General features: G+C 47.7%; 57 protein-coding genes and 1 pseudogene (1 of these 58 running past the window's edge). 42 read left to right on the forward strand and 16 right to left on the reverse strand.

Going from position 1 to position 57,671, the window contains the following annotated elements:
* From KVT36_RS18645 to KVT36_RS18720, 16 genes are all read left to right on the forward strand, one after another.
* The coding region (locus KVT36_RS18645) for a GDP-mannose 4,6-dehydratase (protein ID WP_217604972.1) at positions 1-404 on the forward strand (404 nt) is incomplete at its 5' end.
* Positions 405-454: 50 nt separating this feature from the next.
* A complete protein-coding gene (locus KVT36_RS18650; RefSeq protein ID WP_217604973.1) occupies positions 455-2,008 on the forward strand; it encodes a lipopolysaccharide biosynthesis protein in 1,554 nt (517 codons plus the stop codon).
* 11 nt (positions 2,009-2,019) lie between these two features.
* Positions 2,020-3,201 carry a glycosyltransferase family 4 protein gene (locus KVT36_RS18655; protein WP_217604974.1) on the forward strand — a complete coding sequence of 394 codons (1,182 nt, stop codon included), beginning with the start codon at positions 2,020-2,022 and terminating at the stop codon, positions 3,199-3,201.
* A gap of 9 nt (positions 3,202-3,210) precedes the next feature.
* Positions 3,211-4,488, forward strand: coding sequence for a hypothetical protein (locus KVT36_RS18660; RefSeq protein WP_217604975.1), 1,278 nt, complete (start codon positions 3,211-3,213; stop codon positions 4,486-4,488).
* Between the two features lie 60 nt (positions 4,489-4,548).
* The gene (locus KVT36_RS18665) at positions 4,549-5,703 is read left to right on the forward strand and encodes a glycosyltransferase (protein ID WP_217604976.1); all 1,155 of its coding nucleotides are present in this window, start codon (positions 4,549-4,551) and stop codon (positions 5,701-5,703) included.
* 102 nt (positions 5,704-5,805) lie between these two features.
* Positions 5,806-6,717: a polysaccharide pyruvyl transferase family protein gene (locus KVT36_RS18670; RefSeq protein WP_217604977.1), complete on the forward strand. Its 912-nt coding sequence runs from the start codon at positions 5,806-5,808 to the stop codon at positions 6,715-6,717.
* Positions 6,718-6,754: 37 nt separating this feature from the next.
* Entirely contained in the window at positions 6,755-8,122 is a 1,368-nt protein-coding gene (locus tag KVT36_RS18675; protein WP_217604978.1) for a hypothetical protein, read from the forward strand.
* The gene (locus KVT36_RS18680; RefSeq protein ID WP_217604979.1) at positions 8,097-9,101 is read left to right on the forward strand and encodes an acyltransferase; all 1,005 of its coding nucleotides are present in this window, start codon (positions 8,097-8,099) and stop codon (positions 9,099-9,101) included. Before KVT36_RS18675 ends, KVT36_RS18680 begins: the two co-directional genes overlap by 26 nt.
* A gap of 11 nt (positions 9,102-9,112) precedes the next feature.
* Positions 9,113-10,189 (forward strand): glycosyltransferase, encoded by a 1,077-nt coding sequence (locus KVT36_RS18685; protein ID WP_217604980.1) that lies wholly within the window; start codon positions 9,113-9,115, stop codon positions 10,187-10,189.
* 15 nt (positions 10,190-10,204) lie between these two features.
* Positions 10,205-11,341 (forward strand): XrtY-associated glycosyltransferase XYAG1, encoded by a 1,137-nt coding sequence (locus KVT36_RS18690; protein ID WP_217604981.1) that lies wholly within the window; start codon positions 10,205-10,207, stop codon positions 11,339-11,341.
* 1 nt (position 11,342) lies between these two features.
* Entirely contained in the window at positions 11,343-12,251 is a 909-nt protein-coding gene (locus tag KVT36_RS18695; RefSeq protein ID WP_217604982.1) for a glycosyltransferase family 2 protein, read from the forward strand.
* The gene (locus KVT36_RS18700; protein ID WP_217604983.1) at positions 12,248-12,691 is read left to right on the forward strand and encodes a VanZ family protein; all 444 of its coding nucleotides are present in this window, start codon (positions 12,248-12,250) and stop codon (positions 12,689-12,691) included. The genes KVT36_RS18695 and KVT36_RS18700 overlap by 4 nt, the downstream gene beginning before the upstream one ends.
* A 1-nt stretch (position 12,692) precedes the next feature.
* On the forward strand, positions 12,693-13,244 hold the full coding sequence (locus KVT36_RS18705) for a WcaF family extracellular polysaccharide biosynthesis acetyltransferase (RefSeq protein WP_217604984.1): 552 nt from the start codon (positions 12,693-12,695) through the stop codon (positions 13,242-13,244).
* Positions 13,245-13,266: 22 nt separating this feature from the next.
* Positions 13,267-14,532 carry a WcaI family glycosyltransferase gene (locus tag KVT36_RS18710; protein WP_217604985.1) on the forward strand — a complete coding sequence of 422 codons (1,266 nt, stop codon included), beginning with the start codon at positions 13,267-13,269 and terminating at the stop codon, positions 14,530-14,532.
* A 20-nt stretch (positions 14,533-14,552) separates the two neighbouring features.
* Positions 14,553-15,938, forward strand: coding sequence for an undecaprenyl-phosphate glucose phosphotransferase (locus KVT36_RS18715; protein ID WP_217604986.1), 1,386 nt, complete (start codon positions 14,553-14,555; stop codon positions 15,936-15,938).
* Between the two features lie 227 nt (positions 15,939-16,165).
* Complete coding sequence (locus KVT36_RS18720) at positions 16,166-16,915, forward strand: hypothetical protein (RefSeq protein WP_217604987.1); 750 nt, start codon at positions 16,166-16,168, stop codon at positions 16,913-16,915.
* Positions 16,916-17,161: 246 nt separating this feature from the next.
* On the opposite strand, the gene KVT36_RS18725 is transcribed toward KVT36_RS18720, so the two are convergent.
* Positions 17,162-18,568: a capsule assembly Wzi family protein gene (locus KVT36_RS18725; RefSeq protein WP_217604988.1), complete on the reverse strand. Its 1,407-nt coding sequence runs from the start codon at positions 18,566-18,568 to the stop codon at positions 17,162-17,164.
* A 315-nt stretch (positions 18,569-18,883) separates the two neighbouring features.
* Between KVT36_RS18725 and KVT36_RS18730 the strand changes: the two genes are divergently transcribed.
* The 5 genes from KVT36_RS18730 to KVT36_RS18750 all read left to right on the forward strand — a co-directional run bounded on the left by KVT36_RS18730 (position 18,884) and on the right by KVT36_RS18750 (position 22,123).
* Positions 18,884-19,282, forward strand: a complete 399-nt coding sequence (locus KVT36_RS18730; RefSeq protein ID WP_217604989.1) for an Hsp20/alpha crystallin family protein — start codon at positions 18,884-18,886, stop codon at positions 19,280-19,282.
* A gap of 86 nt (positions 19,283-19,368) precedes the next feature.
* Positions 19,369-19,926, forward strand: coding sequence for an NADPH-dependent FMN reductase (locus KVT36_RS18735; RefSeq protein WP_217604990.1), 558 nt, complete (start codon positions 19,369-19,371; stop codon positions 19,924-19,926).
* Between the two features lie 81 nt (positions 19,927-20,007).
* On the forward strand, positions 20,008-20,886 hold the full coding sequence (locus KVT36_RS18740; RefSeq protein WP_217604991.1) for a helix-turn-helix transcriptional regulator: 879 nt from the start codon (positions 20,008-20,010) through the stop codon (positions 20,884-20,886).
* A 14-nt stretch (positions 20,887-20,900) separates the two neighbouring features.
* On the forward strand, positions 20,901-21,332 hold the full coding sequence (locus tag KVT36_RS18745) for a DUF983 domain-containing protein (protein WP_217604992.1): 432 nt from the start codon (positions 20,901-20,903) through the stop codon (positions 21,330-21,332).
* A gap of 59 nt (positions 21,333-21,391) precedes the next feature.
* The gene (locus KVT36_RS18750; protein WP_217604993.1) at positions 21,392-22,123 is read left to right on the forward strand and encodes an endonuclease; all 732 of its coding nucleotides are present in this window, start codon (positions 21,392-21,394) and stop codon (positions 22,121-22,123) included.
* Between the two features lies 1 nt (position 22,124).
* Here the strand turns inward: KVT36_RS18750 and KVT36_RS18755 are convergent, their stop codons facing one another.
* The 3 genes from KVT36_RS18755 to KVT36_RS18765 form a co-directional block, all read right to left on the reverse strand.
* Positions 22,125-22,610, reverse strand: coding sequence for a DinB family protein (locus KVT36_RS18755; protein ID WP_217604994.1), 486 nt, complete (start codon positions 22,608-22,610; stop codon positions 22,125-22,127).
* A 92-nt stretch (positions 22,611-22,702) separates the two neighbouring features.
* Entirely contained in the window at positions 22,703-23,569 is an 867-nt protein-coding gene (locus KVT36_RS18760) for an SDR family oxidoreductase (protein WP_217604995.1), read from the reverse strand.
* Positions 23,570-23,664: 95 nt separating this feature from the next.
* Positions 23,665-24,249, reverse strand: a complete 585-nt coding sequence (locus KVT36_RS18765; protein WP_217604996.1) for a Crp/Fnr family transcriptional regulator — start codon at positions 24,247-24,249, stop codon at positions 23,665-23,667.
* A 64-nt stretch (positions 24,250-24,313) separates the two neighbouring features.
* Here KVT36_RS18765 and KVT36_RS18770 point away from each other — a divergent pair, with 64 nt between their 5' ends.
* The 7 genes from KVT36_RS18770 (at position 24,314) to KVT36_RS18800 (ending at position 29,424) form a co-directional block, all read left to right on the forward strand.
* Positions 24,314-24,844: an isoprenylcysteine carboxyl methyltransferase family protein gene (locus KVT36_RS18770; RefSeq protein WP_217604997.1), complete on the forward strand. Its 531-nt coding sequence runs from the start codon at positions 24,314-24,316 to the stop codon at positions 24,842-24,844.
* Between the two features lies 1 nt (position 24,845).
* Positions 24,846-25,151 carry a GNAT family N-acetyltransferase gene (locus KVT36_RS18775; protein WP_217604998.1) on the forward strand — a complete coding sequence of 102 codons (306 nt, stop codon included), beginning with the start codon at positions 24,846-24,848 and terminating at the stop codon, positions 25,149-25,151.
* A gap of 26 nt (positions 25,152-25,177) precedes the next feature.
* Entirely contained in the window at positions 25,178-25,594 is a 417-nt protein-coding gene (locus KVT36_RS18780) for an OsmC family protein (RefSeq protein ID WP_217604999.1), read from the forward strand.
* A 20-nt stretch (positions 25,595-25,614) separates the two neighbouring features.
* On the forward strand, positions 25,615-26,469 hold the full coding sequence (locus KVT36_RS18785) for a pirin family protein (protein ID WP_217605000.1): 855 nt from the start codon (positions 25,615-25,617) through the stop codon (positions 26,467-26,469).
* Between the two features lie 43 nt (positions 26,470-26,512).
* On the forward strand, positions 26,513-26,941 hold the full coding sequence (locus KVT36_RS32785; RefSeq protein WP_217605001.1) for a MarR family transcriptional regulator: 429 nt from the start codon (positions 26,513-26,515) through the stop codon (positions 26,939-26,941).
* Between the two features lie 58 nt (positions 26,942-26,999).
* Positions 27,000-27,530 (forward strand): NADPH-dependent FMN reductase, encoded by a 531-nt coding sequence (locus tag KVT36_RS18795; protein WP_217605002.1) that lies wholly within the window; start codon positions 27,000-27,002, stop codon positions 27,528-27,530.
* 193 nt (positions 27,531-27,723) lie between these two features.
* Positions 27,724-29,424, forward strand: coding sequence for a hypothetical protein (locus KVT36_RS18800; protein WP_217605003.1), 1,701 nt, complete (start codon positions 27,724-27,726; stop codon positions 29,422-29,424).
* Positions 29,425-29,426: 2 nt separating this feature from the next.
* Here KVT36_RS18800 and KVT36_RS18805 read toward each other — a convergent pair whose 3' ends face one another.
* Positions 29,427-30,062: a LysE family translocator gene (locus KVT36_RS18805; protein ID WP_217605004.1), complete on the reverse strand. Its 636-nt coding sequence runs from the start codon at positions 30,060-30,062 to the stop codon at positions 29,427-29,429.
* A complete protein-coding gene (locus KVT36_RS18810) occupies positions 30,059-30,973 on the reverse strand; it encodes a RimK family alpha-L-glutamate ligase (protein WP_217605005.1) in 915 nt (304 codons plus the stop codon). Before KVT36_RS18810 ends, KVT36_RS18805 begins: the two co-directional genes overlap by 4 nt.
* An 85-nt stretch (positions 30,974-31,058) precedes the next feature.
* Between KVT36_RS18810 and KVT36_RS18815 the strand changes: the two genes are divergently transcribed.
* The 3 genes from KVT36_RS18815 to KVT36_RS18825 are packed head-to-tail and all read left to right on the forward strand — an operon-like array spanning position 31,059 to position 33,973.
* Positions 31,059-32,543 (forward strand): PLP-dependent aminotransferase family protein, encoded by a 1,485-nt coding sequence (locus KVT36_RS18815; protein WP_217605006.1) that lies wholly within the window; start codon positions 31,059-31,061, stop codon positions 32,541-32,543.
* A 39-nt stretch (positions 32,544-32,582) separates the two neighbouring features.
* Entirely contained in the window at positions 32,583-33,203 is a 621-nt protein-coding gene (locus KVT36_RS18820; protein WP_217605007.1) for an HAD-IA family hydrolase, read from the forward strand.
* Between the two features lie 8 nt (positions 33,204-33,211).
* Entirely contained in the window at positions 33,212-33,973 is a 762-nt protein-coding gene (locus KVT36_RS18825; protein ID WP_217605008.1) for a ThuA domain-containing protein, read from the forward strand.
* 243 nt (positions 33,974-34,216) lie between these two features.
* Here the strand turns inward: KVT36_RS18825 and KVT36_RS18830 are convergent, their stop codons facing one another.
* On the reverse strand, positions 34,217-35,014 hold the full coding sequence (locus tag KVT36_RS18830; protein ID WP_217605009.1) for a glycoside hydrolase family 16 protein: 798 nt from the start codon (positions 35,012-35,014) through the stop codon (positions 34,217-34,219).
* 246 nt (positions 35,015-35,260) lie between these two features.
* On the opposite strand from KVT36_RS18830, the gene malQ reads away from it, so the two are divergent.
* Genes malQ through treY form a run of 3 tightly spaced genes read left to right on the forward strand, consistent with a single transcriptional unit; the run spans position 35,261 to position 41,265 of the window.
* A complete protein-coding gene (gene malQ, locus KVT36_RS18835) occupies positions 35,261-36,760 on the forward strand; it encodes a 4-alpha-glucanotransferase (protein ID WP_368670032.1) in 1,500 nt (499 codons plus the stop codon).
* Positions 36,757-38,592: a malto-oligosyltrehalose trehalohydrolase gene (gene treZ / locus KVT36_RS18840; RefSeq protein ID WP_217605010.1), complete on the forward strand. Its 1,836-nt coding sequence runs from the start codon at positions 36,757-36,759 to the stop codon at positions 38,590-38,592. Before malQ ends, treZ begins: the two co-directional genes overlap by 4 nt.
* 6 nt (positions 38,593-38,598) lie before the next feature.
* Entirely contained in the window at positions 38,599-41,265 is a 2,667-nt protein-coding gene (treY, locus tag KVT36_RS18845; protein ID WP_217605011.1) for a malto-oligosyltrehalose synthase, read from the forward strand.
* A gap of 80 nt (positions 41,266-41,345) precedes the next feature.
* Here the strand turns inward: treY and glgX are convergent, their stop codons facing one another.
* Complete coding sequence (gene glgX / locus KVT36_RS18850) at positions 41,346-43,499, reverse strand: glycogen debranching protein GlgX (protein ID WP_217605012.1); 2,154 nt, start codon at positions 43,497-43,499, stop codon at positions 41,346-41,348.
* Between the two features lie 115 nt (positions 43,500-43,614).
* Here glgX and KVT36_RS18855 point away from each other — a divergent pair, with 115 nt between their 5' ends.
* Complete coding sequence (locus tag KVT36_RS18855; RefSeq protein WP_217605013.1) at positions 43,615-44,310, forward strand: sulfite oxidase-like oxidoreductase; 696 nt, start codon at positions 43,615-43,617, stop codon at positions 44,308-44,310.
* Between the two features lie 13 nt (positions 44,311-44,323).
* Here the strand turns inward: KVT36_RS18855 and KVT36_RS18860 are convergent, their stop codons facing one another.
* From KVT36_RS18860 to KVT36_RS18870, 3 genes are all read right to left on the reverse strand, one after another.
* Positions 44,324-44,599 (reverse strand): hypothetical protein, encoded by a 276-nt coding sequence (locus KVT36_RS18860; RefSeq protein WP_217605014.1) that lies wholly within the window; start codon positions 44,597-44,599, stop codon positions 44,324-44,326.
* A gap of 140 nt (positions 44,600-44,739) precedes the next feature.
* Entirely contained in the window at positions 44,740-45,792 is a 1,053-nt protein-coding gene (locus KVT36_RS18865; RefSeq protein WP_217605015.1) for a sterol desaturase family protein, read from the reverse strand.
* 3 nt (positions 45,793-45,795) lie between these two features.
* Entirely contained in the window at positions 45,796-46,596 is an 801-nt protein-coding gene (locus tag KVT36_RS18870; protein WP_254640087.1) for a ThuA domain-containing protein, read from the reverse strand.
* Between the two features lie 224 nt (positions 46,597-46,820).
* Between KVT36_RS18870 and KVT36_RS18875 the strand changes: the two genes are divergently transcribed.
* Entirely contained in the window at positions 46,821-47,435 is a 615-nt protein-coding gene (locus KVT36_RS18875) for a trimeric intracellular cation channel family protein (RefSeq protein WP_217605017.1), read from the forward strand.
* 47 nt (positions 47,436-47,482) lie between these two features.
* Here KVT36_RS18875 and KVT36_RS18880 read toward each other — a convergent pair whose 3' ends face one another.
* Positions 47,483-47,710, reverse strand: a complete 228-nt coding sequence (locus tag KVT36_RS18880; protein WP_217605018.1) for a CDGSH iron-sulfur domain-containing protein — start codon at positions 47,708-47,710, stop codon at positions 47,483-47,485.
* 82 nt (positions 47,711-47,792) lie between these two features.
* Here KVT36_RS18880 and KVT36_RS32790 point away from each other — a divergent pair.
* The 3 genes and pseudogenes from KVT36_RS32790 to KVT36_RS18890 all read left to right on the forward strand — a co-directional run.
* Positions 47,793-47,891: pseudogene (locus tag KVT36_RS32790) on the forward strand (AraC family transcriptional regulator); the annotation flags it as partial.
* A 104-nt stretch (positions 47,892-47,995) separates the two neighbouring features.
* Entirely contained in the window at positions 47,996-49,180 is a 1,185-nt protein-coding gene (gene lepB / locus KVT36_RS18885; protein WP_217605019.1) for a signal peptidase I, read from the forward strand.
* Between the two features lie 21 nt (positions 49,181-49,201).
* Positions 49,202-49,744, forward strand: a complete 543-nt coding sequence (locus KVT36_RS18890; protein WP_217605020.1) for a DUF1415 domain-containing protein — start codon at positions 49,202-49,204, stop codon at positions 49,742-49,744.
* Positions 49,745-49,868: 124 nt separating this feature from the next.
* Here KVT36_RS18890 and KVT36_RS18895 read toward each other — a convergent pair whose 3' ends face one another.
* Positions 49,869-50,303 carry a DUF4440 domain-containing protein gene (locus KVT36_RS18895; protein WP_217605021.1) on the reverse strand — a complete coding sequence of 145 codons (435 nt, stop codon included), beginning with the start codon at positions 50,301-50,303 and terminating at the stop codon, positions 49,869-49,871.
* A gap of 99 nt (positions 50,304-50,402) precedes the next feature.
* On the reverse strand, positions 50,403-52,310 hold the full coding sequence (locus KVT36_RS18900) for an AAA domain-containing protein (RefSeq protein WP_254640088.1): 1,908 nt from the start codon (positions 52,308-52,310) through the stop codon (positions 50,403-50,405).
* Positions 52,311-52,447: 137 nt separating this feature from the next.
* Here KVT36_RS18900 and KVT36_RS18905 point away from each other — a divergent pair, with 137 nt between their 5' ends.
* From KVT36_RS18905 to KVT36_RS18915, 3 genes are all read left to right on the forward strand, one after another.
* Positions 52,448-52,885: an SRPBCC domain-containing protein gene (locus KVT36_RS18905; protein WP_217605022.1), complete on the forward strand. Its 438-nt coding sequence runs from the start codon at positions 52,448-52,450 to the stop codon at positions 52,883-52,885.
* An 11-nt stretch (positions 52,886-52,896) separates the two neighbouring features.
* Positions 52,897-53,274 carry a VOC family protein gene (locus KVT36_RS18910; protein ID WP_217605023.1) on the forward strand — a complete coding sequence of 126 codons (378 nt, stop codon included), beginning with the start codon at positions 52,897-52,899 and terminating at the stop codon, positions 53,272-53,274.
* A gap of 216 nt (positions 53,275-53,490) precedes the next feature.
* Positions 53,491-54,378, forward strand: a complete 888-nt coding sequence (locus KVT36_RS18915; RefSeq protein ID WP_217605024.1) for a sugar phosphate isomerase/epimerase — start codon at positions 53,491-53,493, stop codon at positions 54,376-54,378.
* A 5-nt stretch (positions 54,379-54,383) separates the two neighbouring features.
* Here the strand turns inward: KVT36_RS18915 and KVT36_RS18920 are convergent, their stop codons facing one another.
* Positions 54,384-57,266 (reverse strand): triple tyrosine motif-containing protein, encoded by a 2,883-nt coding sequence (locus KVT36_RS18920; RefSeq protein ID WP_217605025.1) that lies wholly within the window; start codon positions 57,264-57,266, stop codon positions 54,384-54,386.
* Between the two features lie 139 nt (positions 57,267-57,405).
* A protein-coding gene (locus KVT36_RS18925; RefSeq protein ID WP_217605026.1) for a TonB-dependent siderophore receptor crosses the window boundary here: on the reverse strand, positions 57,406-57,671 show its end. Its footprint extends 1,672 nt past the window's final position; only the last 266 of its 1,938 coding nucleotides appear in the window; its start codon lies off the right edge, out of view; its stop codon occupies positions 57,406-57,408.

Here is a 57,671-nt window from a genome sequence, read left to right on the forward strand (position 1 = left end):
ATGTAGAGGCTATGTGGCGCATACTGCAGCAGGCTGTTGCGGAAGATTATGTAATTGCTACCGGCATTACTACACCTGTACGCGATTTCGTTCGCATGTCATTTGCAGAACTGGGTATTGAAGTAAAATTCACCGGCGAAGGCGCGGAAGAAAAAGGCGTGATAGCTGCCTGCAATAATGAAGAATATCAGCTGGAAATAGGTAAGGAAGTGGTAGCGGTAGATCCGCGGTATTTCCGTCCTACGGAAGTGGAGCTGCTGATAGGCGATCCTACCAAATCAAAAACCAAATTAGGCTGGGAACCTAAATACGACCTGCCTGCCCTGGTAAAAGAAATGGTAGCCGGCGACGTGGAATTGTTCCGTAAGAAAGATGTAACCCAGTGGGAACACCTGGTAGGATAACTCAGTTTGGTATAAGGTTAAAAGTGGAACTGGAAAACAATAGCTAGTAAATGCAAGCAGCAAACCGGGTAGTATTAAACACAGGCGCACTGTATGGGCGGATGTTAATTACAATGTTCATTGCATTGTATGCAACCCGCCTTGTATTAAATGCGCTGGGCGCAGAAGATTATGGTATTTTTAACCTGGTAAGCGGCGTGATCGTAATGCTTTCCTTTTTAAATGTGGCCATGACCATTTCCACCCAACGGTACCTTTCTTTTTATATAGGTGTCGGCGACCAGGAAAAATTAAAACAGGTATTCAACTCCAGCGTGCTGCTCCATTTTCTGATGGGCATCACGCTGGTTATAATATTTGAGGTGGCAGGTATGTACTTTTTTGAGCGGGTATTGAATATACCGGCAGCGAGGTTGGGGACCGCCAAAATAATATTTCATTTTACGGTGATCAGCACCTTTTTTACCATTGTTTCCGTACCGTACGATGCTACGCTGAATGCACGGGAAAATATGTTCCTGATAGCAGCCATCGGTATCTGGGAAGCACTGGCCAAGCTGGGCATCGCTATTTACCTGCAGTACACAGGCTATGATAAGCTGATCATATACGGCGCGCTGACAGCGGGTGTAACGGTGATCTCCCTTATCATTAAACGTACGTACTGCTCTGCTAAATACCAGGAGGCACGGGTGAAGGTGCGCAAATATTTCAATAAAGTACTGTTAAGGGAAATGTTCTCCTACGCAGGCTGGAATATGTTTGGCGCCGGTAGTGTGGTGGCCCGTAACCAGGGGCTGGCTATGATCTTAAACGTATTTTTTGGCGCAATTATTAACGCTGCTTACGGCATAGCCAACCAGGTAAATTCGCAGCTGAGCTACTTTTCAGTGACCATGCTGCAATCCCTGAACCCGCAGATCATTAAAAGCGAGGGCATGGGCGACCGGCCCAGGATGTTACGCCTGGCCATGATAGCCAGTAAGTTCTCCTTTTTCCTGTTATCGTTCTTTTCCATACCGGTGATCATTGAAATGCCCATCATCCTGAAGTTATGGCTGAAGAATGTGCCGGATCATACCATTGCTTTCTGCCGCCTGATCATTATAGTATCGCTGATCACACAGCTTACCGTAGGGTTGCAGGTAGCCATACAATCCGTAGGCAGGATCAAGGTATACCAGGTGGTTGTTAGCTTGTTACTGATGCTGAACTTACCGGTATCGTACTTTTTATTAAAAGCAGGCATGGCGCCGCACGTTGTGCTGGTAAGCGCCATTTGTATAGAAGCCATTACCTGCAGCTACCGGGTGCTGGCCGCACATAAGCTCACCGGCTTAGCTATTGGTGATTATTTGCGCAAAGGCGTACTTACTTCACTCATGCCCGTGGTGCTGGCCTTTGGCATATCGCTGCTGCCGCAGCTGGTAATGCATCCTGGTTTTGTACGGTTGCTGGTAACCGGCGCTGTAAGCAGCTTATCAATTTTTATATGTGTGAAGTTCCTGGGCTTAACTGCTTATGAACAGGAGAAGATAGAAGGGATCATAATGAAGTTACTTTCCAAGTTACCCATCAGATTGCCGGTAGCAAAGGCTAATTGATCAAGAAGGATATGAATATATTATTCTACACAGACATATCACCCTTTCCGGCCAATGGTGGAGAAAAGATCAGGAGTTATTACCTGATCAAAGCCCTGGCCAGGCTGGGCCACCAGGTTATAGCGCTGATCCAGAATGAGGAGAACGCGGATCTGGCCAATTACCAGATACCTAACGTAGTGTATTACACGCATCCGAAAAAGCATTTTGACCTGCTGGACCGTATTGCCGGTAAAAACTATTTCCAGCGCTCTAACAAAGTGCTGCAGCTGTTTAACGAGGTATGTGAAAAATATACCATTGATGTAGCAGTGCTGGACTATGGTTACATAGGCCATTATATACAATATTTTAATTCCCGAGGCATAGAGGTGGTGCTGGGCACGCATAATGCGCAACCCATGATCACCGCGCAGGTGCCGGCCAGCAACCTGTTTGCCAAACTGCGCCGCTTTCAGCTGCTAACACTGGAAAAGCTGCATGAGCGTATGTACTTTAAAAAAGCCGCGGCCCTGCTGGTAGTAAGTGAGGATGACCGTAAGTACCATGAAAAATTTATTCCGAAGGAGCGCGTTTTCTTTGTTCCCAATTTCCTGGATGAAAAAGAATACGCACTCACCGGGCAAAAACAACCCAAAGTACTGGTAATGACGGCCAACTTTGGCCAGTATATGAACTTTCAGGGGCTGAAATGGTTTATTGAAAAAGTTTGGGACGACGAGCTGGCCAACAGGTATGATATTTGGTTAGTAGGCAGGCGCTCCAAAGAAGCGCTGAAACAGATCACCGGAGCAGAGAGCTTTAAAAATATAACAGCATTGGGTAAGGTGGATGATGTGAAGTGGTATATATCAGTAGCAAACGGTGTAATTATTCCGCTGCTGCATGGCAGCGGCACCCGGTTAAAATGCCTGGAGGCCATGGCGCTGAGAACGCCTATTATGGCTACTTCCAAGGGGGTAGAGGGCGTGGCCAGCAAGAATTTTATTATTGCCGATACGCCGGAAGAATTCAAAAAAGTGATCCTCAGTTTCAATGGGGATGCAGCAATAGGAGAAGCATTAAGAGCGGATTTTATGCGTGAATACAGTGCGGATGTTAACACCCAGCGCCTGCAGCAGGTGCTGAACTACACACTGTACGGCCAGGGGGGAACAAAGGTGAAAGTGAAAAGTGAAATGGTGAACAGTTAAAAAAGCGCGATGTTTAAAAAGATCAAAATTGCGGCATATGCGCTGGGCAGCGCACTGAATATTCCCCTGGTAGGCCAGCTGAAAGGGAGTGAGATCGTTGTGCTGCTATCGGCCCCCTTTGCCTTTAAGGTCCGTGATTTTAAAGACTATCCTTATTTACGGAAGATCATTTATGCGCTGCTGGCTCTGCTGCTGTTCCAGTTTATTACAGATGTATTTGTGGTGCATAACTCCATGCAGAACTTTTTGCGTGGCTGGGCCGGCACTGTTATGTCTATCGTGTCTTTTATAGTGCTGTTTAAAATGATGGATACCGAGTCCGCTGTCATGACCTATATTCTCTTTGCCATGATCAAGAATATCATCTTCACAGATGATATTGTGGATTCGGACATGTCGTTCTTTAAGTTTAAGATAGTTCCTATTATAGCATCTGCATTACAATTAATAGCCGTGTACCTGTACAAGCGGGGAAAAATTATGCTGATGATGGGCATTATGGCCTGTGCCTGTTTGGTGTGCTTTGCCAATGATGCACGTTCCAGCGGTATGCTGTTCTTTGTAGGCGCCGGTATTATTTATGTAATGTCGCGCGGTATACAGATCACCCGGCAAAAATTGTTTGTCATAATATTCATAGGCGCTACGGTATTTGAAACGGCCTATGTGTTTTACGTGAATGCAGTGCTTAGTAACGAGATAGGGGGCGGGCACTCCAGCAGCCAGATAAGACGCCTGGATAACCCGTATAATCCCTTTGAATTGCTGGTAACCGGCCGTGGTGAAACCTTTGCGGCCGTTACTGCTATTGGCGACAAACCTTTGTTTGGCCATGGTTCCTGGGCGCTGGATAAAGACCTGAAGTATTACAAGATCGTTTTATCATTCCAGGATGAAGGCACCGGTGAGTTTGATCTGAAAAAGGCCGATTCCGTGGACCGTTATATTCCCAGCCACTCCATACTAATGGGCGGCTGGATCAGCTGCGGCATTGGCGGTTTTATTGCCGTATTCCTTATTTTCTGGTGGCTCATGAAAATGTCTTTTACGCTGATATTACGGGCGCAGGATTCAAACCTGTACCCCTTATATGTAATGATGTCCATAACCATGTTATGGGCCTTCCTGTTCTCTCCTTTCCAGCATTTGAGGTTTACCATACCTGTTCTCGGCTCTATTATCATGAACGGGTATTATGACTGGCTGTATGGCTCTAGTGCGGAGGATGATGAGGATGAAGAGCAGCCGGTGGATGAAGAAGAAAAGGAGCCTTTGCTGCTGAACTAAGATGAATGAATGGTGAAAACGACAAGTGAATAATTGATTAAACCGTATAAATTTTTTCAGATGAAAATATGTTTCATTACACTGGGCGATATTAAATCAATAGCTACCATGAAAAGGGCGCTGGGAATGGCTAATCCATTACAGTCCCTGGGATGGGAAGTATCTATTATTGCCCTGGACAGTGAGGAGAACCGGAACCGTATTGCCATTGAATGTAATGAAAACGTGGAGGTACATTTTTACAAAGAGTGTTCCGCCAAAGAGGAAGTGCAGCTGAAGACCGACCTGGTAAACAGGATCAGCCCTGATTTTGTTTACTTCTGCTCTTTCAGCTTCCGCAACCGTATTATTAAAAGCAAGCTGCAATCAAAAACCAGGATCCTGATAGAACATTCCGAGCTGGCCTCTGCCATACCGGATAACAAAGGGCTGCGCAAAATAGCCCTGCGTGCGCTGGAATATTATTCCGTATCCTATGCAGACGGGTTGCTGTGCGCCAGCCGTTACCTGGAACGGGAATATCATAAAATGGCTAAGCAGCTCATGAAAAAGAAGCTGCCTATCCTGTATTCTCCCTACGCATTTAATACAGACGTTATAGATTCTCCAAAAATATTGCTGGATCATCTGAACGAACGTTATAAAAATAACACCGTGCTGTTATACATGGGCACCATGACCCGTAACTACGGGCTGTTCACCATGCTGCAGGCAGTGGAGCAAATAGTAAAGGAGCGCCCGAATGTAAAACTGCTGTTACTGGGCAGGGGCCGTCACCTGGAAGAAGCAAAGACCTATGTACAGCAGCATCAGCTGGAAAAATATATTGAGTTCAAAGGTTATACTGAAGAAAATGAGCTAAGCTCTTATTTTGAAAGAGCAGATGCTTTTATCTCCCCTCTAAATGATACTGTACAGGACTGGGCGCGTTGCCCCAGCAAGATCTATATGTACATCCCTTTCAAGAAACCCATCTTCACCAGTAAGATAGGGGAGCCTAAGGAAATATTCGGTGATGAAGGCAATTACTTTGATACTACCCAACCTGAAACCCTGTCAAAACTAATTGCTGCGCTGGCCGGTGGCAAGCTGCAGAAAACGGATGTAAGCATAGATGAACATAGCTGGGACCGCCGTTCCGTGGATTTTACCAACTGGATAGCCTCGCAATACGCCGTTCAATTTGCTGCCAGCAGCAGCGAGGTGTTTTCGTGAGAAGGGAAGCATGTTTATAAAAGATATTAATTACCGAATACCGAATACACCACAGCCGGTGGCCCATGCCGCGCGGTTATTAGAAAATTTAAAGTTTTTCAAGTGAACTATATCTATTACAAAGATCCGAAGGGAAATTTTGGAGATGACCTGAATGGCTGGTTGTGGCCCAAGCTGTTTGGGGAAGAAAAACCTGACAATGATGCATTCATTGGCATTGGCTCCATTTTATATAATGGCTCCCCGTTATTCAAAGACCTGGGTAATAAAAGAAAGATTGTGTTTGGTACCGGCATACGCCCGGGCTATAGGAATTTTACCTGGGACGATAGCTGGGACATCCGTTTCCTGCGCGGCCCTTTATCCGCCTGCAATTTTAATAATGCATATGAATACATTGCAGATGCTGCGTACGCGCTGCGCCTTACCAATGAGTTCAATAACATACAGCAAAGCAAAAAGAAATACGAGGTAAGCGTGATCCCTTACTTCAAATCCCAGGAGTTCTTTGACTGGAAAGCCCTGTGCGATAAGCTGGGTTTCCACTACATTTCTCCCGGTTCTGAAAACGGCGTGGAGCACACGCTGCGGGAAATAGCCGCTTCCAAATACGTAATTGCAGAAGCCATGCACGGCGCTATTGTGGCCGACATATTGCGCGTGCCCTGGAGCCGTTTTGTGCTCTCTACTCCTTTTACAGAAGGGGGCAAGGTATCTGAATTTAAGTGGATGGACTGGTTACACTCCATTCAGCTGTACAATACAGAAGCTACACACATAGCGCTGTACCGCAGATCATCCCTGCACAAAAAAATAAGATCCCTTACCGGTAATATGATCAGTGCAGAGTTCCTGGTAAAGAAGGTAGTAAAGGATGAGCTGTTATCCAGCCTTTCCAATATCAGCGATTACTATTTATCATCCGATAGTGTGATCAGCAGCATTGACAGCCGCTTTTTTGAAAAGGCAGCCCAGCTGAAGCAGGAGAAAGGCGTAGTACTGGCCGGCCGGTAAGCGGCACTCAAAATGACTTAATTATTTGAATTTCTATATGCAGCAAGAAAAGGTTTTAACAAAAGGCAAGGGCAATTTCTTTTTTGGCTTCCACGACCTGGTAGCCTGGAATACAGCGGGGGACAAGCTATTGGCCCTGCGCATTGATAATATTTTAACACCACCCAACCCGGATGTGCCTTGTGATATTGGTTATGTGAATGGCGATGAAAGTTTTGTAAAGCTGGGCCAAACTTACGCCTACAATTACCCCCAGGGGGCCCGCCAGCAATGGGTGGGCAATACAGACCTGTTTGTGGTAAATGACCGCATTAACGGCGCCTGGCGCTCCAAAGTGTATAACACTACTACCAAAGAATGTACAGAGCTGGAGTACTCCACGCACGTGATCACAGACGATGGCTGGGCCTTTGCCCAGGACTATGCGCGCCTGTACCGCGTAGGCGGTTATGGTTATACCGGCTTGCCGGATCCTTATGCCAGTGAGCATGTTTCAGAGAACACCGGTATTATAAAACATAACATTCATACCAAAGCAGCATCCCTGCTGATATCCCTGAAGGAGATCGCTCATTTTCAGCTGAATCCTAACCTGGGTAATAATCACTACTTAACGCATTTACTGCTGAATCCTTCACAAACGCGCCTGGCTTTCCTGCACCGTTATAAGTTAAAGGATGGTGGTGAAACCACCCGCCTTATGACCATCGGCATAGACGGTAACAATCTGAAATGCCTGGCCAGCGGCTTTTTGAGCCACTTTGACTGGAAGGATGATACACACATTGCCATTTGGGGCCGCACCGGCAGCGGCGTGGAAAAGCTGAGAAGCTCCCTGCTGTACCGGATGATCCCTTCCGGCCTTATTTCACAGGCTAAGAAGGTAATAAAAAAGCTGATGTACAAAAAGCCCAAAGGCGCTGCGGCCAAGCCGAATGCTGCTTTTAACTGGCTGCTGTTCAAAGATGAGAATAATGCGGAACCGGCCTTCCTGGCTAAAGGTATTGTGAATGAAGACGGGCACCCCATGTTTTGCCCGGCTAACCGCGACTGGATGATCTGTGATACCTACCCGGATGAAAACGGCATTCGCGTACTGTTCTTATTCCAGTACAGTACACAGAAACGTGTGGACCTTGGCACTTATAAAATGATAGATACCAAACCGGACCTGAAAGAATCAGCGGCTTATTTGACCGGGGTAGATAAGGGCGTAATGAAAGCCTTTTCCCTGGAACAGATGGCCTTTACGCGCAGCGGGCTGCATTGCGACCTGCACCCCCGCTGGAAAAAAGACGGCACCATGGTAGCTTTTGATTCCATACACGAAGGCAGGCGCCTGATATATGGTTATGATGTAAGTAACATAGTTTTAAATAATGGCACTACTGCAACCCATAGTTAAAGATAAGCTGTACGTAAAGGGTTTTGACCTGATACGGCCTATTGCTGCATTCAGCGTAGTATGGATACATGGTTGTGAAACCAACCTGTGGACCAAAAAGCTGAACGGGCTGAATGAGTATGCCGTGCCGGTATTTATAGCTATTTCCTTTTTCCTGTTTGCCGGCCAGGTGGCGGGCGGCAGGCTGCAAAGCTTTAATGAAATGGCATCAGCCCGCTTTAAAAGACTTATGATCCCATTCTTTATCTGGACGCTGATATACCTGGGCATCCGTTATGCCAAGTCAGTATATATGAAGGAGCCCTTTGAGCTGTCGCCGGTGCAAATGTTCCTGTTCAAAGGCAGCTCTTACCAGCTGTGGTATTTGCCAAATCTGTTCTACCTGTTCCTGATCTTTTTTCCATTTCTGAAAGTAGCAGGGCAGAATGTGCGCAAGGCCAACCTTACTTTAATGACAGTGGTGATCATAGCGCTGGTGATCATCTTTTCCAATAATGCAAGTGTGCAGCAGGCAGACTGGTTTACCAAACACCTGCGCTTATATTTTGTGCCTTCCCTGGTATCGGCCAGCATAGGCATGTTATATTATCTCAATTACAACACTATAAAAAGCCGGTACGATAAAACAGCGCAGATACTGGTGCCAATACTGGCCGGCCTGCTTTTTATTGCACAGTATTTTAAACCGCACCTGTTCGTAACCTTCCTGTTCATAGGCGTGCTGTTTGCCTGGGTATTATACCAGGTAAAGGTGGAACACCCTTTTATAAAACGCCTGTCAGATAATTCAATGGGTATTTACCTGGTGCACGGCATTTTCCTGGAAGGTATTAAAACGGGCTTAGGCATTGCCAAACACCCGGTGAGCGGCTTTTTACCAACCGTATTAGTGATAGTGGCGGCGTACCTGCTGAGCTTTGCAACTTCGGATATTATGTCGCGGAACAGCACTTTACGCAAATATTTTATGGGCAACTGAGTACTTGAAACATGATAGCGATACTACAACCTTTTATACCCCATTACCGGGAACAATTCTTTAACCAATTGCAGCAGAAAGCTGCATTTGACCTGTATTGCTATGAAACGGACCAGCTGACCAGGAACAATTTTGCGCAGGGAAAAACGCCGGTGAAACCGGTGAACGCCCTGAACATAGGGCCCTTTATCCTTTACAACCCGTTTAAATTTTTCAGGAAAGATTATAAGGTGCTGGTGCTGATGTTGAACTTCGCACACCTTTCCACCTGGTTCATTTTATTTATGAAACCCTTTCTGCGGCGTAAGGTTATTCTGTGGGGTCACGGCATATCGGTAAAACGGTATGTGCGGGAAGAACAGCAGCCTAATTTTTTACTGAAGTGCATGATACGTATGGCTGATGGTATCTGGTTCTACACCAAAAAAGAGCAGGAGATCTGGCAGCGTGCCGTACCGGGTGTAAAAGGTTATGCGCTGGGCAATACTATCTCTGATGTGGAAAGCATATTGCAGCTGGCCTTACCGGATAAGGCGGCCGTGAAAGCAAAGTATAACATTACACAACCCCGTGTGCTTATTTACTGCGCACGGTTTAATGAGCCGGGAAGAAGGGTAGACCTGCTGGTGAAGCTTATAGAGCGCCTGGACCCGCAAAAATTCGGTGTGATCATTATTGGCGATGGTAAGCTGAAACCGGATTTTTCTCCTTACAAACATGTGTATGATTTTGGCGCCGTATATGACCGGCAGCAGAAGGATGAATTATTTGCCGCCGCAGATATTTACTTTCAGCCGGGATGGGTGGGGCTTTCCATTGTGGAAGGCATGGCATACGGCAAACCCATTTTTACTTTACTGCGCACCGCGGAGCTGCTGCAATGCGTAGAGTACAGTTATATACAGGATGGCTATAACGGAATGATATTTGAAGATGTGGACGCCTGCCTGCAGGAATTGAACAACCTGCAGGATGCAGAGATCCAGTTAATGAGCGCAAATGCAAAGGAATATGTGAAAAAGGAGCTCACCATGAACACCATGATCAATAATGCCATGCAGGCCATAGAAACCGTTGCCAACAACTAAAGAAACAAAGAGTAAATGAAAATATTATTCATAGTACCGTCTTACAAACCCGCCTACATTTACGGTGGGCCCATAGTGGTGATAGCCAGGCTGGCAGAGCGCCTGGTGCAGCTGGGGCATTCCGTAACCGTGTATACCACCACGGCCAACGGCAAAACAGAGCTGCAGGTACCCGTGGGAGAAACCGTGATGGTGAATGGCGTGGCGGTAAAATATTTTAAACGCATTACCAAAGACCATACGCATGTATCGCCTGCGCTGTACCGCGCTACCTGGAATACAGTGCGGGACTTCGATGTGGTGCACATTCACTCCTGGTGGAACTTCCTGGTAATAGGCGCTGCTATGGTGTGCCGCATGCGCGGGGTAAAACCGGTGCTGTCGCCGCACGGTATGTTCTGTGATTATGTGCTGACGGCTAATAACAGTAAAAAGAAACAGCTGATCCATAATACTATTGGAAAAGGGCTGCTGAAAAATACGTTCCTGCATGTATCCTCCCACATGGAGTGGCAGGAGAGCATACAGTACAACCCTAAGTGGAAAGATGACGGCGCCATGGTGTTTAACCTGGTAGACCTGCCGGTGAAAGACTATGCGCGTAAGAGCAACCATGTTTTTACCATCAGCTTTTTATCGCGCATAGATCCCAAGAAGGGATTGGAAATACTGCTGTATGCGCTGGCACGCGTGCGTTTCAACTACCGCCTGCGCATAGCAGGTTCCGGTGAGGATGAATATGTACAAAAGCTGCAGCTGCTGGTACAGGAGCTGGATATGGATGATAAGGTAGAATGGGCGGGCTGGAAAGGGCCGGAAGAAAAGTTCCAGTTCTTTGCAGAATCTGACCTGTTTGTGCTGACCTCGCTGAACGAGAATTTTGCAATTGTAGTAGTAGAATCATTATACGTAGGCACACCGGTGCTGATCAGCAACAATGTAGGTTTATCCAAATATGTGAATGAAAGGAACCTGGGCTGGATCACCGGTATTGATAATATAGATGAAGTGGCAGAAAAGCTCACCGCTACCTACCACGCACAGGAAGAACGGTCACGGATATCACGGGAAGCCAGGAATGTAATAAATAATGACTTCAACGAAACCAAGCTGGCTTTGGATTACGTTGAATTGTACGAAAACAGTAAGTAAGTTGGGTATCTCTGTTATCATCCTCACCTATAATGAAACAAAACATATAGGGCGCTGCCTGGAAAACCTGCGCGGCATTACTGATGATATTTTCATTATTGACGCATACTCTACAGATAATACGGTGGAGATTGCAAAACAGTATGGCGCTAAGGTATACCAGCACAAGTGGGTTAATTACGCAGTGCAGTTCCAGTGGGCATTAGACAACTGTCCGGTTAGCACCCCCTGGGTGATGCGGATGGATGCAGATGAGTACCTGGAGCCGCCGCTGATCACGGAGATCAATACCCATTTAGCCACGGTGCCGGAAGAGGTAAGCGGCATTTATATACGCCGTAAAGTGTTCTTTAAAAATAAGTGGATCCGGCATGGCGGTTTTTACCCGCACACCTTACTGCGTATATGGCGTAAAGGCAAGGGCAGTATTGAACAGCGCTGGATGGATGAGCACATTGTGCTTTCAGAAGGTAAGACCACTATGTTCAAAGAGCACATTGTGGATCATAACCTGAACTCCATCCACTGGTGGGTGAACAAACATAATAATTACGCCATCCGTGAAATGGTAGACCTGCTGAACATTAAGTATGGTTTTATGGGAACGGATGGGCGCCTGCTGGAAAGTAATGATCCGCAGGCCAAGCGCAAACGCTTTTTGAAAGAAAAGGTGTATTCATCTATGAGGCCCAGCATGCGGGCTTTGTTATACTTCATTTTCCGGTATGTGATGCGCCTGGGTTTCCTGGATGGCTACCAGGGTTTTATTTTTCACTTTATGCAGGGGTACTGGTACCGCCTGCTGGTGGATGTGAATGTGCAGGAATTTGAAGAAAAATTAAACGGCAACAGCAGCCGGGAACAGCTGGTGGCTCTGTTAAAGCGCGACTATAATATTGTAGTGGAATGAAAGGATTAAAGGCATTGGCTGCACTGGGGTATGGCATTATACTCTCTTACATTGTGTTGTGGGCGCCGGCCCGCCGGGAGCGCCCTATAGAGGGTGAGTACCGTACGCGGCTAACGCCTTTTAAAAGTACCTGGGACGATATGATACACTATAAGGGCAACAATGCCCTGGTGCATTGGGTGCTGTTCCTGGGCAACTTTTTTGGCAACATACTGCTGTTTGTGCCATTTCCTTTTATCCTGATGATGGTGTTCCGCATTACCAGTATACGCAGGGTAATATTGCTGGGTTTTTTAAGCAGCGCACTCATAGAGGTTGTGCAGTATATAACCCACCTGGGAGTAGCGGATGTGGACGATGTGATGCTGAATACCGTAGGAACAGCTATTGGCGCATATTTGTGCCGCTTTTTTTTGAGCAGACTTAACATGCAATCATAAAATGCAAACGCAGTTAGCAAAATTTTCAACAGGTCATTATAATGCCGGCGCAGGCACGCTGAAGGTAGTGGCGTGGCATTTTCTGAACTATGGTATTATGAACAGCGCCTTTCCCTGGCCCTATAGCCTTAAAACTGCGCTGCTGCGCATGTTTGGCGCTAAAGTAGGCAAGGGGCTGGTGATCAAGCAAAAGGTACGGATCAAGAATCCCTGGCGCCTGACCATTGGGGACGATTGCTGGATAGGGGAATCTGTATGGATAGATAACCTGGAAGATGTGGTGCTGGGCGATAACGTATGTATATCGCAGGGCGCTTTGCTGTTAACCGGTAACCATGACTACAAGAAAAGTGATTTTCCTTACCGGCTGGGTAAGATCATCATAGAGAATGGGGTATGGATAGGCGCACAATCCGTGGTTTGCCCGGGTGTGGTATGCCGTACCCATGCCATTTTAACGGTAAGCTCCGTAGCTACCAGGGAGCTGGAAGCCTGGAGCATTTATACCGGCAACCCTGCCGTAGCAGTAAGGGAAAGAGTTATTAGCGAATAGTTGTTAGTTTTTTAAAAAATATATGGGAAAACGTGTACTGCTTATTGGTGGAAATTTTGCACCCGAACCTACCGGTATCGGGAAATATAATGGCGAAATGATGCATTGGCTGGCAGCTAACGGTTACGACTGTACGGTAGTTACCTCTTACCCCTACTATCCGCAGTGGAAAGTACAACCACCGTATGATAAGGGTAAATCCTGGTATAAAAAGGAAAAGCTGGCAGTACCTGCTGCTGTTAATGGCAGTATGCAGCTAAGCGTGCACCGCTGCCCGCAGTATGTGCCTGCAGCGCCCTCCGGCGCTAAAAGAATGCTGCTGGATTTTTCCTTTGCACTGAGCGCCTTTTTTAAAGTAATGCAGCTGCTGCCGGGGAAAAAGTTTGATGTGGTGATTGCGGTGGTGCCCCCCTTTCATTTGGGATTACTGGCCGTGTTATACAAAAAGTTCCGCGGCGCCAAGGTAATGTACCACATACAGGATATGCAGATAGAAGCTGCACGCGACCTGAACATGATAAAATCCAAAGCGCTGATCAAAATGTTGTTTGGCGTAGAGCGGTACATTTTCAGGCAGGCGGATATTGTAAGTAGTATTTCAGATGGTATGATGCGTAAAATACAGGAAAAAGCAGGGAAGGATATTTTCTTCTTCCCCAACTGGGTGGACGTATCCCTGTTCCACCCGCTGGAAAACCGGGCTGCGCTGAAACAGGAATTTGGTTTTGCGCCAACAGATAAGATCATTTTGTACTCCGGCGCCATTGGTGAAAAGCAGGGGCTGGAAGCTATACTGCATGCGGCCAAAACCTTTACCAACCGGCCAGAGCTGAAGTTCCTGATCTGCGGATCAGGGCCGTATAAAGCTAAGCTGGAAGAGCAGGCAGCTGCCATGGGCCTGCAGCAGGTGATCTTTTTTCCGCTGCAGCCGTTTGAAAAGTTCAACCGCTTCCTGAACATGGCGGATGTGCATTTAGTGATCCAGAAAGCTAATGCCAGCGACCTGGTAATGCCGTCCAAGCTAACTACTATACTGGCTGTGGGCGGGCTGGCGCTGATCACCGCTAACCCAGGCAGCAGCCTGTATGAGCTGGTAGCCCGTTACAATATGGGCGTGCTGGTGAATGCGGAAGACCAGCAAGCGCTGAATGAGGGCATGCACCAGGCTATTGACAATACAGATACAGCTACTATTATACGGAATGCGCGTGAATACGCGGAAACCTACTTATCGATAGGCAAAATAATGTCGCGCTTTGAACAAGCGGTAGTGAACAGTGAAAATTAGAACCTTGACAACATCTTTATATGTTAGACCGATATCTCAAAATTTGCAGCATCCAGATCGTGGTGCTGGACTTTATTGGACTGAATGCAATTTTTTACCTGGTAAGATCCTGGCTGCGTCAAAACGGCCTGGCCATTCATATTGACGTAGATACTTTTTTGCTGGGCGCCAATATTGCCTGGATGGTAGCATTGTATACCACCGGTATTTATTTTGCCAGCCAGCAGCTCTCGTACGAGCGGGTGGCGCGTAAAACGTTACAGGGTATTTTCCTGTTCCTGTTATTCCTGCTGGCCTACCTGTTCCTGAACCGGTTGCTGTACTCACGCATTTTCGTGATCCTGTACTGCTCCCTGTTTGTGCTGGTGGTGCTCATTAACCGTTTCCTGTTTTACCTGGTCACCAATTACATTCTGCGCAGTAAAGCTATTCAGAAGAAGGTGGTGATACTGGGATACAATGATGTATCCAAGCGGCTGGTGGATAGTTTCCTGGATGTAAAGAGCAACCTGCAGTTTGAAGGTTTTTTTGAAGAGTACAGCAAAGTGCATGAGCTTTCTTATTACCCGGTGATCGGGAACCTGGAAGACTGTGTGCCGTATGCTAAATCGAATAACATCCGTGAGATCTATTCTACGCTGTCGCCGGAGCAGTTCCCGTATCTGTACACGCTGGCGCATGAGGCGGAAAAACATTTTATCCGTTTCCGTTTTGTACCGGACTTCCGCATGTTTGTGAACCGGCAGATATACATTGACTATTTCAATAATATTCCAATTATCTCCCTGCGTTCCGAACCGCTGGATGATATTGCCAACCGCATCCGCAAACGCATTTTTGATATTGTGGTGAGCGGGCTGGTAACCATTTTTATTCTAAGCTGGCTGATCCCGCTGCTGGCGCTGTTGATACGCCTGGAATCCAAAGGGCCTATCTTTTTCATTCAGCACCGCACGGGCCGTAACAACCAAACCTTCCGCTGCCTGAAGCTGCGCAGTATGAAGGTGAACAAGGATGCGAATGAAAAGCAGGCATCGCGGGACGATAACCGTTTTACGCGCATTGGCCGCATCCTGCGCAAAACCAACCTGGATGAAATGCCGCAGTTCCTGAACGTGCTGCTGGGCGATATGTCTATTGTAGGGCCGCGCCCGCACATGCTACGCCATACGGAAGAATATTCCCGTATTATTCAGCAGTACATGGTGCGCCACTTCATGAAACCCGGTATTACCGGCTGGGCGCAGGTGAATGGTTTCCGGGGAGAAATTACCGAAGAACACCAGTTGAAAAAACGTATTGAGCACGATATATGGTACATGGAGAACTGGTCTGTATACCTGGATCTGCGCATCATGTTTATGACTGTAATGAATACTGTGCGCGGCGATAAAAATGCATTCTAGCAAGGCGAACGCCTTGTAATGAGTAGTAAAAAGCGGGCATATAAACGTAAAAAACAGTATATTGTACTTGTTTCAGTAGCATGATTTTTTTAAAAAGATGCAAACTTGCAGTAAAATAAAAACGGGAAGATTATTGTTTATATTCTGATATGGAAGCGGGAACCATATAGTAACCCTTTATTCACTTAGATCATTTAACATTGGGCACAAGAAATCCGGGTTTGACAATGAAAGCTTCACCCTTAAATCGTTTTGATCTGCTGGGAAGCAGAGGCTTGATCGAAGATATTTTTCACGAATTGAAATCGATCCTGTCCAGCATCCTGTCCAGCGTAGAGCTTATTGAGCTGTATGGTGGCAATAGCAGCAATCCGGGCCAGGGAGAGAAAGCGACCAGCGGAAAGATAACGCGGCAGGCAGGCGCCATTAAATCGCAGGTGATAGAGTTGGAGTTCCAGCTGCAAAATGTCAGGATCATTCAACATATCTTAAATAAGTCATTTGAACCCAAAAAGAACTTAACAAGCATCGTTTTTTTCCTGCGCAACTTTATGCATGATGAGCCGTATGACACGCTCTTTGGATCTACCGTGGAAATGGAGATGCACAGGGAGCATGCAGATGCTTATGTGGATGAGTTCCTGATAAAGCAGATGGTGCTGAACATCTTTTTCTGGATGATGAAGAACTCACCTACGAATGAGTCGCCGGAAATGCGGTTTATTTTCGAGGAAAATCATTTTGAGATCAAAGGCAGCTTTTCTGCCAATGCAGCCAGCTATTTCTTTTCATCGTACGACAAACCGTACGACAGCGGCAAGCTGCATTTTGATACAGAAATGCTGAACCAGCGCATTCATTACCTGATCTCTTATATTGCAGAGCTGCATGAAGGCAGCTTCGATGTAACGGTAGAGGCAGGGAAGAATGTGGAGATACTGGTGAAGATCCCGTACCGCCCGGTTTATACGTTGTGAGAGGCTTAATGCTGAATGCTGAACGCAGTACTGCGATAATATTAAATCTTTAGAATAAAAAAGCAAAAGCCGATGCAGATAATTGCATCGGCTTTTGCTTTTTGACCCAATGTATTGTTATTAAAAGAATGTAAAATGTAAAATTTTAAATCATAAATGTAAAAGTAAAATGCAGCGATACCGGGAACCCCGGCCGCTGCATTCACTTTATAATTTTACATTTTACATTTATGATTTTACATTCCATCACTCCCGCGTTCGGCGGTCAAATGACCAGGTAACCCCCAGCAGCCCTCCCACATTATCCGTCAGCTCTCCCCAGTCCAGGCCCAGGCCGGCACGTACGGTCAGCGGAATGGAAGGCAGCTGGTAGCTGAATTCCTGCAAACCGTAAAACTCATATTTGGAAGGCGAGAATACGCCGGGTAAAGCATTTCCATAATTCTGTGTAAAGGTGAGGCGCGTTTTTGCATTCACTGTTTTTGCAATGGTGTACATAACACCCAGGTGCCCGCCTACCACGCGGTTATTTACAATGTTCCAGCCTTTGCCCCTGAACGAATCAACGGGCGCGCTCCAGTCAAATGCATTAATGTGTCCCGGGAAATATTCGCTGGCCTTTTTACGGTCGGTGAATAGCGGGGTACCTATAATACGGTCCTGGTATTCCCAGCCGGTAAGGTAAATACCGTTATTGTAATAACTTTCCCGCAGGCGTATCAGGTACCAGTCGTTCATTTGTTTGGTGTAAATAAATTCACCTACTACCTTCTTCAGCCAGGAATCTTCATGTTTATTGGTATAAGCTACACCCCAGAGGCGGTCTATATTACGGATGTTAATACCCTGGCCTGTTTCAAAAGGCATTTGCATGTAGGCATGTATGCCGGTAACATCATTTTCCCAGTCAATAGTACCTTCTATTACCCCGCGGTGATCGCCGGCGCGGTTAGGCAGTATATCACCTGCCACGCTACCGTCATTGGCTTCTTTGGCGAGCAATACGTTCCAGAAACCGCCAAATGATTTATCCAGCTTAGGTAAGCCTTCCCGGTGTCCGCCCCATACGGCAAAGTGTTCTATGCCCGCGCCTACTTTCAGCTTTTGCTTACCTACGCGTAAGTACAGGGTTTTCTGGTGATACCAGGCATCACGTACGAATTGGTTATGGTCGCCCATCCAGCCATGGCTGATCTGGCCTTTGAACTGTACCCAGCCATTGGTATAAGGAATGTCCACGTAATTGGTTAATGCCAGCCCGATCTGCGGTATGGGCAGCGCATTGCCGCTTACGCCCAGTGAGCCGCTGGAAAGGTCTGGATCCACTTCGCCAATGATCTCGTTATAACGGCCGGCGCGCAGCTCCAGGTTCTTATAACCCAGCTTCAGGTAGCCTTCCTGGAAGAACACTTTATTAAAGTGGTCATTGTTGTTCAGGTATGCGCCGTACTTGATGTAAAACTGATCATTGTTACCCAGCACATGCATATTGCTGAAGCCTACCTGGGTAGAGAGGTCTGACTTACGGTCTGTTAATGCGCCGTAATGTTGTGCAGTGATCCACAAAGGCTGGTAGTCTTTAGTGGCAAAAGTACCTGTGGTGCCTACTTGAATAAGTAGCGAATCCAGGAACTGTGCGTGCACAGGTGCCATAAACAGGTACAATAAAACAGTCAACAGAAGGGTGTTCCGTCTCATAAAATTATTCCGGTTTTTCAGTGTCGTTAGTATGGGCGTTAGTTAAAATCTGCTTGTGTTATTGCGCTGCATGAACGAATACAGTATCTGATACTACGCGGCAATTTAGCAGGGATTTGCAGCAATTCAATTACTCGAACCAGTACAATCAAGAAGCGGGCCAATGCGTTAAAATCCGCTACCCTACGGGGAAATAACGGAAAAAAATATTTCTGCTGCTCAATCGTCATCAAAGGGAAGTACTATTATTTACTTTTTAAAAAGTACAACATGAACTACCATCAGTCATGGGCCGCAAAAGGCCAACACTACGGAAGCAGGAACCGGCACCTGCTTATCCGCTCAATGGAAAGAGCTGCTGTGAACATTTACAAAACAGACAGCAGCTACGAAATGCTGGTATTTGCCCCGGGCCGCATCCGGGAACATTTTCACCTGGAGGTGAAGGGCAACGAGCTGGTTGTTTCCTACACGCCACCGGATGGTTTTCCGCGCCCGGATTGGGTACGGCGGGAATACAGCCGCGGGGGATTTGAGCGCAGCTTTACGCTGAACGAGTCCATTGATGCAGCAAACATCGTTGCAAAGTATGTGGACGGCGTATTGCAGGTAACCCTGCCCTTAATAGCCGGCAGGGAAGCTACGCAGCACATTATACCGGTTAGCTAAGCCGGTAACAATCCTGTAAAAGCAAACAGGCGGTGGCGTAAAAGCTGCTGCCTGTTTTTATTTGAAAGGATGTTTACATTTACGGCATGAACGCCCATCCATATAAAGTGCTGGCTATTTCCGGCAGTACAAGAAAAGATTCTGCTAACCTGCAATTGCTGAAAGCCTTTGCCTCCCTGGCCGAGGGCCGGCTGCAGGTAGAGATCTACCAGGCCATAGACACCTTACCGCATTTTAACCCTGACCTGGATGTAACACCTGCGCCACCTGCGGTACAAATATTCCGTAATAAGATCCAGGCTGCAAAAGGGATAGTGATCTGCACACCGGAATATGTGTTCACCTTACCGGGCAGTTTAAAAAATGCGCTGGAATGGATGGTATCCACCACCATTTTTTCCGGCAAGCCAGTGGCACTTATTACCGCATCGGCCATGGGCGATAAAGCGCATGAAGCCCTGCAGCTGGTGATGAAAACAATAGAAACCCGCTTTACGGATGCTACCCAGCTGCTGATACGCGGGGTAAAGGGAAAGGTGGATGGCAATGGAAATATTACGGATGCGGCTACCCAAACCGCAGTAGCAGAACTGGTCACTGCTTTTACCGCTCTCCTAGCCGGGGAAAATACCCCGGATCAGTAAAAAGTACCATAGGAACCCTGTTTGATCCTACGGTTAGGCCGGAGCCTTTTGTACCTTTGCTGTGTACAAAAGCAATCACCCATGGCAAAGACAAAGATACCGGTATATGATATTTACAGCATCATTCCGGGTCATACCCAGCAGGACCTGCTGATGGAGCGCCTGGGCCCTTATGTACAAAAACATCAGCACCTGCACAGCCAGCACGGGCATTCCTTTTATCACCTGGTAATGTTCACCAAAGGAGCCGGTACGCACACGATTGACTTCACCCACTTTAGCGTGCAGCCGTACCAGGTATATTTTATGATACCCGGACAAGTACACAGCTGGCATTTTGAGGGTGGGGTAGAAGGTTACCTGGTGCATTTTTCACAGGCCTTTTTTCAATCCTTTTTAAATGATCAGCAATACCTGGCGCGCTTTGACTTTTTTAAAGGCGATAGTGAAGCGGCCGTGTTAAAGATCCCGGCGGCCTTACGGGAAACCGTGGTACAGCTGTTTGAGCATATGCTGCAGGAGCTGGAAAAACCGCGGGAGAGCGGGCTGGATATGATACGCACTTACCTGCTGCAATTCTTTATTCAGCTGGAGCGCAGCACCGCTACAGGCGTGCGGCATAATATACCGCCGCAGAAACAATTACTGCTGAATAATTTTCAGCAGCTCATTCACCAGCATTACAACACCATCCGTTTGCCTAAAGAGTATGCGGAGCTGCTGTACATAACGCCTAATCATCTGAATGCCCTGTGCCAGGACCTGCTGGGTAAAACCGCCGGTGAAGTGATCCGCGACCGTGTGCTGCTGGAAGCTAAGCGCCTGCTGGTGAATAAGGAGCTTACCATTACAGAAATTGCCTATCATCTTAACTTCCAGGATAACTCCTACTTTAACCGGTTCTTTAAAAAGAACACGGGGCTAACACCGGAAGCATTCCGTAAACAATTCAGTCATTAAAAATACCAGATACTATGTGTGCCCATGAACATCATCCCAACAAGCCTAATTTGCTGCTGAGCGTATTGCAGAATAAATGCCCGCGCTGCCGTACCGGTAAATTATATAAGCACAGCAACCCTTACAACCTAAAGAACTTCATGGAAATGAAAACATATTGCGATGTATGCGGGCAGCCTTCAGAACCGGAAACCGGTTTTTACTTTGGCACCGGGTATGTGAGCTATGCTTTATCTGTAGCCATTAGTGTAGCCAGCTTTATTGCCTGGTGGGTGCTGATAGGTTTATCCGTAAATGATAACCGCCTGTTCTGGTGGATAGGCGTGAATGCCGTGCTGCTGGTACTGATGCAGCCTTTGCTGATGCGCCTTTCCCGTATTATATGGCTTTCCTTTTTTGTGTATTATGACAGGAACTGGTATACGGATAAGATTGCGCACGGTTAAGCACGGTTAGTGCTGGCGCGCCTTTTGTGTACATACCGGTACGCCAAAACACGCAAATTATGCCGGAAGGTCCGTCCATTGTAATATTAAAGGAAGCAGTACAACTATTCAAAGGCAAAAAAGTAATAAGTGCCGGGGGCAATACCCGGCTGGAATTACCCCAGCTGGAAGGCCAGGTAGTAAAGGATTTTAAAAGCTGGGGCAAACATTTCCTCATTTGTTTTCCCAAGTTCACCATTCGCGTACACTTTTTGTTATTCGGCTCTTACCTGATCAGCGAAGAAAAGCAAACAACGCCCCGCCTGTACCTGCAGTTTAAAAATGGTACCCTGAATTTATATGCCTGCTCCATTAAGCTGATCACCGAACCATTAGATGAGGTGTATGACTGGAGCGCTGATGTGCTGAGCGAAAGCTGGGACGCTAAAGCAGCAAAGAAAAAGCTGCTGGCCGTGCCGGATATGCTGGCCTGTGATGCGTTGCTGAACCAGGATATTTTTGCAGGCTCCGGCAATATTATTAAAAATGAAGTGCTGTTCCGCATACAGGTGCACCCCCTTAGCATTATTGGCAAGCTGCCAGCCAAACAGCTCAACCTGCTGATCAAGGAAGCGGTGCAGTACAGCTATGATTTCCTGGAATGGAAAAAAGCGTTTGTATTAAAAAAGCACTGGCTGGCACATACGAAAAAGACATGCCCGCGCTGCAATATTCCGCTGGTAAAGCAGCACCTGGGCAAAACCAACCGCCGTAGTTTTTTCTGCAATAACTGCCAGGAGCTGTATCAATAAGCTATTTATTCTTAGCCCATGCCAGCTGTCCCTGGTGGTAAGCGTTATGATTGGTACGGTTCAGCAATACGCTTAAGCGGTTGCGGTGAGGCTCCTTTGCAAAATCTTCATCTGAGATCATAGTATGCTTTTGCAGCCATTCTTCCGGTGTGAGCTTATTAAACTGTTCCCTTAATATTTGGTTAATGCTGGTCCAGTAAGCGCGCAGGTCCTGCACGGGTGGCAGATCGGTAATGGCTTTGTCCGGGTTGGAAATGAAGGCTTCATCCAGCTGCAGGTATTGCCGCTGGCCCAGGTCCAGCAGGGGCAGCATCATGTCATGCACAGCTACCAGGTGGCCCAGTATATAAATACCGCGGTTACGGCCCGGTGCTATTTCTGTTAACAGCTGCTCATCTGTTAAGCTATCGAAGATGGCGGTGGTGCGTTTAATGTTCATTTCCCATGCATGCAGGGCTATCTTTATAAATAACTGTGATTGTTCCATTCTTATATGGTTTAGGCCGGAAAGTTAAAAGAAAGTTTTTATATGCAGCAAAACGGGAACGCTGCCCGTTTGCTGCAATAAGCCTGGTTTTATCAGGCAGGCTGATAACCATAGGCGCTTAACCAGCGTTTTTTAATAGCGGCGCGGCTATCAATAAATTCCTGGTCAGTACCCTGTGCAATAGCATCCAGCGGGAAACGTAAGGGGCGCGTTCCTTTTTCCATATTCACCAGCTTCAGTATACCATCTGCAATCACCTGGGGATCCATTTTAAAGGCGGCCATCTTTCCAAACAAAGCAGTGCCTAATGACTGAAAGGCCTGTGCAGAGCTTTCGCCATAAGCAGCTACAATATCCTGGCGGTCTGCATTTACACCTGTTTTGGTACCATTGTTCATTTCCGTGGGGTACACGCCCGGCTGCAGGGATACGTTTTCAATACCAAATGCTTTCAGCTCTTCCTGTATACCTTCTGTAATGGTTTCCAAACCAAATTTTGAAATAAAGTAAGGGATCATAAAAGGCATGGTAAAACCACTGGCGCCACTGGTAACATTGATGATAAGGCCGTTCTTTTTTTCGCGCATGGATGGCAGCACCGCCTGGTAGGTACGCAGCACGCTGAATAAATTCACATCCAGCATTTCCCGCACCTGGTTCAGCGAATAAGCTTCCAGTACGCCGTAACCAGTAACAGCTGCATTATTCACCAGCACATCTATTTTACCATGTTGTGCCAGCGTTTGTTGTATGGCGTTCTGTACGGATGTATCGCTGGTAATATCCATTTCCACCACATGAATGTTGGGGAGCGCTGCCAGCTCCTGTGCTACGGCTGCATTTTTACCGGTGGTGCCCCGCATGGCTGCTATAACGGTATGGCCGGCTTTGGCCAGGGTGATGGCACTGAGCTTACCGAAACCCGTGCTGGCACCGGTAATTAAAACTGTTTTTGACATTGTGATCGATTTTTTACATCACAAAAGTAGGCCGGGAGCAAGGGGCCTAGGAATGACAAATAACAAGAAAAGGGCTTGACATTTATCAAGAAGATCTACTTAGAAAGCGCTTGTTTACGGATGCGGCTCAGGGTTTCAGCGGAAATACCCAGGTAAGAGGCGATCATATGCTGCGGAAAACGTTGCAGGAAATAAGGGTGTGTTTTCAAAAGGTCCAGGTACCTTTCTTCAGCGGTGTAGCTGATCACGGCCTGGATCCTTTTTTGTGCGGCAATGGAACCGCGTTTGTCCAGCTCCTGTGTCATTTCCATAACAGCCGGTACAGCATCGCGTAAGGAAAGGTAAGCGGGGCGTGAGATCTGTAACAGCTCCGTTTCTTCCCAGGCATCAATATTATACCGGGTAGGGGTTTGCATTTCAAAACTTTCACGGTCTGCCATCCACCATTGCTCAATACCAAAACGCACTATATGTTCATTGCCTTTTTCATCTATGGAGTATTGGTGCATAGCGCCTTTTACCATAAAGGATAAGTATTTGCATACATCCCCTTCCTGTAGCAGGTATTGTTTTTTGCGTAGCTTTTTAGGTTTGAAGGCATCGCGGATAAGAACTGCCTGTTCCGCTGTAATGGGCGTAACTGCACGCTGGCTAATGTATGTTAACAGGATGTCGTACATAGAGGCTGGGCGCTAAGTTAAACTATTTTTTGGCTACCTTTGCGCAAGACTTATAGCAGTACCCATGGAAGCCACCACACTCCTCATTTTTTATGCCTTTGTATTTATCCGCCTGTTATCCGTTTTTATTTCTGCCGGTAATGAACGTAAACTAAAAAAGATGGGCGCCGTGGAATATGGTAAAAGGAACTCCGCTTTTTTGGTGCTGGCGCACTTTGCCTATTACATTGCCGCGGCTATTGAAGGCGGCCGTAAGGGCGCTTTTTTCTTTGATACCATTAGCTTTGCGGGGCTGGGCATTTATGTGTTATCCATCCTTATGCTGTATTATGTGATCTATAGCATACGCCATGTATGGACGGTGAAGCTGATCATAGCGCCTGCCTCACATCATGTACTCAACCACTCATTCTTATTTAAGTACATAAAACATCCGAACTACTTCCTGAATGTGATACCGGAGCTGATAGGCATTGCAGTGTTCCTGCATGCATGGGTTACGTTAGGCGTGGGAATGGTAATATACCTGGTACCATTAATTACCCGCATACGGCAGGAAGAAGCGGTAATGAAAGAGCATTTTCAAAACTATTAATATGGCAGAAATTAAGATCAGGCTCAATAAAAAAGAGCATGGCGCTTTTTACGTGCTGGAAGGTGAGCAGCAAATGGGAGAAATGGTGATAGGCATAGCCGGTAAGGCGCTCACCGCTTACCATACAGAAGTATTGCCGGAGGCAGAAGGCAAGGGCTATGGCAGGCAGCTGCTGGATGCGCTGGTGGCTTATGCGCGGGAACATCAGCTACAGGTGGTGCCGCTATGCCCCTATGTGCATGCACAGTTCAAGCGCCACCCGGAAAATTATGCAGATATCTGGAACCCGGAAGCAGCTGCGGAATAATTGTATCTTGTACAAAACAATTTGCTTTGCCAAAGATCATAGCTACTGCAGAAGCGGTTAACACCGGCGCTAATTATTCAACGGATATTAAGGTACACCAGCACCAGCTGCTGGCCGATGAGCTGACGGAAGTGGGCGGTATGGATACCGGCCCTGCACCAGGCGATTACGTATGTACGGCCCTGGCCTCCTGCAAAGTGATCACCCTGCGCATGTACGTACAGCGCAAACAATGGAAGGTAGATACTATTAAAGTAAAAGTAGACCTGGTGAAAGGCGATCAGATGCCATCCGGCAACAATACCTTTTTTTGCGAGGTAACGATAACGGGGGAACTGGATGATAGCCAGCGCACCCGCCTGCTGGAAATTTCCAAAGCCTGCCCCATTCACAAGCTGCTGAGCAAACCCAGCGAAATTGTGACTATTATGGACGGCCTGTAATAACACCAAAATATTTTACCATGGAAAAGAGAATTGAACATATACTGGAAGGCCGGGCTAAAAGCATTGGTGAAGAAACCATTTTGCAATCCCTGCCCCATAAGGATTTCCGCTTTGCCAGCCCTTTTATTGTAGTGCACCATTTGCCTGCGCAAAGCTACCCGGCCGGTTCCCCGCCGGAACGTTTGCACCCGCATCCGCACCGGGGTTTTGCACCGGTTACCTTTTTATTCCAGGGTGAGGGGTACCATAAAGATTCACTGGGTAACAGCGGTGTGCTGAAAGCAGGAGAGGTGCAGTGGATGTTTGCCGGCAGCGGCTTGCTGCATAGCGAAGGGCCTACCAAAGAGTTTTTGCAAAAAGGCGGCACCTATGAGCTGGTGCAGCTATGGATAAATGTACCGGCACAGCATAAAATGGGCGAACCTTTTTACCAGCAGTCCACCCATGAAAAAATGCCGGCTATAACCACGGAAGCAGGTACAGATCTGCGGCTGGCCAGCGGTACCTACAAGGGGCTTACCGGACCTATTACTTCCTTTACGCCGGTTACCTCCATCTTCGGCACCTTGCAGGCCGGTAAAAATGTTTCCTTTGAAGCGCCGGAAGGCAACTGGACATTGTTGTACATACTGGATGGCACGGTTACCGTGAACCAGCAGCCGGTGGAAAAATATCACCTGGTGGTGTTTAGCAAAGCGGATACAGATATAACGGTAACGGCTACTGTGGATGCAAAGCTGCTGTACCTGTCTGCATTGCCTATTGATGAACCGGTGGCGGCAAAAGGTAATTTTGTGATGAATACGGCGGAAGAGATTGCGCAGGCGGAGAGGGATTTTGAGGAAGGGAAGTTTGGGGTGCTGGATTATTGAGAAATTATTATGCCGGCTATGTATTTTTTCCTACCTTTATTCCGTGAAAGAAAATCAGCACTACACTGGCATTGGCTTCCTGTTTGTAGAGATCTGCAAACGCAGGCGCAACAAGAAGAACGAAATGCTGTCCGCCGTAAATATTTACGAAGGGCAGGATTTTTTGCTGTACCGCCTGTGGCAGAAGGACGGGCAAAGTATGACGGAGCTGGCAGAAAAAATTTGTATACAGCAGGCCACCATGTCCACCATGATACGGCGTATGGAGGCAAACGGGCTGATTAAAAAAGTAACGGACCAGGAAGATAAACGTTCCTCCCACATTTACCTCACAGCCAAAGGTAAGGCCGCGCTTGAGCTGGCCGGCAAAATAGGCGGGGAGCTGGATGATGTAACGGTAAAGGGTTTATCTGTTACTGAAAGAAAAACCCTGGATGAGCTGCTGCAAAAAGTGATGAAGAACCTCGAGTAGCTTTTTTTTGAATAAATACATTGCCGACTATATAATTATTTACTTAAACCTCCTGAATATGAAAATTGCAATTATATCCAGCAGCATCCGGCAGGGAAGGCGTTCTCACGGAGTAGCGCTGGCATTGGAAAATAAGATCCGTACACTCTCTGCACATGAAGTTTTTATTATAGACCTCGCAGATGCCAACAGCGTACCGGCTAATATTGGCAGTAAGCTGGCTGCAGCAGATGCTATGCTGTTTGTGTCGCCGGAATACCACGGCGGTTATGCTGCCGCTTTAAAGAGAGCCACAGAAGAGATAGACCGTTCCGTATTTATAGAAAAGCCTATTGGCGCGGTAAGCGTAAGCGGCGGGCCAATGGGTGGCATTCGGGCTGCCCTGCAAATGCAGCAGCTGATACTGGCACTGTATGGTTTCCCGTTGCCAACTATGCTGCTGGTACCGGTGGTGCAGGAAAAGATCAATGCAGCCGGTGAAATTTTAGATAAAGCGTTTGAAGATAAAACAACCCAGTTCCTGCATAGATTCCTGTGGTTGTCTGAAGCAGTGGATGAAAAGAAGCAGGCCATGCGCAGCGCCGGGTAAAACAGGCTGGTAAATACGATCAGCAGTGGAGGGTGTCTCGAAAATAAGAGACGCCCTTTTTATTCGGGTACTTGATGGAGACAGGCCGTTGTTTAAACAATCCTTCGTTTATTTTTGAGGCATCTTTTTTTTGTGTTGTAAATGGTAGTAAGTGCCTCGCGAATTTTAATTATCTTATTACCAAATTCCACGTATGCAAAAATTACTTTACCTGCTCCTGGGTGTAAGCCTGGCAACAGGTTGTAAGGAAAATGCAAGCTTTCCCGTAATACAGCAGCACCTGGCGCGTATAGACAGTATGCCCGCTATTCCCCAGCCTTTACAGGTCATTGACTGGTATGCCATGGCCCGCCGTTTTGATAGCACCGTGTACGACTTTCATGCCACCGGTGCGCACTGGCCCCTGGTATGGTGGGATAGCAGCGGCCATAATTTTCCGCAGCCGGTAGTAGGTTTATTTACAGCGCTGGATGATCAGCGGCAGGGCACGCACAACAAAGGCATGTTCCATGAAGCGCTGGCCACCATGGGGGCCACCCTGGGTGCTACGCTGGTGGGCATTGATAAAAGCAAGGGCCTGAATTATGTGGGCATGCTTAAGAATTATTTTAACCGGGAAACCGGCTGGAATATTATGATGAACAATACCTGCCCGGAAGTAGCGCTGCTGGGCGGCGGTTACGGGCGCGACTGGTGGTACGACGTATATCCCAACCTGTTATTCTACGCTATTTACGACCGCTACCCAGCGCAACCGGGTTTTGATACGCTGGCGCACCGCATTGCAGAAAAATTTTACCAGGCAGATTCTGTATTACAGGACAACTACAATCACTCCTTTTTCGATTATGCCCAGCTGCAGCCTAAAGAAAATACCATCTGCAAACAGCCCGATGCTGCTGCAGGCCACGCATACGTACTATACGCGGCCTATAAAAAGTTTGGGGATCCCCGTTATCTGCACGGCGCTATACATGCATTACAAACACTGGAACAGCAGCGCAGCAATACTTTTTACGAAATATTTATGCCTTTTGCCGCTTACCTGGCGGCGCGTTTAAATGCAGAACAGGGTACACATTTTAACGTTCAGCAATTCCTGGAATGGAGTTTTGATGGCACTGCCCAATGCCGCAGTGGCTGGGGCGTGCTGGCAGGCCGCTGGAACGGGCTGGATATTTCCGGTATTGTAGGTAATACGCAGGACCGCGGCGGTTATGGTTTTTTAATGAACACCTTTGATGCTGCCTGGCCATTGATGCCGCTGGTGCGTTATGATGCATCTTATGCCAATGCCATGGGAAAATGGATGTTACATGCAGCCAATGCAGCCCGTTTCTTTTACACGCAGTACATGCCGGATGATCATGAAACCATTCCACAGCAGGCAGCCATTACCAAAGGAGTAATAGGGTATGAAGGTATTATACATTCGTCCTCTTACCCGCAGTATGCGCATTTACAGGCGCCGGTAGCACAGGGCGATGGCCCGTTATGGGCGCCGGGCAACCCGGATGTATCCCAGTTCAGCGTATATGGCAGCGGGCATGTGGGCATTTTCGGCAGCATTATACGCAATACCAATGTGCCTGGTATTTTACAGCTGAACTTACTGGCAACAGACTTTTTCAGGGATGCAGCCTATCCAACCTTCCTGTATTATAACCCTTACCCGCAAACAAAAACAGTACAAATAGCTGTGGGAAATAAGCCGGTACGTTTGTACAATACCGTTATCCATGATTTTATATCAGCAACAGTACAGGGGAATTATGAGCTGGTACTGCCACCGCTTACTGCGGCTGTGCTGGTAAGTACCCCGGCTGGTGGAACAGTGGTGAAGCAGCAGCACAACTTATTGGTTAACGGGGTAATTGCAGATCATCATTTATAGGATCATTTTCCCTTATCCAGCGCCATTTTCAGCGCCAGGCCGGAAAGCACGCTGGCCATAAACCATTTCTGCACCCGCACCCATTTAGGATTAGCCGCAAACCATTTGGTTACCCGCGATGCCAGTAAAATAATACAGCCATTTACTGTAAAGCTGACGCATAGCTGGGTAAAACCCAGCAGCAGGCTTTGTGCCAGCAAATTGCCATACTCCGGTTTAATGAACTGCGGGAAAAAGGAGAGATAAAATACCGCCACCTTGGGATTCAGCATATTGGTGAAAAGCCCCATACTGAACAGTTTAGCCGGCCCGTCTGCCTGCAGGTCCTTTTGCGTTTCAAACACACTTTTGCTGCCGGGTTTTACCGCCTGCCAGGCCAGGTATAACAGGTAAATAACGCCCGTTGTTTTTAATACCATGTACGCATAGGGAACCGTAAATAAGATAGCCGTTAACCCGAATGATACCAGCACAATATGGAACAAAAAGCCGCAGGCCACGCCGGATAAGGAAATAAGCCCTGCTTTTTTACCCTGGGTAATAGACCGGGATATCAGGTATATCATGTTAGGCCCTGGTGTAATAACCATTACAAAGGCGGCCAGCATAAACAACAGAAGGGATGATAAGGGGATCATGGCTCAGAGGGTTGTAAGGTGCAAGAAGCAGTACGCTGGGCTAAGTTAAACATTAGAGCATTGTAATAAGTTTCATATCCATTAGGTACATCGCCCAGGAACAGGTAAGGTTCTATCAGCTCCAGCTCCATAAGCGTGAACACTCCGTTGATCACCACCCCATCTACCCGGGCATACAGGCAGCCTTTGGCAAAATGCTGCACAAAAGCAGCCGCCTCCTGTACATGTAAGGGGTTGGGGATAGTAGTATGCGTGGTGCCGCCGTACATGGGCTGCACGCGGAAATCGCCGGAGCGCGGGCGTTTTACCACGCAGTGGCTAAACTGCCCGTTTAAGAAAATGAACGACCATTCCCCTTCGGTTTCAATTTCCTTTATAAAAGGCTGCACAATAAAAGCCTCTTTTTCCAGCAGGCCGGTTAAGCGTTGCTGTACTTCCTGCATATTACCCGGCGTAACTGTAAAGGTTTCTTTGGCGCCGGCGCTAACGCAGGGTTTTATGATTAACTGCTCTGTGTTGAATTGCTGGAAAAACGGAGCAAGCCTTGCGGGCGCTCCGTTTTCTATGATGGCGGAAGGAATAACGCTGAAACCAGCATCAATCATTTCTTTTAAATAATGTTTATCACTGTTCCACTTTATAATGTGCTGCGGGTTTAACATGGGAATGTTTAACGCCGCAACCTGGTCCAGCCATTGGTAGAACTGCGTAATTTTTTCATGGTAATCCCAGGGCGCTTTTACCAGCAGCAGATCATAAGCATCCCAGCGCACAGCGGTATCTGTCCAGATAACGCGTTCTATATTCAGGCCTTTATTGGAGAGGAAAACCAGCAGCAGGCTTTCTTCATCTTCCATTGTTTCAATAACATATTTTTCCTGTGTTTCGTAACACACGTATGCAATCTTCATGGCGTTTCATTTGTAATGCAAAACAAAAGTAATTGTATATTGGCATTGGAAAAAGAGCCATTTTGAGAATTTTAACAGGGCCATTATGAGTAAAACCTCTCCCCAGATCTTTATGCCATTTATACGCCTGAACAAACAGGATGGCATGCCGCTGTACTCCCAGCTCTATGAGCAGATCAAACAGGCCATTTTCAACGGGCACCTGAAAGCAGGCGAGCGCATGCCGGCCACCCGCACGCTTTCCGTGGAGCTCTCCGTATCGCGCAACAGCGTATTCCAGGCATATGACCAGCTGATGCTGGAAGGTTTTTTAGAGGGTAAAAAAGGGGATGGCACCTATGTAATGCAGCTGGATAATGTGCAACGCAAATACATACCGGCGCCGGTACAAAAGAAAACAATGCTGGCAAATACGGTGAAGTATAAAGATGCTTCCCTGGCTGAAAACACCCTGCTGAGCGATAGCTCCCTGGAACCGCCGCTGCCTTTTCAAAGCTGCGTAATGGACATGCAGCATTTCCCCATTAAAGTATGGTCGCGCATAGCAGCTAACATTTACCGCAACCTGCATAAGATATACCTGGGTTACCTGGATACACAGGGGCATTTACCACTGCGGCAGGCCCTGGCCGATTACCTGCGGGTGAACCGCTCTATTGTTTGCTCGCCTGACCAGATCCTGATCGTGAACGGATCGCGGCAGGCCATTAACCTGGCTGCACAGCTGCTGATAAAAAAGGGAGACCAGTGCTGGATGGAAGATCCCGGCTACCGCTCCGGAAGAGCGGCTATTACGCGCTGGGGCGGTATCGTATGCCCGGTGCCGTTAACGGAGTATGGGCTGGATATTGATTATGGCATGCAGCACTACCCGGATGCAAAGCTAACCTACGTTACCCCCTCTCACCAATACCCCCTGGGCGGCACGCTGCCTTTGAGCGAACGTTTAAAGTTATTGCAATGGGCCGCCAAAAACCAGATGTGGATCCTGGAAGATGATTATGACAGCGAGTTCCGTTACAATGGCCGCCCGGTGCCTGCTTTAAAGGGACTGGATGATAAGGGACATGTGATCTACATCGGCACTTTCAGCAAAGTATTGTTCCCGGCATTGCGGATCGGTTACATGGTGCTGCCCACGGCAGATATGGCCAAACAGTTCAAGATGCTGAAATCCACCATTGACCGGCAAAGCCCGGTGATAGACCAGGCCATTGTAGCGCAGTTCATGCACGAAGGGCACTTTGCAAGGCACCTGCGCAAAATGCGCACGCTGTATAAAAAGCAGCAGGAGGAGCTGTTGCAGCTGCTGGAAAAACAGGTGGGCAAATACATTACCATTGCGCCTTCTGATACAGGCATCCATCTTATTGGCTGGTTAAAACAGCCCTGCGATATGGAGCTGCTGCTGCAAAAAGCGGCAGCCGCCAATATTATTGTGCACCCGGTGCAGGACTTTACCATCCGCTTTAAACAACCACAGGGTTTACTGTTAGGCTTTACCGGCTTTCAGCATGCAGAGATGGGGCAGGCCGTACTAAAATTAAAGCGGGTGTTAAGCAGCTTATAATTGCCCCGCATTTCTCAGATTTTTATTACTTTTAAAATCATGCAACAAAAATCTCCCATCACCACATTGTTCCTGGATATTGGCGGCGTACTGTTAAGCAACGGCTGGGACCGTGCTGCCCGCAAACTGGCTGCCAGCGAGTTTTCACTGGACCTGGTAGAGTTTGAAGAACGCCATCACCTCACCTTTGATACGTACGAGGAAGGAAAGCTGACCCTGGACGAATACCTGGACCGTATTGTATTTTATGAGCACCGCTCTTTTTCCAGGCAGCAGTTCAAAGACTTTATGTACAGCCGTACGGAAGCTTACCCGGAAATGATTGAAATGATATGCCAGATCAAGGAGAAGTACAAGTTAAAGCTGGCTATTGTAAACAATGAAGGCCGGGAGCTGAACGAATACCGCATCCGCACCTTTGGACTGAATAAGTTTATAGATTTCTTTATTTCCTCCTGTTTTGTACACTTCCGCAAACCGGATGCAGATATTTTCCGCATTGCGCTGGATATTGCGCTGGTAAAACCAGATGAAGTGATCTATATAGAAGACCGGGCCATGTTTGTATCCGTGGCGGAGAACTTAGGCATTAACGGCCTGCTGCACGAAAACTATGCTGCTACCCGGGAAATGCTGGCTAAATGGGGCTTCCCGCTGTAAACGAAAAAATGAAACAACTCCTGCTTACGGGTTGTGCCCTGCTGTTACTGTTGCAGGTACACGCACAAAACCCCCGTTTCCGCGTACTGGCCATTGCAGAAAATGGCGGGCATCATATTGCTTATTCCAAAGCTGCGCGGGTATGGTTAGATCAGCTGGCGGCAGATAGCAGCTTTGCCATTGACTACATACAGAACACGGATAGTATTGATGCGGCCTATCTGAAAAAATACCAGCTTTTCATTCAGCTGGATTATCCGCCCTATGCCTGGAAAGAAAAAGCGGTAAAGGCTTTTGAGCAATACATTAACACGGGGCAGGGAGGATGGATCGGTTTTCACCATGCTACGTTATTAGGCGAGTTTGACGGTTATCCTATGTGGCAGTGGTTTTACCGTTTTATGGGCAGCATCCGTTTTAAGGATTATATTCCTGATTTTGCAGATGGCACCGTGCTGGTAGAAGATAGCCCTCACCCGGTAATGAAAGGGATACCGGCGTCTTTTTTAATTGAGAAGGAAGAATGGTATACCTATGATAAAAGCCCCCGGTCCAATGTGCATGTAATTGCCAGTGTAAATGAAGGTACATATAAACCTGCATCTGCTAAAAAAATGGGCGATCACCCCGTGATCTGGACCAATCCGCATTACAAGGCCCGCAATGTATATATTTTTATGGGGCATGCGCCGGAGCTGTTTAATAACGTAAACTACACTACGCTTTTCCGTAACGCTATTTTCTATTGCAGTGAAAAAGTAAAAAAGTAAGAGTTAAAAAATTGGAGGCATGCGGTGCTATTGAATGAATACAATTCAATGCAGGAGTTTGCTTCGTCGCTCTTACCGCTTTTGCCGCCCTGCTCCTCGCAATGACGCCCATATTGGTTACTGTCATATACATGCAGTGCTACCAACCAATTTTTACTTTTTTACTTTTTCCATATAAAAAGGGGCTGGTAAAACAGCCCCTTTTTATATGGAAACTATGCCCGTCTTATCAGCCGTAATCGATTACAGCGGTCTGTAAATAAATTGGTGGATGATCAGTTCCACTTCCTGCCCGTTGGAAGGGGCCTGGTGCCCGAACAGCCACAGGTTCATATGTACCGGTAAAGCAAGGGTGCTAACCGGGAAACCCGCAGGCGTGGTCCAGGGGAAAAAAGAGTTGTTGATATCTTCCGTATGGCCGTGATAGCCCCGGTAAGAAACTGCGCTGCTGGTGCGGTAAAATGTATGCGTGGTATACGTACCGTTCAGCGCCAGCTCAAACTCGTGGTGTGCATTGGAGTCCGGATCGCCGCTGGAAGGGTACACGGTGTAGTTGTAATTGGGCCAGGCATTGTTACCCCAGCGTGCAAATTCAATATCTACTTCATGATGGCCATCGTCGCCCGCTTTGTAGTTAAACAAGCCGAACACAATGTTTTTGTCCAGCTGGTCTACACGGCCTTCAATTTTCCAAACATAAGTACCGTAACCAAAACTTTGCTGCGATGTAACTTCAGCGCAGTACCAGCGGCCGGTGGCCGCATCCTTGCGGATCTTCATGTGCAGGTGGCCGCTGGCATCTACCCAAACGTTACTGGTACTGCTGCTCCAGTAATTATCATCGGGGCCGCTGGTGCCTGCTTCATCGCGTACCGTCCAGTTAATACCGCTAAAGCTGATGGTTCTTTCAGCGAGGGCATGTACCGGCGCTGCTGTTTTAGTGTTCGTTGCTGTATCCGGTTTTTCAGTCGTCAGATCATTGTTTTTACTACAGCTTGCCAGGGTTGCCAGGGTAACGGCAAGAATAAAGGCTCTATGCATAGGATTAAGTTTTAAAAATAAATAATGGTTAACGTTAATTGTTCAATAGCTCAGACGGGCATAGGTCGGCAACAAAGTATTTCATTTATCTAACAAATTATAGCACACTAAAAATATTCCTCAATCAGTGCATTTTTATCTACACCTTTATCGGTATAAACAGCAGCAGATACCTGCATTTCCTTCTTTTCAGTTAGGCATTGGTTTTGAACCCTTAGTGCACTAACAGACACATGTAACACTATCGTGAGAAAGGCAGGAATCTTAATGCACATCACTTCTTTACCAGGCCCCTTTGGCATTGGCGATCTTGGACCTGCTGCCAGGGATTTTGCAGACCAGCTGTACCGTAGCGGTCAACAGATCTGGCAGCTGCTGCCTTTAAGCCCTGCATCGGCCGGCGCAGGTTATTCCCCTTACAGCGCATCCTCCGCCATGGCAGGCAATATTATGCTGATAAGCCCGGAACTATTGGCTGCCGATGGTTTGCTGGATAAAAGCTCGCTGCGATCCTTTCATTTGCCCGCTAATAATATGGTTGATTTTGAAAGCGCATATGCTAATAAATCCCGGTTGCTGGAGCTGGCCTATGAAAACTATTGTAAAGGAAAATTCAGCGCCATCAAAAAAGCATACCTGGCTTTTTGTAAACAGCATGCATACTGGCTGGATGATTTTGTACGCTATCAATCCCTCACGGTTTTGCATAAAGGCCAGCCCTGGTATGAATGGAAAAAGGAATACCGTAATAGTACCAAAACAAATGTGCCGGAGCTGCATGCCTTACAGGAAAAAGAAAAGTTCTGGCAGTTCCTGTTCAATAAACAATGGCATGCATTAAAAAGCTATTGTAATGAAAGGCACATTCAATTGCTGGGCGATCTGCCTTTTTACATCAGCTACAATGCTGCAGACGTGTGGGCTAACCGTAACCTGTTCCTGTTAGATGAAGAGGGCAATATGCAGGGCGTGGCCGGTGTGCCGCCGGATTATTTTAATGAAGATGGGCAGCTATGGAATATGCCGGTATTTAACTGGGATGTTTTAAAAACACAAAATTATAAATGGTGGGTAAGCCGCATACGCCGTAACCTGGAATGGTACAACCTTTTACGGTTGGATCATTTCCGTGCATTTGCCAATTACTGGGAAGTGCCGGCCTGCGCGCCAACCGCTGTAGAAGGGGAGTGGAAGAACGGGCCAGGTGCAGACCTGTTTAATGTTTTGCAAACGGCTTTTCCGGAAATGCCTTTTGTAGCGGAAGACCTGGGCGATATTAATGATGCAGTACTGCAGCTAAGGGACCAGTTTAAATTGCCCGGCATGAAAGTGCTGCAGTTTGCTTTTGGAGAAGACATGTCCCTTTCCCCGCATATACCGCATGATCATTCACCCAACTTTTTTGTGTACACCGGTACGCATGATAATAATACCAGCCGCGGATGGTTCAGGCAGGATGCTGCCCCCGCGGACATTGAGCGGCTGTGCTTATACACGGGGCAAACCATCACGGAGGAGGAAGTAGCGCAGGTACTGGGCAGAATGGTATATGCCTCCGTAGCGCAGCATGCTGTTTTACCCATGCAGGATGTATTGGGGCTGGATGAAAAAGCCCGTATGAACACTCCGGCCGTAGCAGGTAATAACTGGAGCTGGCGCATGCTGCCTGGCCAGTTTACCGCCGCTATGGCTGCACGTTTGGAAGAATGGACAATTGTTTACAACAGAAAGCAGAGTAATAAATGACAACGGCAATTTATATACAACCCGGCGCAATACTGAACGCTAATGGCGCATGCCGTTTTCGTGTATGGGCGCCTTTAAAAAATAAAGTGAGCTTACTGTTACCGGAGCAAAATGTTACGCATGAAATGCAGCAGGATGCAGATGGATACTGGTCAATAACCCTGCCCAATATTAAAGCAGGCACGCTGTATTATTATGTGCTGGATGATGAAGGCAAAAGGCCCGATCCTGCATCGCGCCATCAACCGGAAGGGGTGCATGGCCCATCAGCAGTTACAGACCCCAATGACTTTACTTTTACAGATGATCAGTGGAAAGGTATGGAGCTGGAACAGATGATCATTTACGAGCTGCATACCGGTACTTTTAGCCCGGAAGGCACGCTGCAAGGCATTATAGACCGCTTGCCCGCCTTGCAGGAGCTGGGTATTACCACTATTGAAATTATGCCCCTGGCACAGTTTCCGGGCACGCGCAACTGGGGGTATGACGGCGTGTACCCTTTTGCGTTACAAAATTCCTATGGCAGCATTAACGATCTTAAAAAACTGGTAGATGCTGCGCATAATATAGGCATAGCCGTTATACTGGATGTGGTATACAACCACCAGGGACCGGAAGGTAATTACTTTAACGACTTTGGACCTTACTTTACAGATAAGTATAAAACGCCCTGGGGGCAGGCCATTAATTATGATGATGCCTGGAGCGATGGTGTACGTACTTTTTACATTGCCAACGCGCTTATGTGGCTGGATGAGTTTCATATAGACGGCCTGCGGCTGGATGCAGTGCATGCCTATTGGGACAGCAGCGCACTGCACTTTGTGCAGGAGCTAAGCACTGCTGTACATGGGCTGGAACAGCGTTGTGGTAAAAAGAAAATACTCATAGGAGAGCTGGACCTGAACAACCCCCGGTACATTACCCCGGTAGCTAACGACGGTTATGGTTTGCATGGGCAGTGGATAGATGAATTTCACCATGCCCTGCATAGCCAGCTTACCGGCGAAACCAATGGTTATTATGAAGATTTTGGTAAGCTGGATCTGCTGGCCAGGTCTTATGCTGATGCATATGTATATACCGGGCAATACTCCGCACACCGCAAACGCAAATTTGGCCTGGCGCCGGACCACCTGCCCTACAGCCAGTTTGTGGCCTTTATACAAAACCACGACCAGGAGGGCAACCGCATGCTGGGCGAACGTTTAAGCGCACTGGTGCCTTTTGAAGCATTGAAATTGTCTGCCGCTGCTTTGTTGTTATCGCCCTTTGTGCCTTTGTTGTTTATGGGCGAGGAGTATGGCGAAAAAAATCCTTTCCCGTTTTTTGCTTCTTTTGAAGATACTGAGCTGGTAAGCGCTGTGCGCGAAGGCCGTAAAAAAGAGTTTGCCGCTTTTCATGCAGCCGGCGAAGCGCCGGACCCCATGGCCCCCGAAACATTTGATGCCGCCAAACTAAGCTGGGATACCCAAACACCGGAGAATGCAGCCCTGCTGGCCTGTTACCGCTACCTGATAAGGTTAAGGAAAGAGCGGCCTGCATTAAAATACCATGAGCGCAACGGCGCCAAAGTACACCCTGTGATCAATGAGCGCCTGCTGGTGCTGGAACGGGAGTACGATGCGCAGGATGCGTTGCTGATTGTGCTGAACTTCAGTAAGGAGCAGGAAGCTTATCACCCTGCAGGACTTAAAACCTATCATAAATTGTTTGACTCCGCCCACCTGCAATGGAACGGCCCCGGCGCAATAGCGCAGGATGAAGTACCGGCGGGTGGCGTAATTACCATACAGCCCTTGTCTGCTATTGTTTATGAAATGAAATGATGAGTTATGAAGCATGATGTATTTACCCCCGTCTCTACTTACCGTTTACAGTTCAACGGTGAGTTTACGTTTAAAGACCTGGAGCAGCATATAGATTATTTACATGAGCTGGGTGTTACCACCATTTATGCATCGCCCATTTTTGAAGCGGCGCCCGGCAGCATGCACGGTTATGATGTTACTAACCCGCATGCCATTAGCCCCGCCATTGGCACTATTGAGCAGCTGCACAGCATACAGCGGCAGCTGCAGGAAAAGGGCATGAACTGGATCCAGGACATTGTACCCAACCACATGGCCCTGCACCCTGCCAACAGCCGTTTGATGGATGTACTGGAAAGGGGGCCTAACTCACCTTACTATAACTATTTTGATATTGACTGGGCACACCCGGATACAACGTTAACGGGTAAGCTGATGCTGCCTTTCCTGGGACAGCCGCTGCCCGCCATCCTGGAAGCCGGGGAAATAAAACTCCTGTTCTCGCCGCAAGGCTGGCAGGTACAGTACGGGGAGCTGGCCTTTCCTTTATCGGCGCCGGCCTATGAAGTGCTGTTAAATGCGCTGCCGCAGGAAGATGCTGCCACGCAGGAATGGCTGCAGGCTTTACAAAGAGGCATTGAAAAACCACATACGGTAAAGGAGTGGGAGGAACAAAAAGCATCGCTGTTTGCACGTGCAAATGAAACGCGCCTGCAGCAGCTTACAGACCAGGTGAATGAAGATGCTGTATTACTGGCCGCTTTACTGGATCAGCAATACTACCTGTTCACCTTTTGGCAGGAGGCAGAAACGCGGATCAATTACCGCCGCTTTTTTACAGTGAATGGGCTGATAGCCCTGCGTATGGAAGATCCGGAGGTATTTGATGAATACCATACCTTTTTACATGAAATGTATAAGCAGGGATTAATACAGGGCCTGCGCATTGATCATATTGACGGGCTGCGGAATCCCGGTGAATACATACGCCGCCTGCGGGAGCTGTTTGGTGCGCGCTGTTACATTATTGCAGAAAAAATACTGGCCGGTAATGAAACCATGCCACGGGAGTGGCTGCTGCAGGGCAGCACCGGTTATGAGTTCCTGGGCGATGTAAGCCAGCTGCTCACCGATCAGCAAGGCTTTGAAAAAATTGCACGTAACTACCGCAGCCAGTTCCCTGACCTGGCTAAGTATGATAAGCTGGTGATCAAAAAAAAGCAGCTGATACTGGAAACACAGATGGAAGGAGAGTGGGATAACCTGGTGCGGTATTGTTATACCCTGGGCCTGGCCGACATTCGTGTGAATGAAAAACAATTGAAAAAAGCATTGGGCCTGCTGATGATACACCTGCCGGTGTACCGCATTTACCCGGAGCAATGGCCGCTGAGCACCCGCAGCCTTTCTCTGCTGGAATATGCCATGGACGGCGCTTTGCGCAGTGATCCGGAGCTTACTAAAATGCTGGAGCTCATACGCTCCTGGTGGCAGCTGGATAAAAGGAGCGAGCAGGGTATTAAGTTCCTGCAACGCATGATGCAGTTTACCGGCCCGCTCACCGCCAAAGGCGTGGAAGACACTACCTTTTATGTATACAATGCTTTAATATCCCATAACGAAGTAGGTGATGCGCCGGAAGGCAGCAAATGTTCGCTGATCCGTTTTCATGAACATGCCGGCAGCCGGCAGCGCTACCATCCGCTATCATTAAATGCTACAGCTACCCACGATACCAAAAGAGGAGAGGATGGGCGTATCCGTTTAAACACGCTCACCTTACATCCTAATCAATGGATACAACAGGTGCAGCAATGGCATACCATGAACAAACCTTTCAGCGGGGAGGCCGCTGCTTCTGCTATGCCGGATATGAATGATGAATACTTCATTTACCAGTCCGTGCTTTCCGGATTCCCCGCAGATGGCGTGGTAACACCGGCGTTTAAGGAAAGATTAACCACCTACATCACGAAAGTATTAAGGGAAGCAAAGGTGCACAGCAACTGGTCAGCGCCTAACGAAGAATATGAACAGGCCTGCACACGGTTCATGGAAAATTTGTTTGCAGCAGACCATCCGTTCACAGACAGCATGGGCGCTTATTTTGAGAAGATCAATCAGCAGGCGCAGATCTATTCACTCACTCAAACGCTCATTAAGATCACTGCACCGGGTATACCGGATATATACCAGGGCTGCGAGCTGTGGGACCTGAGCTTTGTAGACCCTGATAACCGCCGCCCGGTAGATTATGCGCAGCGTAAACAATGGCTGGCCAAGCTGCAGCAGCAGGAAAAAGCCGGTATGGAAAATTTACTGGGCTTTTTGCATACACACCGCACAGCCGGAATGGAGAAATTGTATGTTACCTGGAAGGCTTTACAGGCAAGGCGTGCACACCCTTCCCTGTTTGCAAAAGGAGAATATTTGCCGGTGTATAACCGGGACGATCATTCCGTAATTGCATACGCCCGCAAAGAGCAGGATAAATGGTGCCTGGTAATAGCGCCGCTGATAGCCGCTACCCATGCAGGCCGGGAAGAAGAGCCCTTAACGCTGGCCTTACCGGAAGGCGCACCCCTGAAATGGAAACATATATTTACACAGGAAGAAATAACTACACCCGACGGGCAGCTGCCTACCGGCATGCTGGAAAAATTTCCCGTGGCATTCCTGGTAAGCGAATAAGTTTAACACAGCACCCATTATAAAGCAAACAAGGCCGGACAATTGCCCGGCCTTTGTTCTATATTAAACATTCACACTATTCATTGTTGTTTTGCTTTTTCTTTGGCCTGTTTTTCTTCATGTATTAATACTACTATGGAGCGGCCGCCTATCTGCATAGTGCTTTGGGCTTTAAATACCTTTTTGCTGTCTTCTTTTTCCGGCTGCCCGGTATCCAGCAATACATGCCATTGAGCGCCGTAGGAGGCAGCAGGCAGCGTAAATGCAAGTGGTTCATGATGTGCATTCAGCATAAGGTAAAAGCTATCATCCACTATCTTTTCCCCTTTAGGGTCAATGGTGCGCAGGCCACGCCCATTCAGGTACACAGCCAGCGAGCGTGCAAAATCAGTATCCCAGTGCTCGTCCGACATTTCAGCGCCTTCAGGTAAGAACCAGCCAATATCTTCTACGCCGGAACCTTCTACCGGCTGGCCGCGGAACCAGCGCCGGCGGCAAAATGCCGGGTGCTTAAGCCGCAGGTGGATCAGCCTTTTGGTAAAGTTCAGCAGGCTTTGATCCAGCTGATCCCAGTGCAGCCAGCTGATCTCATTATCCTGGCAATAGGCGTTGTTGTTACCTTGCTGTGTGCGGCCTGCTTCATCGCCCGCCACTATCATGGGCACACCCTGTGAAAGGAACAGGGTGGTAAGCAGGTTGCGTTTTTGCCGTTCCCGTAAAGCATTGATCAGCGGATCTTCTGTATAGCCTTCTGCGCCACAGTTCCAGCTGCGGTTATGGCTTTCGCCATCCTGGTTATTTTCCCCGTTGGCCTCATTGTGCTTATCGTTATAGGAAACCAGGTCGTGCAGTGTAAAGCCATCATGCGCTGTAATGAAGTTGATGCTGGCTGTTGGACGGCGGTATTCTTCTTTATACAGGTCTGCGCTGCCGGTTAAGCGGGATGCAAATTCTGCCAGCGTGCTATCTGCGCCACGCCAGTAATCACGTATGCTGTCGCGGTACTTGCCATTCCACTCTGCCCATCCTGCGGGGAACTTGCCTACCTGGTAACCGCCTTCTCCTACATCCCAGGGCTCTGCTATCAGCTTTACCTGGGAGATCACGGGATCCTGGTGAATGATATCAAAGAAGGCGCTCAGCCGGTCCACTTCATGCAGCTCACGCGCTAAGGTGGCAGCCAGGTCAAAGCGGAAACCACCTACATGCATATCCAGCACCCAGTAACGCAGGCTGTCCATAATAAGCCGTAATACGCTGGGGAGGCGGGCATTCAGGGTATTGCCTGTGCCCGTATAATCCATGTAATAACGTTTATCTTCTGTTAACCGGTAGTAGTCTGCATTGGAAATACCACGGAAAGAAAGGGTAGGGCCCAGGTGATTACCTTCTGCCGTATGGTTGTATACCACATCCAGTATCACTTCTATCCCTGCCTTGTGCAGGGCCTTTACCATTTCCTTAAACTCGCGTACCTGTTCCCCGCAAATGCCGGACGCGGAGTAGCGTACATCCGGCGCAAAAAAGCCGATCGTATTATAACCCCAGTAATTGGTTAATCCTTTATCGGCCAGGTAGCGGTCTGTAACAAAATGGTGCACGGGCATCAGCTCAATGGCAGTAATGCCCAGCTCCTTCAAATATTGAATGGCAGCGGGATGCGCCATGCCTTTGTAAGTGCCGCGCTCATTTTCCGGGATATCGGGGTGTAGCTTGGTGAATCCCTTTACATGTGCTTCATAGATCACGCTTTGATGATAAGGTGTTTTGGGAGGTTTATCGCCCTCCCAGTCAAAAGCCACATCTACCACCACGCTTTTGGGTACAAACGGGGAGCTGTCCGTGGTGCTAAAGCTTAGGTCTTCCTCAGGATGTCCCATTTCATAACCAAAAAGGGAATCATGCCACTCAATGGTGCCCGCAATAGCTTTTGCGTATGGATCTATTAAGAGCTTGTTAGGATTAAAGCGGTGGCCCTGCTGCGGCTCATAAGGGCCTTCCATGCGGTAGCCATACAGCTGCCCTGGCTGAATGCCGGGCAGGTAAAGATGCCATACATGGTTGGAGCGTTCTGTAAGTCTTACACATTCCTTTTCGGCGGCGCCTTTTGGCTCATCAAACAGGCATAAGTCTACTCTGCTGGCATTTTCTGAATATATGGCAAAGTTCACACCTTCACCATCCCAGGTGGCGCCCAAAGGGTATGGGTGTCCCGGGTAAGTTGGTCTACTCATAGTACAATATGCTGGTTTGCATTTGTCCTTTCATCAATTATGGTGCCTGTAAATTATTAGCACAGAGGTATTTGGAGTGAACGGCCGGTGACCGGAAAAATATTAACTTCAACTTATGGAAGAGCCTGAAAAATTACAAAGGGTGGTAGAAGCCCGCATGAAGCTAAAAGCCCGCTTTGAGGAAAAAATGAAAGCCACCCCTTCTGTGGCCGATGACCGGCCAATGGGTCAGGGAAACCTCAACCGGCACGGCATGCCGGTAGTGCCCGTGGGGCAGATCATTACTAAAAAATGGCCGGTGCTGGACCTGGGCATTCAACCTTCCATACCCTTAGATAAATGGCGGCTGATAGTGGATGGAGAGGTAGAAAACCCGCTGGTATTAACCTGGGATGATTTTATGGCCCTGCCACAAACTGTTGATACTTCCGACTTTCACTGTGTAACTACCTGGTCAAAACTGGATATGAAATGGGAAGGTGTGCGCCTGATGGATATTGCCGCCCTGGCACAGCCTAAAGATACTGCCACCCATTTAATGTGTTACGGGTACGATGAGTATACGACTAATGTGGCGCTGGAAGAGGCGCTAAAACCGGATGTGCTGCTGGTGCACACTTTTGACGGGCAGCCTTTGCCTAAAGAGCACGGCGGCCCGGTGCGGATGATAACACCGCAATTATATGCCTGGAAAGGTTCCAAGTGGATCAGCCGGATTGAATTTTTAGCCGGTAACCGTTTAGGGTTCTGGGAAGAAAGAGGTTATTCCAATACTGCGTATCCCTGGCGTAATGACCGCTACAGCCGCTAAGGTTTCTTTCCTCTTAATTCTTACCCCCTTTAAATTGCGGTGGCAGCTTCTTAATATGTTCGCAGATCACGTCCATGATCTGCTTGCCTTTTGGGGTTAAGGCCTGCTCTTCAGGATAACAGGGAATATCAGCATCATCTTTCTGCACAATGTCAAAACTTGCCGGTATGTCCTGGGTGAGGTGCCCGGGAGGCTTTACGTGGTATACAATATTGGATGTTTGGCGTTCCATATCAATATCGATCATATATTGAACACCATCGAGGGTAATAGTAATGGGCCTGTTCATAGTACTGTTCCTTTATAAATTTCATAGCAATGATCAGGCCTTTTATTAAAATTGCGTCATTGCGAGGAGCAAAGTAAAGCCAGGGCGTGTGGGGCGACGAAGCCTTCCGGCTCCCTGCAATGACGCGATTATTAGTTAAACTAAACGGCCTGGCTGGTTTCCAGCGGCAGCACAGATGTTTGCTCAGCAGCCTGCTGTTGTGCCTTCTGCTGCTCCTCCTCCTGGTAAGCAGCTTTTACAATGTTGGCGGTTTTATGATCGCCGGTATGGCTCCAGCCCGGCGGCATAATAATGTAGAGGAGCTTACTTTTAATGCCGGGTGCTTTTCTGATGTCTTTCCACAGGTAATAAAATTCCCCGAAATATACATCCAGCAGATTATTAGGATTTAATTGCCGGGTAATGCCATATTCAATTGCCACTTCCTTTTTCTCATACTGGAAAGTACCGAACACTTTATCCCAGATGTTGAGCAGGTTGCAGAAATTGGTATCCATATACAGCGGGTTGCGTGCATGGTGTACGCGGTGGGCGGAAGGTGTAAGAATGATCTTATTCAAAAAGCCCAGGCGGCCATCCGGCAGCAGGTTTTCTCCCACATGTATGAATGCACCCCAGAAACCATCAATAAACATAATAAAGAACAGCAGGGGCGGGTTCACGCCGGCCAGTATGCAAATGGTGGTACGGATCACATCCGCATATGGGCCTTCCAGGAAAAAGTGCGCATGGCTTACAAACAGGTTCATGTTCTGCGGCGCATGGTGTGTGGAGTGCAGGCACCAGAAGATCCGGACCTTATGCCCCAGGTAATGGTAAATGAAATGGGAAAACTCCCATACAATATAACCGTATATTAACCAGTACCACGTAAACGTAGTATGGAACAGCGCCAGTTTTTCAAACAGCCCTATACAGAATGCAATGGCTGCAATGGAAATAAAGCGGCCTATAAACCGGTTCAGCACAAAAATGAAGAAGGGCATTTTATAGTCCTCTACCTTAAACCGTTTATATACCAGGGCACGGCCTATTTCTAACAGCAATAGTAAAGGTATCACGGGTGAAACGGCCGTAAGCACGCCATTAAACGTAAGCAGGGCTTTGTAATCACCGGTTTTATACATTTCCAGCAACTGTCCTATCCCCAGAAAGGAAATCAACTCGTGATACAATGTCTGTAATACTTCCATCAGTTAACTTTTTTTATGGTTTCCGCTACCCAGCCATAACAACGCATCAATGATCAGCTGATCCTGTTGTTTATTGCCGAACGTGTAAGATAATGTCCTGTTGGTTTTGCCTTCATAGTCCATATCATTATGGCCCATATTCAGGTACAACATTTTATAACGTTGATTGGTCCATACTACGGGGTAATATCCGCTATGCCATATTTCATATTGTTTGGGGCCGGTGCCCAGCGGAAAGCTGGTAGAATCAATGGACAACAATATTTTTATATCGGGGTTCTTACGCAGATCATTTTCCCAGCGGTACCATTCATTGGGCGATGCTTTAATGAGCGCACCCAGGTGTCTTGTTACAGGATGTTGCTTATCTTCCACTTTCAGAAAAGCGGAAGTAGGCCGCCAGGTATTGCTGCCATATGCGCCGGAACCTAAGAAGGTATTGTGATACCAGTCCCAGTTCTGCGGATAGGCAGACGGTGTTAATGCAAATGCGGAGAAGTGAAAGCCCATCCAGCCGCCACCGTTTTCCATATATTTTTGAAAGGCATTTCTTTGCTCCGGTTTATCCGGGCGTGTATCCAGGAACACTACTACCTGGTAGTTTGAAAGAAAGGCGTCATTTAAATTATCCCAGTTGTTGGTTGAATCGTAAGTGAAGTGATATTTTTTAGCCATGGCCGGAAACCATTGATTGGCTTCATGTACAAAGCTGATGTGCGCAAGGTCTTCTTTGCCGGTATAAAAAGCGATCACTTTAAATTTGGGAGGGGTGATCCGGGCAGTAGCTCCGGTATGACATAACAAGCATACTAGGAAGGTAACAAGGACCTGAGTAATTTTGCTGTGGAATTTCATGTTATAAATTTAAATTTTTTAATGCTCTTATCCTACTAAAATGGGCATAGATTCCACAGTTTGAACGAAATTGTACATAACGCACCATACATACGAAACCCTTTGTATGCCTGGTTTGTATGAAGTTTATTTTGTAGTTTATCTACCCTTAATGAGCTATAAAACCAAATACTATGTTGCACATACTTTACATTATTGCTATTACTGCAGAGGCAATGACTGCCGCTTTATCGGCAGGCCGCCGTAATATGGATTGGGTAGGTGTTTGTATGATTGCCTGGGTAACGGCTCTGGGTGGCGGAACCATCCGTAATATCTTATTAGGCCATTATCCTATGACCTGGGTAAGCCATCCGGAGTACCTGCTGATCACCGCAGGTGCCGCTCTTTTTGCTGCGCTGATCGCATCTTTCATGCGCCGCTTAAAAATGTTGTTCCTGTACCTGGATGCGCTGGGCCTGGTGGTATTCACTATTATTGGCTGCCAGCTGGCGGAGGAAATGCATTTACCTGTTATCATCATTTTATTAAGCGGTATGATCACCGGTTGCGCAGGCGGTGTGTTGCGCGATGTGTTGTGTAATGATATTCCACTGTTATTCCGTAAGGAGGTATATGCCAGTGTAGCCATTGTTACCGGTGGTGTGTATTTAGGTATGGAAGCGATGGGAAGCAGTGCAGAATGGGCTACAGTGATAGCGGCTATAGTGGGGTTAATACTACGCCTGCTGGCCATACGGTATGAATGGCAGATGCCGAAGTTCGTGTATCACGAAGAGTGGGAATAAAAAAGCATGCAGCACCAGCGCTGCATGCTTTTTAACGTTTAATAATATCAGTTGGTTTTTTTAGGCGGCAATGCAAAAGCAATAGCTTCATGTTCAAAGTGGCCTTTGTGGGAAGCATCGCAGAAAGGTTTGTTCTGGGAAAGCCCGCAGCGGCATATAGACACTGCTTCGCGCCCGCCTAAATCATAAACATTGCCATTCTTATCCACAATTTCAAAATCGCCCTCAATTTTCAGAGAGCCGTTACTGTTAACAGTGATCTTAGTAGTAGCCATTGGTCGTATTGTATTAGCCGTCAAAAGTAAGGAAACAAAAGTAATATCCCCATTTTCCCCTGAGAGCCCGGGTGCTGGCCACAAACCTTCTGATGTGTACCTGGATGCGGGCTTTGAAAACCTCCCGCACTTTTCATTTGCATTTAAGAAAACATATGGGGTAGCACCGTCGCTGTTATAGCTGGTTGCCAGTGCCGTAAAATTGCTGTGGTTTACCACTGGTAACATTCTGCGGTAGGGTTTCAGTAGCATTTGTTATTTTAATTTCACTAAAAACAATGCATCATGAAATTCCCTGCCTGGAAAAAGCGTCCGACCCCGGAAAAACCGAAAAAATCAAAATTACGGGAGTGGCTGGATGCAGGCGTATTTGCCATTATAGCAGCTACGGTGATCCGTACGTTTATTTTTGAGGCGTATTGCATTCCCTCCGGCTCCATGGAGAGAACGCTGCTGGTAAATGATTACCTGTTCGTGAGCAAAATAAGCTACGGCCCCCGCATTCCTATGACACCACTGGCCATACCCCTGGTGCATAATAAAATGCCATTTACAAAATATACTCCTTCCTACAGCACGGCCGTGGAATGGAAATACCGCCGCCTGCCGGGTTTTACGCATATTAAGAAAAACGACATTGTAGTATTTAACTTACCGGAAGGGGATACTGTGGCGCTGGAAGTAGAGGAATCCCGTAACTATTATGATCTGGTGCGGAGACTGGGACATGACGAGGTTTGGAAACGCTATCACATACTGGCAAGGCCTGTTGATAAAAGAGAGAATATTATTAAACGCTGCCTGGCCACTGCCGGCGATACTTTGCAGATCATAAACGGTATTGTATATGTAAACCGCCAGCAGGCGCTTATAGCCCCGCATAGCGAAAGACCTTACTGGGTACAAACGGATGGCGAAGAGCTGAATGCCAGCCGCATGGACGACCTGGGCCTGATAGACCCTGCCGTACCGGGCGATACTGCCGGCAAGTACCAGTATAACCTTACCCGCGGCGATGTAGCCACGCTGCAAACTTTCCGCGCAGTAAAAAACATCCAGGCCGATATTGATAAGAACCGGAACGAAGATGCTTCCGTATTCCCGCATGATACTGCTTACTACCACTGGAACCAGGACAATTTTGGCCCGCTGGTAATTCCGCAGCAAGGACAAACGGTAGCAGTGAACCGCAGCACCATTGAGCTATACAGGCGCATTATTACCGTGTATGAAGGCAACCAGCTGGAAGAAAGGGATGGTAAATATTACATTAACAACCAGCCTGCAGATACCTATACCTTTAAAATGAATTATTACTGGATGATGGGCGATGTCCGCCACAACTCCCTGGATAGCCGCTACTGGGGCTTTGTACCGGAAGATCATATAGTAGGGAAAGCCTGGATCACCTGGTTGAGCTATGGTAAGGAAGGGCCGAGGTGGAGCCGGTTTTTCAGGGCCATTAAATAAAAAAGGTACCTTCGCCGGCATATGGATGAACTGCAGGTAATTGCACAAACCCAGCAATGGATCAAAGTATTGGTAATTGGCTGTAATTTTTGCCCCTTTGCCGCAAGGGCTATGGAGCAGCACAGCATTCATTACCAGGTGGAAACCGGCACCAGCTGGAGCGCTGGCCGTAAAGCGCTGCAACAGGAATGTGAGCGCCTGGACAATGATGCGTCTATTGGTACTACGTTAATTATTTTCCCAACAGCATTCCCGGTATTTGATGAATACCTGCAGTTTTTAACATACGCTGAAAAACAGCTGCACAAGAATGGGTATGACGGTATTTACCAGCTGGCCAGCTTTCATCCGCTGTACCGCTTTGCAGGCAGCGCGTTTAATGACGCAGCTAATTACACCAACCGCTCTGTTTATCCTATGTTACACCTGTTACGGGAAGAAAGTATCCGCAAGGCGCTGGAATTTTATCCGCATTCCGCAGCAGGCATACCGGAAAATAATATTCACTTTGCCCGCGAAAAAGGTACAGCGTATATGAAGCTGCTGCGCGACAGCTGTTTATAAGAGAATGTAAAATCATAAATGTAAAATGTAAAAGGGAATGCAGCGAAGTCCGATCAGGACTTAATCGCTGCATTCCCTTTTACATTTATGATTTAAAATTTTACATTTTACATTCTCTTCGGGATCAATGATCACTGCTAAACGAATCCCGGAACATCTTCCAACCCTTATCTGTTTTCTTCCACAATACCAGGTATTTGCCGGTGCCCATCAGGTTGCCCTTTGCATCCCTGGATTCATAAAAGCCATACTCCGTTACATAATCCCCGCTGCCGTAGATTTCTTTGGTAATGAATTTACCGTTGCGTAAACCGTATTCATAATACCCCTTTTGAAAAAAGGCCAATACGCCGGCGGGCCCGCACATGGGCTGCATATCCGGGGCCAGTATGCAGGCATCCGGGGCATAACGGTCAATGAAAATGCTGGAATCCCCTTTTTCAAAGGCAGAAAAGTAAATGGCATTACTGGCGGCAATGGCGGCAGCCGCTGTTTTATCCTGCCCCAGAACGGGTGCAGAAAAAAGTAATACCATAATCACGTATAATAGCTTGTTCATAGCAGGTATAATTATTGTTAGATGATACTACAAAGTACCGGTAATAGGACGTCAATAAATTGTACAAAAGCGAACAAGGAACTTTTTCAGGGAAATATACTATTCTGCAAACTCCCATGCGCTTTGATACGAATTGCGGTCCGTTGCATAAGTAATAAAGTCAGCATAAAAAGGCAGCTGTGAAAGGGTGCCGCTGTCGCCGATCACCACCAGCTTTTTACGGGCGCGGGTCATAGCTACGTTCATGCGACGTATGTCGGAAAGGAAACCGATCTTATTATCCGTGTTGCTGCGCGTCATGCTGATGTACACAATATCGCGCTCCTGCCCCTGGAAGCTGTCTATAGTATTTACAGATATTTTATTGCGGTGGTTTTGTAATACCGGTGCATGCTGTAACAATTCCTGCAGCAGCTGCACCTGTTGTTTGTAGGGCGAGATGACTGCAATGGTAGGGAAGTTAGCTGCCTGGTAATGTGCGCCCAGCGCGGTGGCCAGCTGTGTTAGGTGCCGGAACAGGAAAGCGGCTTCCTCCGGGTTGGTGGTGCTGGTGCCATCCTGTTTTTCATCAAACCCGCAGCCGGCAGTATCTACAAAAGAAAGCGGCGTATCCTCCGTGAACAGCAGGTGCTGCGCTACAGAAGCATGCGCTTTTAGCTGGTCCTGGTAAAAGATGTTGGATGAGTAACCCATGATCAGCTCATGCATGCGGTACTGCTCTTCCAGCAGCACTACGGCTTCCGGGTGCAGGATTACGCACTTTTCCAGCAGGGTGTTGTTTAATCCTTTGCGGGCGGCCTCGTTGGATTTAATGGTAGGCGGCAGCTGGCAATGGTCGCCGGCCAGTATTACTTTCTGCGCTTTTAAAATGGGGATCCAGCAGGCGGGTTCCAGTGCCTGCCCTGCTTCATCTATTACTACGGTATGGTATTTCAGATGGCGGATGGCGTAGTTGTTGGCGCCTACCAGCGTAGCGGTAATTACCTGCGCTTTGTTAAGCACATCTTCAATAATATATTCCTCTGTTTTATCCACCTGTTTCATAATATTGCGGGCTTCATCAAACAGGGCTTTGCGTTGCTCGCGCTCTGATTTGCCAAAGTTGCGCTTGTATTTATGCGCCATATCCCGGAACTCATTGGCCTGTTTTTTCAGGCGTTTGATCTCTTTGTTGCTGCTGTGCTCCGCCATTTTGTTCTCCAGCGTCAGGGATAGCAGTCTTTCAGAAACCCGCGCCGGGTTACCAATGCGTAATACATTTACGCCATCTTCAAACAGGCGTTCGCTCAGCAGGTCTACCGCGGCATTGCTGGGCGCTACTACCAGTATTTGTTTATGCTCCTGTTTAATAAGGGCTTTGATAGCTTGTATAAGCGTGGTGGTTTTACCGGTGCCGGGAGGGCCGTGCACAATGGCCAGGTCGTTGGCGGCCAGTATTTTGTTAACGGCTACCTGCTGGGAGGCATTGAGCTTAGGGCTGGTGAAAACCGGCAGCTCTGTATTAAAAGTGGGCTTTTGCTGGCCCGTGAGTATTTTTATCAGACGCCCTTCTTCGTTCTTTTCGCTGAGCGTGGCCGCCAGCTTCAGGGCATTCTGCATTTCATCATAGCTGTTATCATCAAAAAGCAGGTCAATGCCCAGCTTACCGTCGCGGCTCCATTCCGGCAGCTCATCTGTACGTAAAGCTATTTTCATACGGTTACCGCCCTGCCAGGAAATAGTACCTTCTACGCGGTCTTTTTTGGCATCGTGGTTGGAGAACAATACGGCGGATACGCCCGGGCGGAACTGGTGGCTAAGGTCCTGGTGGGTGGTGCGTTCTACTTCTACGGTTAAATAATCGCCCCGGCCCAGCTCAGTATCTTTAATAGCAATGGGGTACCAGGTAAGGCCATTGGCCCGGCGTACGTTTAAAGAGGCGGTTGCAGTAAGTTGTTGATAAGAGGCACGGTCTTCTTCCTGTTCAATTTTCAGCAGGTCCTGCAGCTTTTTGAAATAATCCATCATGCAAAGATAAGCAGCTAACAGCTAACTGCTAACTGCCAGCTGCCAGCTGCTAACATCTAAAAATAAATTTGCGTAACCAAACGGTTTCTTATATATTGCAACCAATTGGTTACGCGAACCCACAAAAACACATACGCATGCAACATGAACCACTTATGCTGGAGCGCACCTTTAACGCGCCCATAGACCGGGTATGGAAAGCCATTACCGACAACAAGCAAATGAAACACTGGTATTTTGACCTGGACGATTTTAAAGCGGAGCCGGGTTTTGAGTTTACCTTTTCCGGCGGCAGTAAAGAACAAACCTACATACACCACTGCAAAGTAACAGAGGTGATAACAGGCAAAAAGCTTACCTACAGCTGGCGGTATGAAGGTTATCCCGGTGAATCTTTCGTGACCATGGAGCTGTTCCCCGAAGGAGATAAAACCCGTTTAAAGCTCACCCATGCAGGCCTGGAAACCTTCCCTGCCGGAAAAGACTTTGCAAGAGAAAGCTTTCAGAAAGGCTGGACACAGATCATTGGCACCCAGCTCAAAGAATTTGTGGAAAAACCTGTTCAACAGGATTAAATACCGCTGTTATGAAAATATCGCTCACCAGTATTCCGGTAAACAGCCCGCCGGAAGCATTCACCTTTTACACGGAAGTATTGGGTTTTGTAAAAAGACTATCGATGCCCGAAGCCAATGTATTCATCGTGGTATCGCCGGAAGAGCCGGAGGGCACCGGGCTTTTGCTGGAACCCAATGATAACCCGCTCAGCAAAAATTTCCAGGAAGGGGTGTATAAACAGGGCATTCCCCTTATTGTTTTCGGCGTAGGGGACCTGCAGCAGGAATATGAAAAGCTAAAAGCCAAAGGAGTAATATTTAAAAAACCGCCCACTAAAACCGAATGGGGCTTTGAAGCCGTGCTGGATGATACCTGTGGTAACTATATACAGTTGCAGCAGCAGTGACAAAATGTAAAATGTAAAAGTTTAGATTTCAAATGTAAAAGCCAGGTATGTGCAGTACTATGGGATCAGCTTTTACATTTTACATTGCCCTTTTTTGCTATGATGTAGTAATGATGTACCCCCCAACTATCTGCTTATAAAACTTTTATTTCTATCTTCAGCACGTCTTTAGAGCAAATCAATGTTTACCCGTTTTAAAAGCAGAAATTCTTTCCAATGACTTCAAGAAGATCATTTATCAAAGCTACCACGTTAGCTTCGGCCGGCTTACTCGTACGGCCTTCCGCGTTATTTCCCGTGCCATCCCAATACATAGGGTTGCAGCTGTACACCGTGCGCGATGCCATGCAAAAAGATCCCTCAGGTACCTTGCAGCGGGTAGCCAAGCTGGGTTTTAACTCCCTGGAAGGCGCTACCTACACCGGCACCCAGCAATTTTATGGTATGGATGCCAAAGCCTTTGCCGCCCTGTTAAAACAGCAGGGGCTTATTATGCCCAGCAGCCATTACCGTTTGGGCGAGCAGCAAATGAAAGGCGCTGATGTGCAGGGCACTATGTTACACGAATGGAGCAAAGCGGTGGATGATGCAGCCGCCGTAGGCATTAAATACATGGTATGCGCTTTCCTGGCGCCGGAGGAGCGTGGCAACCTGGACCACTACAAACAGCTGGCGGAACATTTTAACAAGGCCGGGGAAACCTGTAAAAAAGCAGGCATCCAGTTCTGCTACCACAACCACGACTTTGAATTTCAGCAGCAGAATGGCCAATACCCCTACGACCTGTTGTTAAAGAACACAGATGCTAACCTGGTAAAAATGGAAATGGATATTTACTGGGTTACCAAAGCAGGCCTGGATCCGGTGAACCTTATCAATGAGCACAAAGGCCGTTTTCCGTTATGGCATGTAAAGGATATGGATAATACGCCGGAACATATGTTCACCGAAGTAGGCAACGGCACCATCAACTTTAAGAAAATATTCCAGCACGCGCAGGCAGCCGGTTTAAAATACTTTTTTGTGGAGCAGGATAAATGCCCCGGCGATCCGTTTGCCAGCATTACCAAAAGCATCTCTTACATTAAAAAGAACCTGGTATAAAATAGCTACTGCTCCATTTTAGCGGCGGAGAACTGTAACAGGAAATCAAATAAGGTTGTTTCCGTGGGCAGCTGCAGCTTTCTTCTTAACCGGTAACGGGCCAGCTCTACGCCCCGTACGGATATGCTGGAAAGCTGCGCTATTTCCTTACTGCTCAGGTTCATGCGCAGGTACGCGCACAGCTTTAGCTCTGCAGGGCTCAGGTGTGGATATTTTGCTTTCAGCACACCCAGGAAATCCGCATGGATCTTATCGAAGTGAATGGCAAAATTTTCCCAGTCCTGGTCCACCCGGGTTTCTGCGCTCAGGGTCTGGAAGATCTTCTTAAAATCCTTCACGGCCTTTTCATCGTGAAAATTCTTTTTCAGGCGCAGCATTTCATCTTTAATGGTGGCCAGCAGCTCTCCTTTTTGCACCAGGTGCATGGCGGCCGATGCTATTTCGGAGTTCTTGTACTCCAGCTCCAGCTCCAGTTTTTCATTACGCAGCTTTACGATCTCTTTCTCTGACTTTTCCAGCTCCAGCTGGTGCAGGTATAACAGGCGCTGTTGTTCAGCCTCATGTTTTTTGCGCTGCTGAATGAATAGCTTGCGCAGCCACACACAGGCCAGGAACAGGCTGCCTGCAAACAGCAGCGCATACAGCGCATAGGCCCAGGTAGTACGGTACCAGGGTGGCAGTATGGTAAACGTGTAATGGCTAACGTTAGATGAATTGCCCAGGTTATTCTTGGCCTTTACTGCAAAGGTGTAAGTGCCTGCAGGCAGGTTGGTATAGTCTTTCTCAGTTTTCCGCGACCAGGCCGACCAGCTTTTATCAAACCCTTGCAGGTAATAGCTGTATTCCACGCTGTTCTGGTTCACATAAAAAGGAGAGGAGTATTCAAAGTGAAAGGAGTTAAAGTGGTAGGCCATCCTGGGCGCGGGCTGCCTGCCTTCCGGGTAGTAACCGCCAAACAGCAGGCTGTCTGTTTGCCCGCCGGCGTTCACGGACCGCAGCTGTATATTCAGCTGGTGGCGGTTTTTCTTATACTGCTCAAAATTAATATGGTAAAAGCCTTTTTCCGCCCCTGCCAGTATATTGTATTTGTTGTAAGGGTACACATGCTCAAAGTTGCTCACCATTTTACCGTTCAGCTCCGGGAAGTAAATGATCCTGGGCTGCTGGCCTGAAAAGTCTGCCACACCCAGGTTCTTGGCTGCTATAAACCAGATGTTGCCATCTGCATCTTCTTTCAGGTAGCGGATGGGCTTTGTGCCGAACAGCTGCCGGAAATAAGGATCCTGCGCAAAACGTTTAGTAGCGGCATTGTACGCATAAATACCCTGCCCGCTGGTAATAACAATATGCCCTTTTATTTTAAACAGGTAATTCATGGTTAAAGGCGGTAAACCATCCTGCTCTGTGAATTTTTGCACCACTGTTTTACCGTTTGGCTGTAAAGCAATACGGAACACACCGCGGTAAGGGTGCGCCATCCATACGGTATGCGCATCTTCAGCAACCATGTACCGGGCCCCGGCGTTCAGGTTGGGCAGGTTGCCCTGTGAGGTAAAGGAATGATGCTGGTAGCGCATTACATCCAGCCCGTTATAATTGCCTGCCAGCAGGGTGCCGGTATCTGCCACCGGTAAAAAATTCCAGTAGCCCGCGCTGGTATTAATAGGTGAAGCTGTACCATCCTGTATCTCAAAAGCCCCTTCATGATTAGCCATCAGCAGGTGATCTGCTACGGTAAACAATCCCCAGGCAGGAGCCCTGGTACCGGTAACCGGCGTAAAGCCGCCATTGGCAAAGCTCAGGTCCCGTGTGGGGGGTATGGGTACAGTGTATAACCCATTAGAGGTGCCTATATATAAATGCTGCTTAAAAATAATGGCGGAGTATCCTGCGCCTTCGTTCAGCTTTTCCGGGTAAATATGTTTAATGGCATTGTTATAGGCCATAAAGCCAATACCATTATCCAGCCCTAACCACAGGTTATGGTCTTTATCCAGCAGCACAGCCAGCACACAATTGTTCTCCAGCCCATCGCGGCGTGAAAAATGTTCAATGATCCCGCCCTGCAGGTTAATAATATAACAGCCGCTTAGCTGTGTGCCTATGGCCAGCCAGTCTTTATTTACCACTGAGCAGCTGAGAATGCGGTCATTGATAAAGGTGCGCATGTTCCCGGAAGGGAAGGGTGTAAGCTGGTTATGGGCCAGTATGTACAACCCATGTTTAAGTGTGGCCACCACGCTGCTGTCTTTACCCAGCTGGGTAACAGCCGTGATGGCAAAACCCTGCGGTAAGATGTTTTCTTTAATCAGCGGTATCCAGTTATTACCGGCCAGGGTAAGCAGCCCCTTTTTTACATCCTGCGCTATCAGCTGCCCATTGGCCTGCCCCATGTACAACCATCCGGAAGTAGCGGGATATACGGTGATGTTATTATTATGGAGGCGGAAAATAGCGGTGCGGGAGCGGAACAGCACTTCGTCTTTATACACGGCAATGTTCCAGATATCTGAAAAGCTGCGCAGGGCCGCAGGCACCAATGGCACCAGGGAGGTAAAGCTAAGCCGCCCGTTCTTACCAGGGCTAAAGTAACCGAACCCGTTCTGTGTGCCGGTGTATATTTTATGATCGCGGCCAATGGCTACGCAGCGCGCCATGGAGCCATCCGGTAAGGGATAGGTTTTCCAGTAGCTGCCGTCAAAGCTTAGCAGCCCTTCTATATTGGCAAAATATACCAGGCCGTTACTGTCCTGCGTTATGCTCCAGTTGGCGGTACCGGCGTTATAAGTGTTTTTGCTGTAGCTGACCACATCCGGGGTCCCGATCTTATGCTGGCTAAAGGCTAAGGATACTGGTAAGAGCAATCCCGCTAGAAATATGCTTTTCATAGAGAACCGTGGAATGATGATTAGAGTATGTAGCTGTAAAGCGGCTCTTATAAATATACAAAAAATGGAAGGAGCCTGGCGGCAGGGGATACTCATAAAAAAGATAGTAAGCGCCGCTGCCAGGCTCCTGATAATGGAGTTATAGTTTTAATTTTAGCCCGCCATTCACCACAAACCCGTCCAGGGGTGCATAAATATCCCTGAATACAGGATGGCTGCGTGTGCCGGTATAAATGCTGTCAAACCGGGTTTGCCGTGTATCGGTGAAGTTCTCAAAATTCACAAACAGGGAAAATCGTTCCCATAGCTTTTCCGCCATAAATCCACAGGTCCAGTAAGCCTTTCCGGTGGCGCCGTCGTTCAGGGTTTGTTTGCTGTAATAGTATGCTTCCAGCCCTATCTTCC

Origin of the sequence: Chitinophaga sp. GbtcB8, from assembly GCF_019091455.1 — a bacterium.
GTDB lineage: Bacteria > Bacteroidota > Bacteroidia > Chitinophagales > Chitinophagaceae > Chitinophaga.

Bases quoted from the DNA above. Each gene is read 5' to 3' on its own strand.
- KVT36_RS18910 (WP_217605023.1), top strand. From the start codon at position 52,897: ATGAAAATATCGCTCACCAGTATTCCGGTAAACAGCCCGCCGGAAGCA.
- lepB (WP_217605019.1), top strand. From the start codon at position 47,996: ATGAAATTCCCTGCCTGGAAAAAGCGTCCGACCCCGGAAAAACCGAAA.
- KVT36_RS18710 (WP_217604985.1), top strand. From the start codon at position 13,267: ATGGGAAAACGTGTACTGCTTATTGGTGGAAATTTTGCACCCGAACCT.
- KVT36_RS18655 (WP_217604974.1), top strand. From the start codon at position 2,020: ATGAATATATTATTCTACACAGACATATCACCCTTTCCGGCCAATGGT.
- KVT36_RS18785 (WP_217605000.1), top strand. From the start codon at position 25,615: ATGGAAAAGAGAATTGAACATATACTGGAAGGCCGGGCTAAAAGCATT.
- KVT36_RS18730 (WP_217604989.1), top strand. From the start codon at position 18,884: ATGAACTACCATCAGTCATGGGCCGCAAAAGGCCAACACTACGGAAGC.
- KVT36_RS18920 (WP_217605025.1), bottom strand. From the start codon at position 57,266: ATGAAAAGCATATTTCTAGCGGGATTGCTCTTACCAGTATCCTTAGCC.
- KVT36_RS18725 (WP_217604988.1), bottom strand. From the start codon at position 18,568: ATGGCACCTGTGCACGCACAGTTCCTGGATTCGCTACTTATTCAAGTA.
- glgX (WP_217605012.1), bottom strand. From the start codon at position 43,499: ATGAGTAGACCAACTTACCCGGGACACCCATACCCTTTGGGCGCCACC.
- KVT36_RS18855 (WP_217605013.1), top strand. From the start codon at position 43,615: ATGGAAGAGCCTGAAAAATTACAAAGGGTGGTAGAAGCCCGCATGAAG.
- KVT36_RS18705 (WP_217604984.1), top strand. From the start codon at position 12,693: ATGCAAACGCAGTTAGCAAAATTTTCAACAGGTCATTATAATGCCGGC.
- KVT36_RS18715 (WP_217604986.1), top strand. From the start codon at position 14,553: ATGTTAGACCGATATCTCAAAATTTGCAGCATCCAGATCGTGGTGCTG.
- KVT36_RS18735 (WP_217604990.1), top strand. From the start codon at position 19,369: ATGAACGCCCATCCATATAAAGTGCTGGCTATTTCCGGCAGTACAAGA.
- KVT36_RS18770 (WP_217604997.1), top strand. From the start codon at position 24,314: ATGGAAGCCACCACACTCCTCATTTTTTATGCCTTTGTATTTATCCGC.
- KVT36_RS18825 (WP_217605008.1), top strand. From the start codon at position 33,212: ATGAAACAACTCCTGCTTACGGGTTGTGCCCTGCTGTTACTGTTGCAG.
- KVT36_RS18905 (WP_217605022.1), top strand. From the start codon at position 52,448: ATGCAACATGAACCACTTATGCTGGAGCGCACCTTTAACGCGCCCATA.
- KVT36_RS18890 (WP_217605020.1), top strand. From the start codon at position 49,202: ATGGATGAACTGCAGGTAATTGCACAAACCCAGCAATGGATCAAAGTA.
- KVT36_RS18875 (WP_217605017.1), top strand. From the start codon at position 46,821: ATGTTGCACATACTTTACATTATTGCTATTACTGCAGAGGCAATGACT.
- KVT36_RS18740 (WP_217604991.1), top strand. From the start codon at position 20,008: ATGGCAAAGACAAAGATACCGGTATATGATATTTACAGCATCATTCCG.
- KVT36_RS18915 (WP_217605024.1), top strand. From the start codon at position 53,491: ATGACTTCAAGAAGATCATTTATCAAAGCTACCACGTTAGCTTCGGCC.
- KVT36_RS18830 (WP_217605009.1), bottom strand. From the start codon at position 35,014: ATGCATAGAGCCTTTATTCTTGCCGTTACCCTGGCAACCCTGGCAAGC.
- KVT36_RS18650 (WP_217604973.1), top strand. From the start codon at position 455: ATGCAAGCAGCAAACCGGGTAGTATTAAACACAGGCGCACTGTATGGG.
- KVT36_RS18805 (WP_217605004.1), bottom strand. From the start codon at position 30,062: ATGATCCCCTTATCATCCCTTCTGTTGTTTATGCTGGCCGCCTTTGTA.
- KVT36_RS18795 (WP_217605002.1), top strand. From the start codon at position 27,000: ATGAAAATTGCAATTATATCCAGCAGCATCCGGCAGGGAAGGCGTTCT.
- KVT36_RS18700 (WP_217604983.1), top strand. From the start codon at position 12,248: ATGAAAGGATTAAAGGCATTGGCTGCACTGGGGTATGGCATTATACTC.
- KVT36_RS18750 (WP_217604993.1), top strand. From the start codon at position 21,392: ATGCCGGAAGGTCCGTCCATTGTAATATTAAAGGAAGCAGTACAACTA.
- KVT36_RS18775 (WP_217604998.1), top strand. From the start codon at position 24,846: ATGGCAGAAATTAAGATCAGGCTCAATAAAAAAGAGCATGGCGCTTTT.
- KVT36_RS18810 (WP_217605005.1), bottom strand. From the start codon at position 30,973: ATGAAGATTGCATACGTGTGTTACGAAACACAGGAAAAATATGTTATT.
- KVT36_RS18800 (WP_217605003.1), top strand. From the start codon at position 27,724: ATGCAAAAATTACTTTACCTGCTCCTGGGTGTAAGCCTGGCAACAGGT.
- KVT36_RS18765 (WP_217604996.1), bottom strand. From the start codon at position 24,249: ATGTACGACATCCTGTTAACATACATTAGCCAGCGTGCAGTTACGCCC.
- KVT36_RS18900 (WP_254640088.1), bottom strand. From the start codon at position 52,310: ATGATGGATTATTTCAAAAAGCTGCAGGACCTGCTGAAAATTGAACAG.
- KVT36_RS18675 (WP_217604978.1), top strand. From the start codon at position 6,755: ATGCAGCAAGAAAAGGTTTTAACAAAAGGCAAGGGCAATTTCTTTTTT.
- treZ (WP_217605010.1), top strand. From the start codon at position 36,757: ATGACAACGGCAATTTATATACAACCCGGCGCAATACTGAACGCTAAT.
- KVT36_RS18820 (WP_217605007.1), top strand. From the start codon at position 32,583: ATGCAACAAAAATCTCCCATCACCACATTGTTCCTGGATATTGGCGGC.
- KVT36_RS18745 (WP_217604992.1), top strand. From the start codon at position 20,901: ATGTGTGCCCATGAACATCATCCCAACAAGCCTAATTTGCTGCTGAGC.
- KVT36_RS18860 (WP_217605014.1), bottom strand. From the start codon at position 44,599: ATGAACAGGCCCATTACTATTACCCTCGATGGTGTTCAATATATGATC.
- treY (WP_217605011.1), top strand. From the start codon at position 38,599: ATGAAGCATGATGTATTTACCCCCGTCTCTACTTACCGTTTACAGTTC.
- KVT36_RS18665 (WP_217604976.1), top strand. From the start codon at position 4,549: ATGAAAATATGTTTCATTACACTGGGCGATATTAAATCAATAGCTACC.
- KVT36_RS18685 (WP_217604980.1), top strand. From the start codon at position 9,113: ATGATAGCGATACTACAACCTTTTATACCCCATTACCGGGAACAATTC.
- KVT36_RS18755 (WP_217604994.1), bottom strand. From the start codon at position 22,610: ATGGAACAATCACAGTTATTTATAAAGATAGCCCTGCATGCATGGGAA.
- KVT36_RS18660 (WP_217604975.1), top strand. From the start codon at position 3,211: ATGTTTAAAAAGATCAAAATTGCGGCATATGCGCTGGGCAGCGCACTG.
- KVT36_RS18720 (WP_217604987.1), top strand. From the start codon at position 16,166: ATGAAAGCTTCACCCTTAAATCGTTTTGATCTGCTGGGAAGCAGAGGC.
- KVT36_RS18690 (WP_217604981.1), top strand. From the start codon at position 10,205: ATGAAAATATTATTCATAGTACCGTCTTACAAACCCGCCTACATTTAC.
- KVT36_RS18895 (WP_217605021.1), bottom strand. From the start codon at position 50,303: ATGAACAAGCTATTATACGTGATTATGGTATTACTTTTTTCTGCACCC.
- KVT36_RS18865 (WP_217605015.1), bottom strand. From the start codon at position 45,792: ATGGAAGTATTACAGACATTGTATCACGAGTTGATTTCCTTTCTGGGG.
- KVT36_RS18760 (WP_217604995.1), bottom strand. From the start codon at position 23,569: ATGTCAAAAACAGTTTTAATTACCGGTGCCAGCACGGGTTTCGGTAAG.
- KVT36_RS18680 (WP_217604979.1), top strand. From the start codon at position 8,097: ATGGCACTACTGCAACCCATAGTTAAAGATAAGCTGTACGTAAAGGGT.
- KVT36_RS18880 (WP_217605018.1), bottom strand. From the start codon at position 47,710: ATGGCTACTACTAAGATCACTGTTAACAGTAACGGCTCTCTGAAAATT.
- KVT36_RS18815 (WP_217605006.1), top strand. From the start codon at position 31,059: ATGAGTAAAACCTCTCCCCAGATCTTTATGCCATTTATACGCCTGAAC.